The organism is Ensifer sp. B1-9, assembly GCF_050474445.1.
Lineage (GTDB): Bacteria > Pseudomonadota > Alphaproteobacteria > Rhizobiales > Rhizobiaceae > Ensifer.
In genome coordinates, this window is the sequence record NZ_JBCHVG010000004.1 from 1 (window position 1) to 57671 (window position 57671).

Below are 57671 nucleotides of genomic sequence, written 5' to 3' on the forward strand. Positions count from 1 at the left end.
ATCATCGGCCGGCCAGCGACCGGATGCAGCACCTTCGACATGGACGATTTCATCCGCGTGCTTTCGCCCGCAGCCAGAATGATGGCCAGGCACGTCCGTTCCATACAATGCTCTCCTTGGTCTTTCCAAATACCGCAGCCTACAATGCCCGCTACCGCCAGAGACACGGCGAGATAAGGTCTCTTCGGCTGCAAACATTAAACCTGTCAAGCCACCTCGGCGACGAGCCCACAGCAACTGTTCGTCGCCATGACTGCCTGGGGGACCGCAGGTGCTCGACGGGATACCTGCCAGTTTTCGATTGGGGAACCGCGGACTTCGCGGGGGCACCCTGCCTACGAAAATCACCTCATGTAGTGCTATGACTATTTCCGCGGGAAGGGATTGGTCTGCTTCAATTCAAGCTAACATTGAATGGAACGACCACACAGGTTATACCGGCTAACTCCACGAAGCGTATTCGTGATCCACCAATCCACGGTCGATCGGGCAGATACCAAGAAATCATAGTAAAAATCCTAGGCGTAAGAAGAAGCGCCCGTCATGAAGCATCCAGTTGGGCATATCAGGGTTTACTGGCGACTTAAAGAAGGCATATGAAGACACAGATGTCGCGGTACAATATCGGAAAAGCAATAGGATATTATCGAATTTACAAAGAGTTGCTTTCACGGATTTTTAGAAAGAGAAGAGGTAAATATTCAAAGTGGCTTAAGTTGTACGATTTAAATATCACATCAAGTTCACTAAATTGGCCATCGGATGCGCCTCTAATATCAATACTTATGCCCGTCTACAACCCTGAGCTTAACCAATTGAAGGCCGCCGTTTTCAGTGTCTGCGATCAAACATATCCAAATTGGGAACTCTGCATTGTTGACGACTGCTCCACCTCTCGCGAGGTGCGTAAGACAATCTCCGAACTAGCGTCGGTGGACGTTCGTATAAAAACCGCATTCCGGACAAAGAATGGGAATATTAGCGAGGCAACGAACACCGCATTTGATCTTGCGGCCGGAGAATGGATTGGTCTACTGGATCAGGATGATGTATTGCACCGAAACGCGCTCGCGGCAGTGTTCCAAGTTCTTGGCGCTCACCCGTGTGCCCAGTTAATATATACGGACGAAGACAAAATCGACGAGCATGGCAATCGCTACCAGCCATATTTCAAGCCAGATTTCTCGCTCGAATTGCTGAGGGCGCAAAACTATCTGAATCATTTCACCGTGCACCGAGCGGACAACATCCTCCGCGCGGGGAAGTGGCGTAAGGAGTTCGACGGTAGCCAGGATTACGATTTGAATCTGCGCATCGTTGAAAGCGTAGAACCTCGCGATGTCATACATGTTCCATTTGTGCTGTATCATTGGCGAGCATCCAAGGGCTCGACGGCTCGCTCCGTTCACAACAAGTCGTATGCGCTGCTTGCTGGTCAACGCGCTCTTCGAGCGCACATCGAGCGACTGAAGTTGGACGCAGAGGTCGAGCTACTTGTTGGGGCCCCATATTATCGAACTCGGTTCGCACTCCCCGCTCGTCGGCCGCTAGTCAGTATAATCGTGCCAACACGAGATCAAAAGAAAGTTCTGCAAAAATGCATTGATTCGATCATCAGAAAGACGACATATGATAGATACGAAATAATTGTCATAGACAACGGATCGATTGATGACGATGCCGTATTATATCTAAAAGAGCTCTCGGAACTCAGGATATTAAAAGTTCTTTCTTGCCCCGGCGACTTTAATTATTCTAAGCTGAATAATGACGCAGCTAGAGTTGCCAAAGGCGACGTATTATGCTTGCTCAACAATGATATTGAGGTCGCATCCCCGGACTGGCTTGACGAACTAGTATCAATTGCATTGCAAGACAACGTTGGTTGTGTCGGCCCTAAGCTCTTATACCCCGGCGGAAGAATTCAGCACGCGGGAGTTGTAACGGGAATTGGGGGCGTCGCAGGACATCCGTATAAATACGCTAAGGGCAATCACTCAGGATACTTCTCAAATTTGTACCTGCATAGGAACGTATCCGCTGTTACTGGCGCATGCTTGGTAGTGACGAGGAAAATTTTCGAGGAGGTCGGCGGCCTCGACGAACGCAATCTCACCGTTGCATTCAACGACGTTGACTTTTGCCTTAGAGTCCTTGGTGCCGGTTATCGCAATGTATTCACTCCATTTGCGAAGCTGCTTCACCATGAAAGCCTCACCAGGGGCAAAGATAACACCCCTCAAAAGGCGCAGAGGTTTCGCGATGAGGTTGACTACATGAACAAGCGTTGGGGCAAAAGGCTCGTTCACGACCCATGGTATTCGGCCAACCTCACCCTTGAACACGAAGATTACTCTCTCGCATTTCCCCCGCGAACAGACCCAGATGGCATAGGTGCAAACTTGAGTAAAGCTCTCGGGCGGTCAAATCATGCATTTGAGTAGCATCCAAGCAAGGACTAACGTTATCGGCGCATTGATATTGCGTGATATGAGAACCCGATTCGGTCGCTCCCACGTCGGCTATTTGCTCGCAATCGCCTGGCCCTTTATTCACCTGACCGTGCTAGTCACTATCATGGCGTTCGTGAACAAAGTTGCACCAATTGGCGGCGACCCGGCAGTTTTTGTATCGACGGGTGTGCTGCCGTATATTGTTTGCCTTTATCCGGCACGAATGATGGGGATGGCGCTCGACGTTAACCGACCACTGTTCCTATTTCCAGTGGTTAGGCCGTTTGATGTGATCATATCGAGAGCGGTAATTGAATTTTTGACAGCTTTCGTAGTTGTAATCCTAGCATATGTGGCACTCACACTAATATCTGTGGATGTGACGCCCATTGACAAAGTTACACTCGCATCAGGCCTGCTCGCAACCATATACCTTTCACTCTCTTTTGGGTTCGTCAACGTCGTCCTTGCCTCAATATTTCGGATGTGGAACATCACATTTGTTATGATTATGATTATCCTGTACATGAGCGCTGGCGTGTTTGCCGTTCCTTCCGCTCTGACGGCTGATGTTCGAGAGCTAATGTGGTTTAATCCGCTATTCCACTGCGTCGAGTGGCTCAGGTCTGCCTACTATGAGGGCTACGGTGATGATGCGTTGTCTCGAACGTACCTCCTATCTGTTGCAACTGCAGCTTTGTTCTTTGGCTTACTTGGAGAGCGTTTCCTACGAGGCAAGTTACTAGCGCCATGATAAGGTTAGACGACGTATTTAAGTATTACCGGATTCGCGGGAGCGCGAAAGTTATTTTGGATCACGTGAATCTGACGTTCAGATCAGGAACGTCTTACGGAATATTAGGCATAAACGGCGCGGGGAAGTCCACCACTATGAGAATGCTGGCCGGTACCGAACTCCCGAACTCTGGTCGAATTATACGTTCAGCTCGGATATCGTGGCCACTGGGCTTCTCAGGAGGACTGCATCCCGCGATGACCGGACGGGAGAACATTAGTTTTGTCGCAAGAATTTACGGTCACGACCCAAAGGCAGCCACTGAATTCGTTGAGGACTTCGCCGAAATTGGCGCATATATCGACGAGCCGTACAGCACTTACTCATCTGGAATGGCGCAACGTTTGGCTTTCGGACTTTCGATGGCTATCGATTTTGAATGCTACCTTATCGATGAGGTAACTGCCGTCGGGGACGCGAGGTTTCAGGCGAGATGTCATGAGGAATTTTCCCGAAGGCGAGCCCGATCAGACGTCATAATGGTGTCTCATTCGATGGAGACGATACGCGACTACTGTAGCAGAGCGATCGTCTTGGCGCATGGCGTCGCACACGAATTTTCAAATGTCGACGACGCTATCGAGTTATACAACAAGCTCAATCAGTAGGTGTTAATAGATGCAAGATGTTGTCGTCGAAGAAGAGCGGCGCCCAGCTGTCGACGAGAGTCTTCGCCAGGCAAAGGCCTTCTCAGTTGAGTTACGGAAGGCCGCGAGGAAGGCACGGACTCCCCGACCCATTGTAAGTGGAGGGGGAGGCTTCAGGGCGCGTAAAGGTGACCGCCTGTTTAGACTATTCGCGGTCGGTTCTCTTGTGACATTGTTCGTTATTCCAACAACGCTCGCGGTGTTGTATTACTCATTAATCGCATCTGATCAATACGTTTCAGAAGCACGCTTCTCGATTCGCTCGGCGGATACTTCCGCTTCAAGTCCAATGGCGAGTTTATCGGCTTTGTTTGGTGGCGGCCAAGCGACGGACGCCGCGATAATCGCCGAATATGTCAAAAGCGGTGCGATTATTAATCAGCTCAGCGACTCGTTTAATCTTATCGAGCTGTTTACGACGAAGCGATGGGACCCAATCGCCAGTCTTGAAGCGAACCCTACGTCGGAAGACCTTATTAAGTATTGGAAGGGACAGGTGGATATTTCGGTAGAGAGAAGCTCAGGGCTGACGACCTTGCGTGTCCGAGCTTTCAGCCCGACCGATAGTCTGGCACTTACGAAAGAAATACTTCGAGTTGCGGAACAGATGGTAAACCGTTTGACGCGAAGAACAGAAGAGAACGCGTTGCGTGAAGCGGAAGCCGAAGTGCAGACGACAAAACGTCGTTTGTCTGAATCTATTTATAAGCTCAAGACAATGAGAGACTCGACTGGCATTCTCGACGTCAGCTCAGCCGCAGCGGCGAACACAGAAATACTGACTAAACTGAGACTTGAAAAGGCGAAGCTAGATGTGCAGATAAAGTCGCTTGAGGATAACGACTCGGGAAGTGCGCCTCAACTCGGAACTCTCAAGAATCAAACTACAGCGATCGGTCAACAAATTCGTAAATACGAACAATCGATTGCCGGCGCATCAACTGGATCGAGTATTGCCTCGAGAGGCGCTGGTTTGGCCGAAGCTGAAACTGATCTGAAAGTAACTCAGGCGGAATATCAAAAATCCGTGGGAGTCTACGAGTTAGCCCGTATGACATTGGAGCGGCAACGATCCTACATCCTTACCTATGTTCAACCGTCGCTGCCTCAGGAAGCACTTTACCCTAAGCGGTTGCTGATAGTGATGGCAGTCGCGCTCGGAACAGCGGTGTTGTGGGCGATTGTCATTGGCGTCGCCATGTTAGCCCGAGACCACATGGCATAGTTCGGTGCAATTTTATGCAATTCTTCATCGATATCGATAATGGCTCTGTGATCTCTGGCTGGCTTATTCCGGACAATCCAGGAGATACCCCTGAACTGATCATCAAGGTTGCTTCCCGTGAGGACATACAGTTTAAAGCCAATGTACTTCGAGCTGACCTCCGTGATCTCGGAATGCATACTACAGGTCTCGCGGGTTTTCACATAGATGATAGTACAGTGCCTGACCTCTGCCACCTTCAGGACGTGACCATCGTCGAGGCAGAGAGCGGAGTTATTGTTTATCGCCGCTTCAACCCGGAGAGGCACAAAGATAGAAAGCTTCTTATTGCGGACGCAAGTCTTCTCCCTCAGATGAGGCTATTGCGCGGGTTGTCGCAGCATTTTGCGATGAGCTATCCTTTCGCGGATAGGCTCTCACTTGAGACGCTAAGTGGAGTGTTATCGCTTAGATTTACCGACTCAATTTTTGTGGGCGGTGGTATAAACTGGATGCGCTACGGCAGCCTCGCACTAGAGCAAAATTTCGTCTCTTGTGCATTGCTCCGTGACCCGTTTGACGAACTCGCCGAAAAGCTTCTATTTCTATCGCACTTGGCAAAGAACCCTAACAAAAGCCCGTTTAGCGCATACGCGACATTCACAAGTTTTTCTGACGTTCTTCCGCAAGTTGCCAAGATCGACTTTTCCGACGACAAATCGCTCCTTATGGCTTTCCGAACAATGTCTCCATCTATTCGACGAGCCTTTCGTTCGCCTATGACTAAACTCTATGGTTCATTGCCTGAGGAGGACATTCAGCGACGAAATGTCAGCGTTGCGCTCGACAATTTGGCACAGTTCTCAATTGTGGGATTGAGAGAGCATTTCGAACAGTTCTCCCGTATGGTCAATGCGCAGCTAGACACCGCGATGTTCCCTACACATGCATTGGATGAACTCCCGACCGCTTTCGAACTTGGGAAGCGACTTGCGACGATCGGACTGGTTCTAGATTTGCTAGATGAAGACGTGGCGCTCTATTCGTTCGCAAAGGAAGCATGGAAAAACGCCGAGAAAGCCGATGTTTAAGTTGCTTCCGCGACAACTCCCGCCCAAATTTGCAACGTCGACCGGCTCCAAACCCTCATGGAGAGCTAAAGCGGCGATAGCGGCGACGAGAACACGGCTCGTTCAAGCACTAGACCGCAAGAACGGCGATAGTCCCATTATCGCGAGCGAAGGAATGAGCACTCCCAGCACGGCCCCATCAAGTGGGGGCGGAGGATTGCTCCGATCGTTTTTGTTCGTCGTTTTCATACCGACTATGGTTGTGCTCTTTTATTATATTGCTCTCGCCTCGGATGTCTACGTTACTGAGGTGAAACTTACTGTTAGAAAATCGCAGGAAGGCTCCTCTGAAGCGTCTTCGTCTGTCGCAAGCTCGTTCCTCAAGAAACTGGACTTAGGGTCGTCGTATTCTTCGGGGCAAGACGCACAGATCATCTCTGACTATCTGAAGAGTAGAGCCGTAATTGAAGATCTCGGCGGGAAGCCAGCCGTCAACGAATACTTTTCCAAAGGCGGCATCGATTGGTTGTCGCGTTTAAGTATGACCGCGGACAAAGAGGAGATTTGGGAGTACTGGAGAGAGCATGTGACTGTATCTATCGATTCAGTCTCGAACATTCTCACGATGCGCGTTCGCGCGTATAGTAGCGACGACGCTTATGTCCTCGCCACTAAACTCGTTGAAAACAGTGAAAAGCTGATCAACCGCATCTCGGATCGAACAAAAAAAGACGCCTTAGATCGTGCCAACGAGGAGGTCAGCCGATCGGCATCCGTCCTTGCCGGAGTCCGGACTGACATACTAAACTTCCAGCAAAAGTCAGGAAGTATCGACCCAGTCATGGCTGCTAAGCAGATAACGTCAGCAATGACGGAACTTTCGTTAAAGCGAATACAACTCCAGGCCCAAATTGACGTTGGCAACCTTTCTGGCCTGAATGAACGACCAGGGGATAAGTACCTTGAGACGAAAGTCAAAGTTATAGATGATCAGATTCGGCAGTTTGCGGATAAGCTGACAGGTATATCTAAGGACACCCTTTCGGAGCAACTAAAGGACTATCAGCTTCTCAAGCTGCAAGAGGAGTTTTCAGAGAAAATCTATACGCTTGCTCGAGCGGATTACGAAGAAGCTCGTAGGCGCATTTTGGCGCAGCAGCTGTATGTTGTCGTTGTAGTTCCCCCATTTCTACCTGAAAGTGCGCTTTTGCCAAGGCCAATTCTGGACACCTTTGTCGTGTTCTTAGGCCTATTCGTAGTATGGGGTATCGGGTGTCTCTTGTTTGCAAGCATTAAGGATAGCAGAGTATAGGGCATCCATCCGAGCAGGACCGCAGGATCTCAGGCGCCGCGCGTGATAACGTGGGTTCATGGAGATCGACGAAGACAAGATCGACGATGCGGTTTTGGCGCTGCTATGGCTGACGCTGCATAACGAACGTTGCGCCTGGAAGGGGCTTCGACTGGGCAACGACGGATCGGCTTCACAACAAGGGCTTGATCGGCGACCCAGTCAACGTACCGTAACCCTCCGGTGTGAGCCGCGGCGGACGCGCTATGTTTTGGCGCGGGTTTTTCTGGTCCATTTCTTCGCGAGTGCGCGGAGTGCCTGTTCGATCGCCGGCTTGTCGATGTGGTTGGGATCGAACTGGTTACTGCCCCACCATTCGATGAGTTCCTTGCGGCGCTCGTGCTGGGGATCGGCAAGCACTTGGAGGAAGTCCTGATATCCCCATGGCCCGCCGATGTCTTCGGGCGGGCAGCAGCCTGTTGCGTCGACAAGGCTGAGGTGATCGAGGCCAGGTGACCTGCCACGGGTATTTTCCTCCAGGATGGATTAGAGTCCGGCCTATTAAAGGACGGACGCATGAAGAAGCAGCGATTTACGGAAGAGCAGATTATTGCGGTGCTGAAGGAGCAGGAGGCTGGCGCGAAGGTGGCTGAGCTCTGCCGCAAGCACGGAATTTCGGAAGCGACCTTTTATAACTGGAAAGCCAAATACGGCGGTATGGAGGTCTCCGAGGCGAAGCGTCTGAAGGCGCTCGAGGAGGAGAATGCTAAGCTGAAGAAGCTGTTGGCCGAGCAGATGCTGGACGCCGCCGCGCTCCGCGAGCTTCTGGCAAAAAATGTATGGTCCGCCCCGTCCGTGCAAGGGGTCGCGACGTCGCAAATGACGATTCCAGTTGCGTAAATGTATCCGGCCTCTCGCGAGTGGACTGCTGTTGCAGCCAGGCCATGATGAGATCTGCGCACGCCGTTCCCAATAAATGGTTCGGGCACGAAGCCCGCTTTTTTGCACAGGGTTTACGGCATGCTGATCCACTGTTTCGTCATCACTCGTCCCGAGCCTTGCAATCGAGCTCTGAGCGTCAAGCGAAAGCAGGATCCCTGCGTTCGTAGAGTGCGCCCGGTTTGTTTAGAACGGCCCAGACGATGCGTGCCATCTTGGCCGCGAGTGCAACGACGGCTTTGTTGGGATGCATCCGGGCTTCAAGGCCGTTGAGCCAGTTGCCCAACCGATCGCGCGTCCGGTCGAGATGTCGGAAGCACGACCGTGCGCCATGCACCAGAAGCTTGCGGACATATCGATTGCCGCGCTTGCTGATCCCCAGCAGCGTTTGCTTTCCTCCGGTCGAATATTGTCTCGGCACCAATCCCAGCCACGCCGCTAGATCTCGGGCTTTGCGGAACTGCAGCCCATCGCCGACGGCGGCCAGCAATGCGGTAGCGCCCAACGCGCCGATCCCAGGGATTGTCATCAGGCGGCGCGTAACGTCTTCCCGATCGGCTATTGCCTCAATCTCTTTGGTGACTTGGCGGATGCGCTCTTCGAGGCGCAGGAGATCGGCGTGTAAATCACCCAGCAGCCGACGCATTACCGGTGACAGATCATTCTCTGGGTCATTCAGAGCCTGGGGTAGATCAAGTTTGAACAACCCCGCTCCCTGCCGCAAAGCGACGCCATATTCCAGGCAGAAGGCGCGCATCTGATTGATCAAGCGCGTCCTCGAGCCGACCATCTGATCGCGGATCCGGTGCAGCGCCTGGAGGTCGACCTGATCGGTTGCCTGCGCCGTGACGAAGCGCATTGTCGGCCGCGTCGTCGCCTCGGCGATCGCTTCAGCGTCGATGATGTCGTTTTTGTTCGACTTGACGTACGGCTTGACAAATTGCGCGGGGATCAGCCGAACCTTGTGCCCGAGCGCCTGTATCCTGCGGGCGAGCCACTGCGACCCCGCACAGGATTCCATGCCAACGATGCTCGGGTCTGCGCGGGCAAAGAACTGGAGAAGGGTGTCGCGTCGAAAGCGCACCTTTTGAACGGGTGTACCGTCGCCGCTCAGTCCAACGACGTGGAAGACATTTTTGCCGATATCAATGCCATAAACCGCGGCCGGCCGCGGCAGATTGCGATGAGCCATTACTTCCTCCATTGAATTGGCCGCCTCATCATGGGCGCGGAGGACGGGGCGGACCATCCCATTAATGGTAGGGCCTGCCGCCAAGCGCGAAGCCGTCGCGCATCTGAAGACCGTGATGGGTCTTTCGGAACGGCGGGCCTGCCAGATCATATCCGCCGACCGCAAGATGATCCGTTATCGGTCCAGTCGACCGCCGGAGGTCGAACTGCGGACGAGGCTGCGCGAACTCGCCAACGAGCGACGGCGTTTCGGTTACCGGCGGCTGTTCGTCCTGCTCAAGCGAGACGGAGAGCCGTCCGGCGTCAATCGCATCTACCGGCTCTACCGCGAGGAAGGGCTGTCGGTCCGCAAGCGGAAAGCCAGACGGCGTGCCGTCGGCACGCGTGCGCCGCTCCTGGTCGAAGCGAAGGCCAATGCCCGCTGGTCGCTGGATTTCGTCCACGACCAGTTTGCCTGTGGAAGGAGGTTTCGCGTGCTCAACATCGTCGATGACGTGACGCGCGAATGCCTGGCGGCAATCCCCGACACATCGATCTCCGGGCGTCGGGTCGCCCGCGAACTGACGGCGCTTATCGAACGGCGCGGCAAGCCCGGCATGATCGTCTCCGACCATGGCACGGAGTTCACGTCGAACGCGATCCTCGCCTGGTCAAAGGAGCACAAGGTCGAATGGCACTACATCGCGCCGGGAAAGCCGATGCAGAACGGCTACGTCGAATCCTTCAACGGCCGCATGCGCGACGAACTGCTAAACGAGAGCCTGTTCTTCGGTCTCGGCCACGCCCGCAGCGCCATTTCCGAATGGGCGGAGGATTACAACAATTTCCGGCCGCACTCATCGCTCGGATATCAGACCCCGGCCAACTATGCCGGGACCATAGCCGCAACCGGCTCCAACGCTACGCAAGATGAAGGCTACGCGTTTCCGCCGGTTGCTCCCACCGCGCCAAATGGCGTATCGAAAACCGCCGGGGCTCTAATCGCCGCTGGATGAAAGTTCAGTGGCAGGCCAGTGTCAGCACTAATGCTGGTTCTAATGCCAGAACATCGCCTAACTGGCTCGTTCAGCAAAATCCGCTCCCCGGACGCTTACGATGAATCTCTGAAATTATGCGCAGGTCGCTAGCCGGAAGTCGTCCGAGGATCCGTGGTTGAAGCCTCCTGCCTCCTGCCTCAGCAATCTGCGCATTATCACGAGGTGCACATAATCGCGGTTATGTAGAGATCTACATAACCGCGACGATGCCCCGTTCGGCGGAACGACCAAATCATGGAAGAAGCTGATCAAAATCTGCGGATGCGGCTTGTGGGTCGCGATGGGCGACGGCGCAGACGCCGCTTCGAGAGAACTCGTCGCATCCTGACACAGCAGGTCACGTATCCTCAAAACTCGAAGTCGCGTTCGTGTTTCCGGAAGTCTCGGTTGAATGCCTGCTCCCAAGGATCGAACGGGCGTTCCTCGGGCGGAAGTTCCTCTTGTTCTTTGAAATTATCTTGACGTTGTTGGTTGTCCATCTCAAGCCCTTCAATCGTTGATTTATGGGTTTTAGCCCCGGCTGGACCCGAAATCCACCCCGAATGGGAGATTTCTCAATCAAAATTCCCCGCAGCAAAATCAATGGGGCGGAGACGCCGCATACGTCATAGCGCCCGACCATCGCCGCCTACGCTCCTACGCTCAACGCCAGAAATGATCTCCATGCGAGCCATGCCAACCTCTCAGATCTGGCATTGGTGTCAGCACTAATGCTGGTTCTAATGCCAGAACATCGCCTAACTGGCTCGTTCAGAAAAATCCGCTCACCGGACACTCACGTCAATGGAGGGATGTGACGATTTGATCAATAAGAAAGCTGACACCTTCAAAGTGTTGTATGCGCATTTGATGAAATATCTTAATGTTGTTTTCCATTATAGCCATACGCTCTTGCTGTGTCGGAAGCTGCCCCTTCGAAAAGGAGTCACGCGTCACATAACGAAGGCCCATACGCCGAAAGTCACCGATATCTTCGTAATGAAGTATCGGAATCACCCCTGCCGCACAATACTCTACAATCTTTGTCGGGCATGAAACCCGATTGACAACAGAGTTGGTACGCAAAGCGTAACCGAAGTCAGCTTTTAAATACTCTCTCCAAACGTCACGTATATTTACAGCACTTCTAAGCGAGACGTTCTCTCGCTGAGCTTCGGGGTAGTGCTCCAAGATAGTCTGCACCGCATCGGTGTCTTGTGTAACAATCATAACACTAAGATCGATAGATACTGCATGAGCCACCATCAAAGGTAGGCACTGCCACTCTTGAACACCGCCAGCATAGACGAGCTTATCTTCAAGGTTAGAGCGTTCATTCACGGTCGCAAGATACGGATAATCAATGACGATGGGAACAACCAAAACGCGCTCACCTCGCAGCACGGGGTACTTCGTCAAAATCCAATCCTTCATCGACTGTGTGACGCATACGACTTCCGTCGCTTGCAGAAGAACTTCACACTCGAGTTCGTGCGCCTCGGTTGCTCCTATCGGGTCACCTTGAAGTTCTAGTTCTTCGGGCACAACCCCATGCAAGTCGATGATCCGCTTTTTTGCGGCACTGAACGCCTTAAATGCATGGGCATCGCGGAGCGGGAAGATCGTGTGAGCATATACGGCAGCCGCCTTCTTAGATAAACCCTCCACTAATCCTCCAATGAGGGCGTCCGATAAATAAATGGCAAATGCGCCTCCCTCATGTGTTACAAAGCTATCTCCATCTCCTTGTCCCGCTTGACAAATATATAGCCGCTTCCAGTCCTTGAAACGAGCGTCTATCGAACGCAAGCGCTGTACATATCCCTCCCCAGAAGGGCAACTGAACGGATCAATAACCGATAGAAAAACGATGTAGGGCTCGTCTTGCAAGAATACGGATACAATATTTTCTATTGCCGCCTCAATCAGATTAGTGGGATTCAGCAAGTTATAGTCTGCGCGATCGCTTAGCTTGCGACCTGAGAGTTTTTCTAACTCTGACCTGCAAGCCCTGTCACGAATACCATAGGCAAGATAATGCTCGAAAGGGGCGCATCCGGTGTTGCCGATTTCTGCCGCATGCTCTTTCTTATACCATCGGGTATCAAAGGCGCGATTGGGGCGCAAATCTGCGATCTGCCCGATCTCCATGAAATGCTGAAGAGGAGAAATTTCATATGGCAGTTGATACTCCCTCGCATACCAATCCGAGTCAAATGCTGCGTTCGGCCTACGACGCTCCAGCGCACCCTGCTCGACAAAATGTTCGAGCGCGCCGACAGTCACGTCTTTGTAGTGTTCTCGGTACCATCGAGGGTCAAAATATGGGCACGGCTTATAGTTTTGAGCCTCCCCAACAGAAGCATAGTGCGAGAGTGGCTCCACGTTTCCTACGGGGTAGACCGACCTGTACCAGAGAGGGACGAAATAAGGGTTGGGCTTGCGTCCCTCAGTCCACCCAAGGCGTAGATAGTGGGAGAGGGGATCGCCGCCGGCTGCCCCTACATCGGGATTCGCTACAAGATACCAAGTTACGTCAAACAGAGGATGTGGCGAGCGACCTTCACGCCAGCCGAATTCGAGATAGTGCGAAAGCGGTTCACGACCGACCGTCATTACATCCGGGTTGCTAGCCAGATATCGATGGCCGTTGAAAACGCGGTGTGGTTCACGCCCCTCTTTCCAGCCAATTTCTGTGTAGTGAGAAAGCGGCTCATAGCAAGCCCGTGCAACGTCGGGGTTCGCCTCCAGATACCACTTTCCGTCAAACAGTGGATGCGGTGACCGTCCTTCGCGCCATCCAAACTCGAGATAATGAGCGAGTGGCTCCCCCCCCCCAAGTCTCACGTCAGCGTTAGCCTCAGAATACCAGCTTGGATCAAAAAGCGGATGCGGTGCCCTACCCTCACTCCAGCCAAATTCGACATAGTGAATGAGCGCATTCCCGCCAAAACGTGCCAAATCTGGATTGTTTCTAACATACCAATCGGCGTCGAAAAGCGCATGCGATTGGCGGCCCTCCCGCCAGCCACTTTCAATGAAATGCGCCAACGGGTCTGAGTCCGATTCGTTGACGTCCAGGTTCTTCTCCAGATACCGCTTTCCATCAAAAAGTGGGTGCGGTTGGCGGCTCTCACGCCAACCAATGTGGGAGTAGTGCGTCAACGGTTCCTGCCCTGCCTCCTTGACGTCCGGGTTCTTCCTTAAATACCATTGGCCGTCAAAAAGTGGGTGCGGTTGGCGGCCTTCGCGCCAGCCAAATTGCAGATAGTGCTCCAGTGGCTCTAGCCCCGCCTCCTTGACATCGAGATTTTTTGCCAGATACCACTGCGCGTCAAAGAGCGGATGGGGTTGGCGGCTCTCGCGCCACCCAATTGTTCCATAATGTGCCAGAGGCTCCACTCCAGCGCGCGCAACATCCGGGTACTGCCGTAGGTACCACTTCCCATCGAAAAGTGGGTGCGGTCTACGGCCCTCACGCCAGCCAATTTCGGTGTAGTGCGTCAGCGGCTCTAAACCGGCGTCTTTGACGTCTGCGTTCTCCTCAAGATAATGCCTCGCATCGAAAAGTGGGTGCGGTTGGCGGCCTTCGCGCCAGCCAAATTGCAGATAGTGCTCCAGTGGCTCTAGCCCCGCCTCCTTGACATCGAGATTATTTGCCAGATACCACTTCACATCGAAAAGGGGGTGAGGTTGACGCCCTTCGCGCCATCCGAACTTCGTGTAATGGAGAAATGGTGTCAAACGCGAACCTTTGACGTCCGGGTAGGCGGCCGTATACCACGAATTATCGAATAGTCGGGCAGCCTCGCATGTGCGTGAATTGCTGCCACGAGTCGCAACTTCGCGGTCGGAGTTTCTTCTCTTAAGAAAAATGTTCATCTAACTCACAGCCCAAAGAAGGAAATGGCAGCTGACGTCACATCCGCTAGACGCGTATGGTAGTCTCTGAGATCGGAAAGGTCTTCGATGATCCGCTCCTTCCGGTAAAGGGCATTCAACACTCTCCCCGCGGCTACTTCTTCGTCCGACATCGGGTAAAGAAAAGCTTCATTCTCTCGCGCAACTTCACGGTGACCTTCATTGGAAGCAAGGACCACCGGAATCCCCGCGGCGATGGACTCCGCTGCCGAGAGCCCCCATGTTTCATGCCTCGAACTCGATAGAAAGACGCTGCGCTCGGATCCAATTTCAGCATACAGATCATCGAACTTGTCGAATGGCACGGCGCCTCTTATAAACACATTCTTGAGGGTACCTAGACGAGCGGCCTCCTCGTACACGGAGGTACAATCGCGACTTGGCGTAACGATCAGCATAGATATTTCCGGCTCAATATCCTTTGCTCGAGCATGAATTCTCAGCGCCTCACTGACATTCTTGCCCGGCTCGACTCGCCCGATGTAAAAAATCACAGGTGTTCCCCACCGCCCGCTCACAATAGATGGTCGGGGACGCGGCACTCGGTTTGGCAGGAGCTCAACCGGAACATCGACCATCTCAGATACACGTCTCCGAACAGACGCCGATGGTACTGCCACCGCTTGCACTTGAGTTGGCAATGTCGAAAGATACACCTGCGCTTGATAGCCGCTGGCATGGCACTCCACAAAGAACTTCCCTCCCCTTGGGACGAAATCAAAAAACTCAGGAGTGTCTATAAGGCTAAAGAACTCATAGTCAGCGAGCCGGGGATTAGTCACTACGCGAACATAGTCATGCAGACCAAACGTATCGATGGCCCTCTTTATCGCAGCCATACCGCCGTGATCCCTTAAAAAAAGAAGATCAAGGGTAACTTTTGCTCCAGTTTCCTTGAAGGCAAACGCACGGTTTAAGAGAGCCCGCTCAACGCCGCCCAAGGTAGCGAATTGGTACACAGTAAGGATACGTACGCGCTTCATTTGGGCGCCACCAGGGCGACAAACCTCTCGCGCCACAACGACGCGCTGGTGAACCGAGCCATTGCCGCATAATCTAGCTCGCCGGCGCACAACCGCTTGAAAAGTTCGTTAATCAACGGGCCGCCGTCGCGCAAGCTGTCAAGCACAAATGTCTCGGGATACGTGGCAAGATGCGGCATACCACTCGCAATTACCGGCAACCCGAAGTACAGGTATTCGTAGATCTTTATTGGATCTACGGCTCTAACCAAAGGCCCATCAACGAATGGAATGAAGGCGATGTGCCAAGTACTTGCCACCTCAGCGAGCTTTTCAGCGGGAATAAATCCTTTTAGCTTTATGTTCGGCAGGTGCTGGATCCGGTCTGCAACCCATTCGGGCTCGCCGTAGCCAACCAGGTTCAATTCGATGCCGGGATTGCGGGCGGCCAAGTCAAGAATCGCCGGCCAGTCGAACCACGCGTCCGTCAGGTGGCCAAAATATCCAACAACGATGTTCCCGTTAAGTGAATGGTTTCTATTTGAAACAAAATGCTCACGATGGCTCATCGCGCGCAGTCCATTCGGGACGCATACAATATCGGTCCGCAAGCGTGAAAACTTCGCGACGAGCACGTCTGACACCGCCGTGACCCTATCACTTGACTGGATTGCCCTCAGTTCAAGATCTTCGTGCCACCAAATCGCTTGACCAACTTCGCTAAACTCCTCCCATTCATCCATTATGTCGTAGATGACCTTGAAGCCGAGCGATTGAGCTACAGGGATAAACTCCACAAAATCCTTGCTCGGGAGAGTCAAAAGATACGCCCCTTCGTCTTCGATCCTTGCCTCACGCACGGTTTGCTCGAGGAGATCGAGGTCGAAACGACCAATCTCAAGGACGGAGCCACCAAATATGCGCCCTCGATGTCTCAACTTCTCCAGCCGGTCCCATTGCCACGCTACGAAGACAACGAAATAGCCTGCTGCTGCGGCCTCTTTTGCCAACGCAATGGGGCGCTGATTATATTCCGGTCTGAATTCGAAAGCAGAGTTCACGACGAACAAACCTCGCCGCAACCCACATTTCACAAGGTTAGAACCGAGGCGAAGTCCCTCGCTTACATCAAATGACATAATCTCTGATAACGCATCGCCATCCTCTGTGCCGTCACCGCGGTCAGTGATGCGTGCGATGGCATTTTCCAATAATACACCAATGGAGGCCAAATCGGTTGTTGATTTATCTTGACTTATCTCAGTTTGCTTCGAGTCGTATTTTGCTTCAAACAACGATTGCCTCAATTGCTCTAGCTCGTGCTCCGAAGAGCGCTGCGAGGCGAGAAGGCCCCTCAAGGCTTTCAATTCCGCCGAAAGCCGAACGACCTCTGAATGCATCTTCAAGCTGTCAACGGACGATTGGGAAAAAATTTCGCCTGAGGCGGCGCTTTCAGAATTCATTTAGTACGACTCCTTAAAGTGTATCCCTAATAATATCAGCGATCCTCTTTGCAGACTTACCGTCACCATACGGAGAAACATTACGAGCCATCCCCCGATAGGCTGCCGGATCGTCAAGCAATAGATTTGTTTCTTTAATTATTACATCCTTCCGCGTTCCAACAATCTTCACAACCCCGGCGGATACCGCTTCTGGCCGCTCGGTGACATCGCGCAAGACGAGAACGGGCTTCCCAAGGGCGGGCGCTTCTTCCTGAATTCCGCCGGAATCGGTCAAAATCAAATGAGCATTTTTCATCAAAAAGACCATCTCCATATAACTTACCGGGTCAATGAGATGAATATTGGCGCTCCTTTGCAACATCTCGTTTACGGTTGCTCTTACAGCTGGATTCAGGTGCACTGGATAGACAATTTGAACATCCGGCCTTTTTGCAAGCTCTAGCAAGGCGGTGCAAATTGAGCGAAATCCATCCCCGAGATTTTCTCGTCGATGACCGGTGACCAATATCGTTCGCTTGTCACTCGAGAGGAAATTGAAGTTGGCAAACTGTGCTTCCGAGCCCTTCAGTTTCGCCTGAGCGTAGAAAAGTGCATCAATCCCCGTGTTCCCGGTTACATAGACGTCTCCCAATACAGACTTTTCATTGTGGAGGTTATCTTTTGCCTGGGTCGTAGGCGCATATAGTTGCTTTGCAACCGAATCGATAAATACGCGATTCATTTCTTCGGGCCACGGTTGAGTATAGTCTCGCGATCGAAGGCCAGCCTCAACGTGACCGATCGGGATTCGTAGATAAAAACAGGCCAAGGCCGCAGCCATAGCGGTCGTCGTGTCCCCGTGCACGAGAACAAGCGATGGCTTCACATCTCTAAGAAGACTTGTAAATTCCGCGAGGATCTTAGCAGTGAGTTCTGCTAGAGTTTGGTTAGGCGTCATCACATCAAGATTGACGTCAACTTTTTCATCAAAGATCTGGAGTACCTGCTCCAGCATTTGCCTGTGCTGTCCAGTCGAAACTGAAAGGACGTTACAAAAATTCTCAGCTCGGAGCCGTTTAAGGACCGGAAGCATTTTGATGGCCTCAGGGCGAGTTCCAAAAACGACGACTACGGTTTTACTCACTCCTAGCTCCAATTCTTATCTAAAAAAATCGACAGACGTCAGGCGAACGTCCCTGCCTCGGCAAGCAAACACACAACGGTAGGTAAACCCGCGAAGCTTGTCACTCACGCCAAGAGCCGCTCTCTTGTTCCAGCTTGTCTATTATGTCAATCACATTCAGTTCTCTTCCATATGAGCGCCCTGCCGCTCTAGCAAAGCCCACTGCGAACCGCTGCCGCGCGAGAGCGGCTCTATTCGAGCGGATTGCAAGGTAGGCGTTTAACTCGGCTATTGATCGCCCCAAGGGCAATGGGGGAGGCGCAGGTGGGGCTAGGATCTCGGTTAAGTTTGGAGGCCTGTAGTCGCCTAACCCACGTGCAGTGCAATTTGCATATGCTAGTGCTTCGATGTTTTCGCATGTTGCGAAGGTGGCAAGCTGCGAACCACAAACCAACACCGGTCGGCCCGCTGACAATGCCTCCAATACTACGCGACCCTCGCCAATTATCAGGTCGTACTCTGGTATTCGAGATTTAAACCAGTGCTCGGCTCCCATGACTCGAATGTGCCCTCCGACTTCACGCACTCTTTCGATAACCTCATGGGACAGCGGGCCCTCGCCAAAAATGTCCACCGCAATTTGATCCCGGCAATCTTTCAACAAGTCAATCAGTTGGTAGAGGCCCTCACATTTTCCATAGTCTAGACGTGCAGCAAATGCGGCCCTCAACACTGAGAACCCAAGCTTGCGATGTACCTTCTGTATTGGCGAACGCTCCGTTGCCGATACGTTAGAAATCGTTAGCAATCTGCGGACTACACCGGATGAATTTGCGAGCGCTTCAACTTCTCTGGACACAGCTATCGTGCGATCCACTAGTCTAGTGATGACATGCTGGAAGACCTCCCTTCCCTTACCTAGCCAGGGTATCCAAATTGGCCCGTGGATGGTGTGGGCGTGCACACCCATCACCATACACGGCGCCGATGCAACGGCGATAGCAGGCCAGGGTGTATGTGTATGGATGACGCTGCGAGGATAGCGATCCAAAATTCCTGCTAGAAATTCGTGGAAGTTCACGAGTTCTCGGTAGGTGCATTCCAAGTTCGGATTGACGGGCAGCTCGATCACAGCTCCGCCCCAAAACTTAGGAACATGCGCTCGCCAACCGGACGGGATCGCAGCTATTTGCTCGACGCTGCTATCGAGACGTCGAATAGCCTCCAAACGCGACTCCAATCCTCCGAGACCGATTGACTCCAGAATATGTAGATGCACTGGCACCGACACGAGATGCTCCCTTTCCAACCTTCGTTATTGTTATTATCAATTTGGTGGAAATTGGTGCGTGATCTGGCCCGCCGAACATCAGTTTGCTATTGCTATAATTTACAAATTTTTAAACTCAACAATCCCGCGTTGCCTCCACCGGCCTGATCAACCAAAAGCTCGCGGCCGGTCTACTAAACACCCTAAGCTTTTCCGGACGCCGTGTCGAACGGCCTCCGAGTCAAAAGGGCACCACGCTTCGATCGACTGATCGACTTTGCTCTAGCGAATGCTTGCGTCACTCAATCTAAAGCAGTGCTTGGCATGCCGCGTGAGCGAACGACGTCCCTGAAGAAATCATTGAGCTCGGGCTCCAGGAAATCTGTTGTGAAGCGCGCGGCCACCGACTTCCGTGCCGCCTCCCCGCTGTCGATTAAGATCTTGGGATCGCCTGCTAGTCGGCTCAGAACTTCATACCAATCATCGGCTGCGGCCGCAATGTAACCGTTACAACCATCATCAAGTGCGAAATCAAACTCAGCAACCTTTGAGGCCAAAATCGGCAGTGACACTGCACCAGCTTCTACGAATTTCACCGACGACTTGCATTTATTGAATGGTGTGTCTTCGAGAGGCACTAGTAGGATACTATGCTTCTCAAGCTCACTCATCATCGCATCATAACGAAGTAACGGAAAGCTCTGGACATTTGGCATCGACAACAATCGCTCTGAACTTTGTACCGCACCAAGTAATGTCAATTTAACATCAGGGCGCTCTACCAACAAACGGTACAGAGATTCCTCGACTATGGAGAAATCCGCTTTGTGAGATAGCGTGCCAGACGCGTATATTATCTTAAATTGATTAACGCTTCTCACCGGCGCTTTAACGTATCTGCCTGGCAATTTGTTACGATAGATTGCAGTACTTTTCCCGTAGCGCCTTTCGAAGGCATCCTTAAGGCCCGGCGTGGAAACTATGAAGGCATCCATCTTACGCATAAACTCGTCATAAGATCGCGCCACAAATTTTGCTTCGTCGGCATTCCATTCGCCACCCTTAACCGAACCGACAACTGCTATCTGGTCGGGCAGGATTAAATCGTCCATTTCGCCTACACAAGGCACACAGGCATTCCTTGCGAGTCCATAGAATGCGCCGACATTTCCCTGAGATTCAAAGCAGCGCTGGAAAACAACGGCAGAGGCCTGAGATATGAACTGTTCTGCCGTTTCCACCGGGGTGCGAGCGTGCAGGACTACCGTTTGATAGCCAACTTTGTTCAGTGATTCCGCGAACCACACTGCTCGATACCGCGTTGAAGCATTGCCAAGACCTGCAGCGGTGATAATCACAATACGGCCGGACGTCTCCCCGGGTAAGACTTTCGGCTCAAAATACTCTTCGCGCGACGCCATTGTGTATTCGACATCAAGCCGCCCGGGAAGCAGGTTTTGGATCTGACGTAGTTCGTGGTGACCGCCTAGCTTAACCTCCATGCCATTCAGCATGGCATGTGCTAAAGGCATCTCCGTTCTCACTAGTCCTTCGAACAGAGCGAAGAAGTAGTCTCGCGATACCTGCTGAGGGAAAAAGTCAGCGAGCGCACCCGATAAATATTGGAAGTACGAACGGGCCCCGAACTGGAGTTCCAAGGCGGCGGTAAACTCCGTAGGGAGCGGGTAGTTCACGGCCTTTAAAGCGGGTTGGACTTTCCCCACGCCATATTGTGCGAGGCCGTCGGCGGAGGGCTCGGCCGCAGAAAAGAGCAGTTCAAATAGCGTCGTATGAGACTCCACGAACGTAGCATAATGGCTCGGATCTCCGCAATCGAACAAAAGCGACCTGTGCTTGACGCTTTTGCTGACACGGTCACGAGAGCCGACATAACAGCCACTGATTGTAACATCGGATCCTATGGTGGCAACAAAACGCTCCAGACGTGATTGTATATTTAGTAGCCACCCTACATCGACAACAAGAAACCTTCCGGCATTTAATAATCCATTCTGTTCGAGGTAGTCCTTGAGTAGCCTTCTCTTCGGAGACGCCGCCAAGAAAATTGCCTCGGACAAGCTTCTGATAAGCTTCGCCGCTTCCGAAAGATGGCTCCAATTCGGTACAAAATCTGAGCTAGAAAAGTGTTCCTTTACTTTGCTTACAACGTAGCGATCATTGGGATCGAGTCCTGCCTTAGCAAGGAAATATGCGAGTGGCATGACGCCTAAATGCAAACCCTCTAAGAGAAAATAGACATCATTCGATGATAATTCACGTTCGAAAGTAGCAGGAACGACAGTTGCGCGAGATAAATGTAAGTAACGCGGAACATACCTTCCAGATGCGATGTCCTCCTTGAATAACTCGTCAAACGCGTCTTTAATAATCCGCCCGTCGCGAGCCATAAAAACAATTTCTGAGATACCAGTCTCATCCGCCGTCTGCCTTACGAAGAGCGCCATCATCGCTGCAAGCGGACCAGTGACCTCGAATCCAAGGCGGGTAAAGAACGTGGCGGCAGAGCCAGTTGGTGTCTTGCGCCAGAGCTTCAGCGACTGTTCAGACAGGCTGCCCCAAAGCCGGCCTATTTGGGAAAGTTTGCTACCGTCAATACCCGGATCTAGGACCGATACGCGCTCTTCGTATAGAGCTGGAAAATGCGAAGCCTTCAGACCCGCCAGGCGAGCCATATCCACGTCGCTATGTCGGTTGTCGCCAAAATGAAGGATCTTGCTCGGGGCAACTCCGAATTGTTCGGCGCGTGCTTTCAGCAGATCGTACATTCGACCGCTCTCTTTCTTTTTGCCGGTGACGGACGAAAGAAAGAGGTGGTCCCAATGCGTAAAACCGTTCTTACGAAGAATCTTCTCAATTGTAGCCACATCCAAGTACATGTCACTAGCAATGAATATCTTCTTCTGTCTCTCCCTCGCATAGTTGTACAGAAATGTCCCTACTGGGTGTGAAACGGACACGGCGATTTCAATATCTTTCTCCATCTCCGCGTTCTTAAAGAATGCCATTTCCGCATAAATCTGATCGATATTCACGTCGTCTCGTCTTCCGTCGTGCGACATAAGAACGCGACCTGCAGTCTCCATTCGTTCAGGGAACAGTTTGACGGGCGCCGGCTCGCGATGCGTATGCTTGAACTCGAGCAGGTCGAAAACAACCTCGGGCTGGCTGAGTCGGCGAGTGATCAGTGTGTCAAAAATGTCGAATGAAACAATTTCCGATCGGTCGATCCGCCGCAACGCGCCATCAAGCCAGGTGGCATCGGGATCTAGTGTGAACTCTGGGAAGAGGCCGATTATTCGCCGTGCAGCACTTTCGACGCTGTAGTCGGAGCACGCTTTCTCCTTAGCTCTTGAACCAAGCGCGGCACGGATAGAGTCATTCTTGAGCAGTTCCTCCACCTTTGCAGCCATCTGCTCCACATCTAGGTAGTCTACAACAATACCTGCATCTTGCTGAACGAAAGAGTGCATTCCACCTGCGCGGTGGTCAAAGCACACGATTGGTAAGCCGAGTTGCGCAGCTTCCAAACAAACCAAAGGGAATGGATCCTCCCGAGACGGCAACAAAAATACGTGCCCTTGGCCGAAATAATCACCCGGGACATCCTTGGGGCCTAGCCAAGTTACAATGTCACCAACGCCACGTTCCTTAATTTCAAGCTCTGGGTCTGGTATACTTTCGCTGGCAGAGCCAATCCAATACATCTGAATGTTCAGCGAGGCAGATCGCTTCAGCGCCACGCCTACGTCACAGAAAATATCAAAGCCCTTTCGCCTTTCGACCGTGCCGCACCCAACAACAATGCGCGTGCCGCTCAGTCGCTTGGAAGTATCCTTTGGCGACCTCGGTGTCACGAATGGCGGCAGGAAACTAATGGCAGTGGGAGTAACTCCACGAGCTCGCAACGCGATAACCGACGCCTCGGACACTGCAATAAATTTGTCCGTTCGCTCCTTCAACGCCGCGAAGGACTTCTCGAAGAGAACAAAAAGATTCTCCATTTCGTGAACGTGAGTTACCACTTCCGCGTCGAGAAAGTCGAAGTGATGGATATAGTGTCCCGATGCAATTGTATTTGCGTAGATTAGACCAACTTTGTTGCCGCAAAACTCTCGAAGGTTGCGTTCGAACGAGTTTCCGTGGTCTCCATCAAGGTGGAAACACTCACCAAGCGCCTCAAATCGATCAGACCACGGTCCCCGAGAACCAATAACAATGCGGAATGAAACACTGGTATTCTGGGAAACCCATTCAATTAAGTTGAGCAACACGCGAGGCGCACCAGTGCGGGACGACTCATGAGAAAGAAATAATACTGTGGGGCCGTTGTCCGCGCCTGTCTCGTCGGGCAGCAGTTGAACCGCGCTAATTTTCCGTCCCTCCGCGCGCCCAAATTGGATCCAATGCACCAATGGGTTCATGCCCAAGCCAGCAACGTCCGGATTATGTTCGAGATAGTAGGGGACATTAAAGTTTGGATTAGGCCATCGCCCTTCCCGCCAACCCTGTTCACAGAAATGTGAGACTGCATCGACACCCCTCACAGCAACTTCTGGGTACTTCGAAAAGTAATAATCAATATCAAACAAGCCACTCGCGGTAATTACTGTAAAGTCATCGGCGGGGTTAGCGTTTGGCGCAGTGCTGCGATTGGCGAAACTGATCTCCGAGCTTCCGGACCCACCAGCCAAAACGGTTGCACGCCCCTCGTTTCGGCCGTGCTTCAGATAGTGAAACAACGGATTTACTCGCGCAGCCACCACGTCAGGATTCATTCGAAGATAGGCACGGGTCGAAAACTTTGGCCCTGGATCTCTGCCTTCGCTAAACCCGTGCATGCAGTAATGCAGCAAAGGCTCAACGCCGGATGCTTTTACATCGGGATATCTCTCCAAGTACCAATTGGGATCAAAAATGTAGTTTGGTTTGCGTCCTTCCTTGAAACCATGCAGACGGTAGTGGCGCCACGGGTCGATGCCGCTCAACCGAACATCACTATTCATCCTTAGGTAGAACTCGCGATCGAAAAGCGCCCGAGCATTCGTGCGGGACCGTCGGAAGAGTTGTGTAAACCGGCCGAGCCTTCCCTTCATTAGTCTTTCCATTTGTTAGCGACCGCGTTCTCTAGATGATCCGAAGCAAGTACCGTCCATATGCCGTTTTCTCGTACTTTTTCCCTATCCTTTGAACGTCGGACTTGCTGATTAAACCTCGGAGGTAAGCAACCTCTTCCAGACATGCGATTTGTGTTCCTTGTCGATGCTGAATTGTTCGAACAAATTCAGATGCTTCAAGTAGGCTGTCATGGGTTCCGGTATCTAACCAAGCGTAGCCACGCGCCATGGTTTCCACGAACAACTCACCCCTTCGCAAATACTCTTTGTTGACATCGGTAATCTCGTACTCTCCACGCGGAGATGGTGTTAGTTGCTTTGCGATTTCAATGACCCTATTGTCGTAGAAATATAGCCCCGTGACCGCGAAGTTTGACTTAGGCGCTTTGGGCTTCTCTTCGAGAGAGACGGCGCGTCGATGCACGTCGAGTTCTACGACACCATAGCGCCGAGGATCCTCAACTTCGTACGCAAAGACTGTGGCTCCTGAGGAACGAGCACGAGCACGCGTCAGCATATCCTCTAGCCCCGCGCCGAAGAAAATGTTGTCACCAAGTATCAAGCAAACATTATCGCTACCAATAAATTCCTCCCCGATAATAAATGCTTGCGCCAGGCCGTCCGGAGACGCTTGTACAGCATATGTGATGCTGATTCCCCAGTCAGAACCGTCCCCCAAAAGCCTTTGATAGCTTTCGATAAACTCCCCTGCGGATATAATTAGCACGTCTGCGATGCCGGCCTGTATCAGAGTCGACAGCGGGTAATATATCATGGGCTTGTCATAAACTGGCAACAGCTGTTTGTTCACAACAAGTGTTGCAGGATACAGCCGCGATCCGGCTCCACCGGCTAGTATTATCCCCTTCATGTTTGATCTTTCTCTTATTTGGCAGCGCGGAGCATAGAAGCTAACACGGGTGCGAGAGCTGTGCGCCAATCGCGCGGAACGATTCCGTAGTCAGAGCCGATTTTTTGAACTGACAAAACCGAATTCGTTGGCCTTTGAGCCCCGTGCCCAAACTCGTGTGTTTGAATCGGTACAACGTCGACCGGATTTTCAACATCCCATTGCCTAAAGACCTCGCGAGCAAAGTCATACCAGGTTGCTGTCCCCGTATTCGCAAAGTGATATGTGCCCGTTGGGGCCGATGGGCGTTCCATCAAGGCTAGGGTGAGTTGACTTAGTGCCTCCGCGAGGTCTGTCGCGCTCGTCGGACAGCCGACTTGGTCATTGACAACCCGAATCCTTCCACCAAGCGCTCGGAGCCGGAGCATTGTTCTGACGAAGTTACTACCGCGTACGCTATATATCCAAGATGTCCTGACGATCACGTGACGGGCATTTCCGGCGCGTACGGCTTGTTCGCCCGCCTCTTTGGATGCCCCGTACACACCGAGGGGGCCGACCGGATCGTCCTCTGCATATGCTCCATCCTTTTCTCCGCTAAACACGTAGTCCGTAGACACCTGAACTAACGGAATCATCCGTTTTTTCGTCGCCGTGGCGAGCGCTGCCGGCGCTAATGCGTTCACTTTCCATGCCGCTAAGGCGTCGTCCTCCGCACGGTCCACTGCTGTGTACGCGCCAGAATTGATAACCGCCGAAAAGTTTCCCCCGGCTACATAGCGTTCGAGCGCATCGGAATCGCCCAGATCGATTTCTTGGCGAGTTGGCGCAACTACCTCGATGTCGCTTGGCCACTGGCAACGCAACAATTCGCTCCCAACTTGCCCCGTACCACCGGTAACAAGAATCCGTCGCATACTCATGCACCTAGACCTCGCCGGTTGGCAGCCTGACTCCGATCGAGAATATCCGTCCACCAATCGCGATTTCCCAAATACCAGGCTACGGTCTTCTCGATACCGCTCTCAAAACTTTCAACAGGCGCCCATCCAAGATCATTGCAGATTTTGGTCGCATCGATCGCGTAGCGCTGATCGTGGCCCGGTCGATCAGCGACATACGTGATCTGGTCGGCAAAGGATTGTCCGTCCCGGCGGGGCTGCAGGCGATCCAGTATTTCACAGACGGCTCTTACGACATCGATGTTCCGGCGCTCGGAGTTACCGCCAACATTGTAGGTCTGTCCTGGAACTCCCTTCTCAAACACGCATTGCAGCGCGCGGACATGGTCTTCCACGTATAGCCAATCACGAATGTTCGTACCATTTCCATAAACTGGGAGCGGTTCGCCGGCGAGAGCTTTCACGATCATCAGAGGAATCAGTTTTTCGGGGAAGTGGTAAGGGCCGTAGTTATTTGAACAATTGGTAATCAGCACCGGCAGGCCGAATGTGTGCCCCCAAGCGGAGACGAGGTGGTCCGAGCCAGCCTTGGAAGCCGAATACGGTGAACGCGGATCGTATGGTGTGGCCTCGGTGAAGTACCCAGTGTCGCCTAGCGATCCAAACACTTCATCAGTCGAAATATGATGGAACCGAAAGGTCTGCCCGCGATCGGCTGGGAGCGTTCGCCAATAGTCTAGCGCAGCAGCCAACATAGTGTATGTGCCGACAATATTCGTTTGAATGAACGCACCTGGGCCGTCAATCGATCGATCGACGTGTGACTCTGCTGCCAAATGAGTGATTACGTCTGGCTGATAATCCTCAATTGCGGCGGTCACCGCTCGCTCATCGCAGATATCACCCTGTTTGAACCGATATCGCGAGGAAGACGCTATCTGGGATAGAGACGTCAGCGTACCGGCATAGGTCAATTTGTCAAAGTTCAAGACTTCGTGCTCGGTATTCTCAATGAGGTGCCGAACCAGAGCCGATCCGATGAAGCCGGCGCCGCCAGTAACGAGAATGCGCATGGTCAGTCCTTCTGAATCTTACCTTTCGACCAGTTCAAGCGGAACACCGTCGTAGTCGAAGGGGCTGTCAAAATCACGCAGCAGCGGCTGACGTTCATCTTTGGGGCTCAACAGTGGCGTAATGCCATCATGTAGAGGCCATTCGACCCCGATCTGAATGTCACTCCAGAGTATCCCGCCATCGTTCTGTGCGGAGTAAAGATTGGAAACTTTATAGGTGACTTCGGTCGAGGGTTCGAGTGTCACGAAGCCGTGCGCGAAACCGACGGGGACATACAACTGGTGCCCATTTTCCGCGGAAAGCTCGGCGCCAACCCACCGCCCGAAAGTCGGCGAGTCTCGACGGATATCGACGGCAACATCAAAGATTGCGCCGCGGATACAGCGAACAAGCTTGGCTTGCTCGAAGGGCGGCGTCTGAAAATGTAACCCCCTCAAAGTGCCAACGGGGACCGAGAGCGAGTGGTTATCCTGGACGAACCGGTCGTTAATCCCATAACTGCTGAATACCCTCTCATTGTAAATTTCAGAGAACCATCCCCGATCGTCGCCCAATCGCTTGGGACGAAGCAACACAACCTTGGAAGTCATTAGCAACACCCTGCATGCAATAAAGTTGAGGGCCATCGACCCGGCGAAACATGCGACAACGTATCTACGTTTGCCCCTTCTTAAAAACGCCAAAACCCGTATCCGCTGCCGCCATCATTTGCAAGACTGCCTGGCGCGTCGCAATTGCAGCGTCTTCGCGAGCATGCAGGTCGTCAATAAGCTGCATGATGGCTTTGCGCCAGGCACCGACAGCGTAGGGCATCCGCAATTCTTCCGTATCGCGGAACGAGCCATATGCGATGCTTTCTGAGAACACGCCAGCAGCGCAATATCGCGCTACGTCTATGCGTTTCGTAGGTGCGCGGCTGTCGTTCACGTCCGACGGTGTCAGCGGGACGAGCATGATGTCAATGCGCCGGGTGTTCGCGTCAGCCAGATACTCTATCCACGGCAGCGGCTCACGGATTTCCACACGATCGAGGCCCTGCCAGATCACTGTTGCACGACGATCTGCAAATACCTCAAACCGAGCTTGTGGACGTTCACGCAGAACCTCCACAATAATCGGCCGAAGGAATCTATGCTCTTCCAAATGGACCCCTGTCGCGTGATAGCCGATCAAGACATCGCGATTCGTGGGATCATCTACTTCGACAACGTCGTACGTATTCGACCAGAGCGCTTTCGGCGGCGCCGGTGGCAACACCACCGCTTTCACCTCTCCCAGTCGAGAGGCGAGGTGCGGTGTCGAGGCCCAGACGATATCCAGGTGCCGGCTCAGGCGGCGGAGCGGCCAAAGAGCCCGGTAGCAAAGGAATAGCCGATAGAAAAGATCGGCGTCCCTCCCTGTCACAACAGCAGGGATGTCGTCGTCGAGGAACAGCCCTACTCCAGAGAGGCGCCCGGCATTACTCTCAATCCAGCGGAGGACAGACGGCGATGCATAGCGGCATATTATAACGAAAGCACCATCGGCATTGATGGAGGAAATTTCGCGGCCGCGGATATCTGCTACTTCATATGGTGGCATGTCCGGTGCCTGAAGGCGCGCTGCGAGATAATAGTCGAAGGTCGGGTTCGGTATTCGGCCGAAAACAATGATCCGCTTCACCGGCCGTCTCGGACGGCCGATGGCTCCCTCCCGCAACCGCGGCCGAGGCAACCGCCGCTCGATCCAGCGGACCAACCGTTCCCGCGCGTTGCTCAAGCGCTCGACCTCGCAGCAAGGTCTCGCGGACGGGCTTCGAGAACGAATTCTTCGGCAATGAGCGAGAGGTTCGGATTGTAGTAGGGATCAGCTTTCAAGGTATCGCTCCAGCGCTCATGCATGGCTCGCTCCTCCCGCGCAAAGCGCTGAAGCTTTTGCGGCGTATCGTCGGCGCCACGCGAGACGCTCTCTCTATGCAACATCGCCGCCGCCGGCGTCCAGATAATACGCATGCCCACGTCTCGTAGCTTCAGACAATAGTCCACGTCATTGAACGCGACGCTCAATTTTTGCTCATCCATGCCGCCCAACCGTTGCCACAAGTCCTTGCGCGTCAGCAGGCAGGCCGCAGTTACAGCCGACATATCGCGCCGCTGTCGTAAAAGTCCTCTATCGGTGCCGCCCTTCGGATGAAGAAAGTGAAAGCTGTGCCGCGCCACTGTCCCCGCACCGAGCGTCACCCCACCATGCTGAACGAAGCCATCGGGAAACAGCAGCAAATTGCCGGCGGCGCCGACCGTGGGATCATCGAGTTCACCTGCCAGATACTCAAGCCAATGACAATCAATGGGTTCCACGTCATTGTTCAGCAACAGTATGAGGTCGTGCCGGGCTGCATCGACACCAATGTTGCAGGCGTGGGAGAAGTTGAAAGCTCCCGGAAGAGGTATCCGACGGATCAGCCCTGACTGCTCAAACCGCGAGAACAAGGCCAGCGTGGCTGGTTCGGCGCTATCATTGTCGATGACGATCACGTCAAGGTCCGCCGGGGCTGTATTCTCAAAGAGACCTTTAAGACAAGCCTCCAGCAAGTCCGCCCTGTCGCGTGTGGGAATGATGACGCTAACTGCCGGGCGTTCGTGTTTGGGCTGAACGATCTTGTTTCGGTGATCGTTTCGACGGCACAATGGGCCGCGATGTAGCAGGACTCTCGGCACGTGTACGAGCTTTCCGGTGTGTGCCTGGGCAACGGCGAGGGCTATCTCAGCGATAGATGCGCCTTGCAGCGAAACGTCATCCGGAATGCAGGCCAAGCGAAGAAGGGCACCTTCCAGGGGAAGCCATCCGGAGCGAGCGAGCGGCTCATTCCAAGCCGGCTTGAAGAAGGGGGCAACCCGCACGCCGCGAGCGTCGATATCATCTTCGTCACAGTAAACGACCGCAACATCCGTTGAGAATGCGAACGGACGCGCCAATCGCTCCAAGGCTTTTCGGGCGACGCGCATGCCCGCGGGAAGCCGCAGCCACAAGAGATTATCGCTCACGCCGCCTCGCCTCAGCAAATCCTCGACGCCTGCTGGAGATGCTTCCTCAAAGTGTCGCCAGGTTTGAGCCCCGAGCGATTGTCTCGTTTCGGCGACCGCATCCCTATCGATACCCTCGATCGAAACGAGGATCCGTGGCCTTCGCGGCCACCCGCGCGCATCGTCTCCGGTCTCGCTCGCCTCCGCCAAAGCTTGGGCTTCGATCCAATCGCTATAGTCCGGGGCGGAAAGGGCGTCGCATTGCCGAACGAACCGAAACTCGGCCCCCTTTCGGTTGCCCGCGAGGAACAGTCTGACAATCTGCAGGAATGCCACAGTCCGTCGGAGTGCGATCAGGACTGCTGCCTCCGCGAGCGACATACGCCGGATCATGATCTGGGGCTCGGTCCTTGCTGAAGCATTTGCAGTCGCGACGTCGGGCAGCAAAGACACTGCTTCAAGCTGTACCGGCGTCCAACCGTAGAAGCACCCCCGTCCTCGCCGATCCACCAGGAAGGAACGGAAGACCGTGTCAGGGGTCCTTTTACGGCGCCTGAAAGCAAGCTGGGGGCGGCGACCAAGGCGGTTGTCGGGATCGCAAACCGTAAGCGTAATCGGCCGGTCCGCGTAATGTGCCGGGCCACGCCTCAGCGCGACCTCGATTTCATCCTGCGACAGCTCGATCATATGCTCCATCCATAAACCGCCTGGCGCGTCTACATTTCCCTGTTGCCATCGCAGAAAAGTGGATTGGAAACAACGTCCTCGGATGTTGAGTCAAAGCCGAGCGAAGCGCGCTATCCAAGACGCCTACCGAGTGCTCGTCGTATCATTCCGCCGCCGAGCTCTCCATTGCTCCCGGGGTGATTGGCCCTTTCCGCAGCTTGAGCGCCGGCGCCTCGCCTTCTAAGGCCTCCACCCGCCGATCATAATTCGGCGCGACCGTCCCCATCACCCGATCCCAGAATGAGAAATAGTTCGCGTAGTTATACTTGAATTCCGCATGATGCTGGTCGTGATAGGTCGTGCAAAGCATCGGCCAGGGATGACGTGCCGTACGCGAGGCAAAGTATTCAAAGCCCGCGTGGCCAAAGGTGCCGTTGATCTGGTCGAAGAGACGATGTACCAAAAGAATGATGGGCGGGAACGGCACGAAGAAGGTAATTACGGCATAATAGCCTTGCGACAACGCCGTGTCCACGAGGCCGATCGAATCATTGCTCCAGACGGTCGGCGCGACGCTGCGGTGATGGAGCAGGTGATACTTGTAGAACGCCTTGGTGTGCAGCAGCCGGTGGGCGAAATAGAACCAGGCGTCGAAAAGCACCATGCAGAGCAGGAACAGCGGGACGGCCGTCCACCAACTGAAACTCCAGGGCGAAAAGAACGTCCAGCCTTGGCGTTGGACGAAGAGACCGATCGCGACCGACGTGCAGGTGACAAGGATCGATGCCATGCTCTGGCGGATTTCGACGGCCTTACGCTTCTCGCCGCGTCGGCCCTTCTGGATGCGACGTTCGGGGTTTCGGTCGTTGAGCCAGGTGATGCCATAGCCCAAAATGAAATAGACCAGCACCGTTGCTGCGTAGATTATGCCCAGCAAGGCAACAAAGGTGAGACTGTCCTCAAGAAGGGCGCTCAAATCGAAATCCGCTATGGAGAGGGAGGTTCAGATAGCTGACGGACTATACCAACCGCCCTCCCCGACGCAAGCCATCAGGCGCTAATTGCGTTCCAGTTCGGCTAGGAACGTTTTGAGCTCCGTTTGATCAATGCCAACCAGATGCCGCTGTTCCGGATAGACGCCGGATCGAACGTCTTCGGCAAATTCGGTGAATGCGCCAATCCGTTCCCGCTGAAGTCGATCATATTCGGCGGCGAAGTTGCGATAGGTCTTGGCGTGGCGCGGCACGTGGCCGCGGTTGCTGCCGAGCACGTCATCGGCGAACAGATATTGAGCGTCGCAGCCCGAACCCGCCCCCATGGACAGCATCAGCATCGACGTTCGCGCACTGATCGCCGATGCGACGTCGCCGGGCACGACCTCGATCTCGGCAGCGAAGGCTCCAGCCTCCTCAAGCGCCTTCACTTGCCGCCAGATCTCGAGTGCGCTCGCCGCCGTCTTGCCGACAGCCCGGAACCCGCCGGTCCATGTGGCCTTGGAGGGAATAAGGCCTACATGGCTGCAGACCGGAATGCCCTCTTCCCGCATGCGCCGGACGGTCGAAAGACCCGCAGCGCAATAGACGGCATCACCGCCGGCCTTCAGCGCCTTGAATGCCGCACGGATGTATTCTTCCGCTGAAACGTAGTCGCCATATTCGAGGCCGGGAAAGGCAAAACAGGTTGGCGCCACTTCCCGAAACTGCGGCCCCAGCAGCGCCGGCGGCACGGAGACGAGGTCGATGCCGGCAGTTTCCGCCGCCTCAGCTTCGTCGAGCGTTTCCACCCGCAACATTGTGAGCTGGCGCTTGCCCTTCATCGAAAGGAGGTCGGCAACGGTCGGGCGGCGGCTTTTCATGAGAAGTCTCCGGTATCAATGAGCAAATAGGAGTGTGGCGAAAGGCTCTCGCACTAAGCAGCAAGCAGGGCCTTGAGTTTGGTTTCCGGCGAAACGAGAGCCCGAGGATCGGGCCGTTTTCCGGCCGCGATCAACATTTCCGCCAGCCGAATATCGCGCGCGACGGCGTTGCCTGGACCGATACCGGAAGCGGCAAGCAGCCGGCCGGCGTCGTCGAGATGGAAAAGGATGAAGGCGCCGTCTGCGAGATCGCGGCGTACGGTTGTGACTGCTCCGTCGGCAAGTCCGGCAATCTGCAATGTTAGGTCATATTGGTCGGACCAGAACCACGGTACGCTGGTGATCGCCTCGTCCGCGCCCAGCAGATTGCCGGCAACGAGCGTTCCTTGGTCCTGCGCATTGCGCCAGGCCTCAAGGCGCACCCGGCGGTCGCCATAGTGACAGAGCGGATAGGAGCAGCAATCGCCGGCCGCGAAGATATCGGGATCTGAAGTCCTGAGCGTCGCGTCGACCGCAATGCCATTGTCGACGATGAGGCCAGCGGCTTCTGCCAATTCCGTGTTCGGCGAGGCGCCAATGCCGACGACTAGGAAATCAGCGTCGATCGATTGTCCGTTCGCAAACAGGATACGCACGCCGCGCTCATCCACATCGATGCGATCGAATTTCGTATCGCAACGTAGATCGACGCCTTCCGCGCGGTGTCGCTCGGCGACAACGGACGCGATCTCGGCGGATACGCCGCGCGAAAGGATGCGTGGCAGTCCTTCGATGAGGACAACCTCCACCCCGAGCCGGCGCGCCGTTGCTGCGAGCTCCAGCCCGATAAATCCACCACCGATGATGGCGAGCCTTCGCCCGGGCAGAAGTTCGCGCCGGATTTCCTCGGCGTCGGCCTGGGTCCTGAGCGTGCGAGCGCGGCGAGATGCACCCTCGGTTCCGGGTATCGTTCGTGCTCGGGCGCCGGTCGTCAGCAAGAGTCGATCGTAAGCGATGCTACCGCCATCGAAAAGTTCGACGCGCTTGGCGACGCGGTCAATGGCCTTGACGGGAGAATCGGTCAGTACCTCGATCCCTGAGGCTGCATAGCGTTCGGCTTCGGCGATATATTTCGGCTGAACCTGTTCCTTGAGCCCTTCCTTCGAAAGCGGCGGCCGTTCATAGGGAAGATGCGGCTCGGCGCCGATTAGCGTGATTGACCCATCGTAGCCCTTCTCCCTCAGGGCAAAGGCGGCCCTCGCGCCGCATTCGCCGGCGCCGACAATGACGATTCCACCCATCTCAACCTCCCTGCCCGCTCTTGCTGAACTTTTTTGCGTTGAAGCCGCGATCAAGCGATCGCGATGAATACACTTCCGGCCTCGACCTTCACCGGATAGGTCTTCAGGTTGACGCAGACCGGGGCGCCCTTGGCCTGGCCCGTCTTGTAGTTGAAGCGTCCGTTGTGCTTCGGACATTCAATGATGTCGTCCATCACGAGGCCGTCGGCCAGATGGATGTGCTCGTGCGTGCAAAGCCCGTCAGTCGCGAAATATTCGTCATCCGGGCTCCGGTAGACCGCAAAGGTGCGACCTTCGTGGTCGAATCGGATGACGTCTTCTTCATCGATTTCCTCCGCCGCGCAGACTTCAACCCAGTTTCCGCTCATGATTTCCTCCATTCCTGCTCTCATTGGTTACTCAGCTGCATTCGCGATCGCGTCGCTGTGAAATTCTTCCCGATAGGGCTTCGCCGTCGCCGGAAGTTCGCGCTTCAGGAAATAATCCTCGTGGCGCAACTGCCGCAGGAAGGCCGGGATCATCTCGCGATAACCGTGCAGGATCGACGGGTTCGGCGCTGGCAGATCGTGCTTGATCATGGCGTGAAGCTTCGGCAGCGCGTGATAGGGCACCATCGGGAACATGTGGTGCTCCACATGGTAGTTCATGTTCCAATAGACGAAGCGGCTCACCGGGTTCATGTAGACCGTGCGGCTGTTCAGCCGATGGTCCGTTACGTTATCGGCGAGACCGCCATGCTGCAGCAGCCCGGTCAGCACATGGTGCCAAGCGCCGTAAAGCCGCGGCAGACCGATCACCATCAGCGGCAGCATCGAGCCGAGGTAGAGCGAGAGCGCGATCGTTGCCGCGTAGATGGCAACCCAGATGCGGGCAACAAGGATCGCCTTCGGCTGCTCCATTGCCGGAATGAATGTCGCTTCCTCGGCGCTGATAATCCCAAGCGTGTTGCGGACCATGTCGATGACCGCATGCCAGACATCGAGGATGCCGAAGAAGTTCAAGACGAGGCGCAGGAGATCCGGCGGCCGCATGACGGCTATCTCAGGATCGCGGCCGACGATGACGGTGTCCGTGTGGTGGCGCGTATGGCTCCAGCGCCAGGTGACGGGATTGCGCATGATCATGAAGCAGGCGATCTGGTAGATGGCGTCGTTCATCCACATCGTCTTGAACGCCGTGCCATGCCCGCATTCGTGCCAGCGACTGTCGGAGGCCGAACCGTAGAGAACGCCATAGGCGAGGAAGAACGGAATGGCCCACCAGGTGCCCCAGAAGATGATGCCGAGCCCGCCGAAGAGAACGAGGCAACCGAGCCAGATCGCGGTGTCGCGAATGGCCGGTCCATCCTCACGCTTCATCAGTTCCTTCATCTGCTTGCGCGGGATCTCCGTGTGATACCACTCCGCGGCCGAAAGGCCGTTGGCGACGGCCGCCTGGGCATCACGCCCGAGGAGACTGTAATCTCGCTTCGTTGGAACCATCCCCATTGCTCTCCTCCCTGCGATCCGGCCAGCTTGGCCAGAGCGTCCGATGTCGTGCAATGACGATAGGTTGACTTTTGCTAGGTCTCAATGCAGCAATGATACATTCTCTCAAATGATGTCATACACTGCATTTCATTCGTGATGCAAACCTATCAGGAGGAAGCGATGAGCAAGCGTCCGACCATTGCCGATCTCGCACGAGCCGCCGGCGTCAGCGTCGCGACCGTCGATCGCGTCCTGAATGGACGCCATCCCGTGCGGGAGGAAACGGCGCGTCGTGTCTACGAGGCTGCCAAGTCCATCGGGTATCACGCAGTCGGCCTCATCCGGCAGCGCGTCTTTGAGGATCTGCCACAGTACAAGCTTGCCTTCGTGCTGCAGAAGCCGGAGCAGTCGTTCTACAAGGCGGTAGCAAAAGAGATCGAGAACGCCGCACTGTCGCTGTCGAATGCACGTGTTTTCGCGCAGATCGACTTCGTGGCAAATTCGACGCCGACAGCGATAACCGACAAGCTCCGCGCTGCCGCGGCGCGAAACCAGGCAGTTGCGCTCGTCGCCCCCGACTATCCGGCTGTCACGGCAGCGATCGAGGAGTTGAAGGAGCGCGGAATTCCGGTCTTCTCGCTGCTTTCGGACTTCGCCGCCGGCGTGCGTGAAGGTTATGTCGGGCTCAACAACCACAAGGTCGGTCGAACCGCCGCATGGATGATCGCCAAGGCGGCCAAACGCCCCGGCAAGGTGGCAGCCTTCGTCGGCAGCCATCGCTTCCTCGGCCACGAGCTTCGAGAGATCGGGTTTCGCTCCTATTTCCGCGAGCATGCGCCGGATTTCGAAGTGCTTGATACCATGGTCAACCTCGACACGGCCGAGATCACGCACGAAGCAACGCTGAACCTTTTGCAGCGCCACCCGGATCTGATCGGCTTCTACGTCTGCGGCGGAGGCATGGAAGGCGCCATCTCGGCTATCCGCGAGGAGAAACTGGAAGGCAAGCTCATCGCTGTCGTCAACGAACTGACGCCGGAGTCCCGAGCAGCCCTTGGAGACGACGTCGTCACGTTGGCGATTTCGACCCCAACCGCGGCCCTGGCACGCGAAACGATCAATCTGATGATCCAGGCGGTCGACAAAGGTCCGACGGGCGCCCCAGGGCAAACATTCCTTCCCTTTGACCTCTTCACGCCCGAGAATATCTAGCGAACCGTGATAGATTTATATCATTGACAAAAGACAATATTGCAGCAATGCAAGCTGTTTGAGCGCGATGCTCTTTGACTGTTCTCCAGCAGTTGGTGAAATGTCCACGACGATGTAAATGGAATGTACGTTCCATTTATGGCGTCTGACCTATCCCCATTGGAGGAGACATTCCCGTGACAGCCCAGCCCTTCGCCCTCAATCATATGACGACGCCCGGTCTCCCGCTCGACGCCTTCTTCGAACTTGCAAAGTCCCTCGGGATCACCTCCGTTGAAATCCGCAACGACCTTGCCGGTAATGCCATCCTCGACGGCACACCGGCCAAGGATGTAGCGGCGCTCGCCGCCATCCACGGCATAACGATCATCTCCATCAACGCGCTGCAGCGCTTCAATGAATGGAATTCGGCGCGTCAGAAAGAGGCCGAAGAGCTGATCGCCTACGCGCGCGACTGCGGCGCCAAGGCCCTCGTCCTCGTTCCCGTCAACGACGGATCCGGCCAGGCGGACGGAGAGCGTCAGGCAAATCTTCACGAAGCACTTGCCGCCCTGAAACCGATGCTCGAATCCGCCGGAATTATCGGTCTTGTCGAGCCGCTGGGCTTCGAAATCTGCTCGTTGCGCTCGAAGACCGAGGCTGTCGAGGCGATCAAGGCCACCGGCGGCGAACAGACCTTCCGGCTGGTGCACGACACGTTCCACCACCATCTTGCCGGCGAGCCCGCGACCTATCCTGACATGACCGGGCTCGTGCATATTTCGGGCGTCACGGACGGCCGGATTGCTGTTTCCGATCTGCGCGACTCGCATCGAGTTCTGGTCGACCAGAACGACCTGCTCGACAATGTCGGACAGATCCGGAGCCTCCGTGCTGAAGGCTATGCAGGTCCGCTTTCCTTCGAGCCGTTTGCCGCCGAGGTTCACGAGGTTGCTGATCCGGCGGCTGCGATCAAGCAGAGCATGGATCACATCCGGGCGCGGATCTGACCTGTCGTCGCTGACGACGGGAAAACGATGAGGGCGCCGCAACAGGTCTTGACGGCGACCCCATAAAATGGAATACATATTCCGTAATCGCAATTTACTGGTTCGTTTATTCCGTTTTATCTCAAGGCGTAACGGGAGTGGCGCTTTCGAGGTGAATGAACGCAATCCGGCAAGGGATTGCGCTCCCGGCAGGAGAAGGTGTCGCCGGGCACCATTGTGGAGGAGAAAGACAATGAAGAAATTCGTGCTGGGCACAGCGCTGGCAGTAATGATGTCGACGGCTGCGCATGCCGAGACCATCGGCGTATCGATGGCCCTTTTCGACGACAACTTCCTGACGGTCTTGCGCAACGGTATGTCCGACTACGCAAAGACCCTCGACGGCGTCGAGCTGCAGATCGAGGACGCGCAGAACGACGTCTCGAAGCAGCAGAGCCAGATTCAGAACTTCATCGCTGCCGGTGTAAGCGCCATCATCGTCAACCCGGTTGACACCGACGCCACGGCAGCCATGTCGAAGATTGCCGCAGACGCCGGCATTCCGCTCGTCTATGTCAACCGCGAGCCGGTCAACGTCGACACCCTGCCGGAGAAGCAGGCTTTCGTCGCTTCAAACGAACAGGAATCCGGCACGCTGCAGACCCAGGAAATCTGCAAGATGCTCAACGGCAAGGGCAAGGCCGTCGTCATGATGGGCGAACTCTCCAACCAGGCCGCCCGCATGCGCACGAAGGATATCCACGACGTTCTCGCAACCGACCAGTGCAAGGGTATCGAGATTGTCGAGGAGCAGACCGCCAACTGGTCGCGTACCCAGGGCTCCGACCTCCTGACGAACTGGCTCTCGGCCGGCGTTGAATTCGATGCCGTCATTTCGAATAACGACGAAATGGCGATCGGCGCGATCCAGGCGCTGAAGGCAGCCGGTCGCTCGATGGACTCGGTCGTCATCGGTGGTATCGACGCGACGCAGGACGCACTTGCGGCCATGGCTGCGGGCGACCTCGACGTGACCGTGTTCCAGAACGCTGCCGGCCAGGGCAAGGGCTCGGTGGACGCTGCACTCAAGCTCGCCAAGGGCGAACCGGTCGAAAAGAAGGTCTATATCCCCTTTGAGCTGGTGACCAAGGAAAACCTCGACACGTATCAGGCCAAGAACTGATCGGCTTCAAACGAGAGCGCGGGAACATCCGCGCTCTCGTTCAAATGCAAGTCCCGCTGCGGATGTCTGCGTCCCGTTGGATGTGACCTGCGACTATTGGGCTGGTGACCCGCCAGCGACGAGGACTTTCGGCAACAGCCGGAAACGACGGGGGAGGCAAGGAAATGACGCTCAGTCCGACAACGATGGCAGCCGTGCGCGCCAGCGGCGCCGTGCCCAAGGCCGAATATCTTCTTTCAGCGGAAGGCATCCGCAAGGAATTCCCGGGCGTCGTTGCCCTCGACGACGTCGAGTTCAAGCTCAAGCGCGGCACGGTCCATGCGCTGATGGGCGAAAACGGCGCCGGCAAATCCACGCTGATGAAAATCCTCGCCGGCATCTATACGCCCGATAAGGGCGAAGTCAGGCTGAAAGGCGTTGACATCCGTCTGAAGTCGCCGCTCGACGCGCTCGAAAACGGCATTGCCATGATCCATCAGGAACTGAACCTGATGCCTTTCATGACGGTGGCCGAAAATATCTGGATCCGCCGCGAGCCGAAGAACCGCTTCGGCTTCGTCGACCACGGCGAGATGAACCGCATCACGGCCCGACTGTTCGATCGCCTCAAGATCAAGATCGATCCGGAGATCGAAGTTCGCCATCTCTCCGTCGCCAACCGGCAAATGGTCGAAATCGCCAAGGCGGTTTCGTATGAATCCGACGTACTGATCATGGACGAGCCGACCTCGGCGCTGACCGAGCGTGAGGTCGCCCACCTGTTCGAGATTATCCGCGACCTGCGCCAACAGGGTATCGGTATTGTCTACATCACCCACAAGATGAACGAGCTCTTCGAGATCGCCGACGAGTTCTCGGTGTTCCGCGACGGCAAGTTCATTGGCACCCATGCCTCGAGCGACGTCACCCGCGACGACATCATCCGCATGATGGTTGGCCGCGAGATCACCCAGATGTTCCCGAAGGAGGAAGTGCCGATCGGCGACGTTGTGCTGTCGGTAAAGAATCTGACGCTCGACGGTGTCTTCCGCGATGTCTCCTTCGATGTCCGCGCCGGGGAAATCCTCGGGATGGCAGGCCTCGTCGGCTCCGGCCGCTCGAATGTCGCCGAAGCGCTCTTTGGCGTGACACCGGCGAGCTCCGGTACGATTGCGATCGACGGCAAGGCGCTTTCGATCGACAGCCCGAACACGGCGATCAAGAACCGCATGGCGTTCCTGACCGAGGACCGCAAGGACACGGGCTGTCTTCTGATCCTCGACATCCTCGAGAACATGCAGATCGCCGTACTCCAGGATCGCTTCGTCAGGGGCGGCTTCGTCACCGAGAAGCAAATCACCGCCGCTTGCGAAGAGATGAGCCGCAAGCTGCGCGTCAAGACGCCGAACTTGCAGGAGCGCATCGAGAACCTCTCCGGCGGTAACCAGCAGAAGGTGCTGATCGGCCGCTGGCTGCTCACCAATCCGCGCATCCTGATCCTCGACGAGCCGACACGCGGTATCGATGTCGGCGCCAAGGCGGAAATCCACCGCCTCGTCACCGAGCTGGCGCGAAACGGCGTCGCCGTCATCATGATTTCTTCGGAAATGCCAGAGGTGCTCGGCATGAGCGACCGCATCATGGTCATGCACGAGGGCCGCGTCACCGGCTTCCTCGACAGGGCGGAAGCAACCCAGATCAAGGTCATGGAGCTCGCCGCGAGCTGAGCGGGAAGCGATCCGACGAAAGGGAGGAATGAAAATGGATACCAATATCGCCGCACAGGGCGGGAGCACGACGCTCGTTGGCGCAAAGCGCCGCCTGCCGCCCGAATTCAACATCTTTCTGGTGCTGATCGGCATCGCCCTCGTCTATGAAGTTCTTGGCTGGATCTTCGTTGGCCAGAGTTTCCTCATGAACCCGCAGCGTCTGACGATCATGATCCTGCAGGTCTCGGTGATCGGCATCATCGCCGTCGGCGTGACTCAGGTCATCATTACCGGCGGCATCGATCTCTCCTCAGGCTCCGTCGTCGGCATGACGGCGATGATTTCGGCAAGCGTCGCCCAGGCATCGACCTGGCCACGGGCCCTCTATCCGTCGCTCACCGACATGCCAGCGATTGTCCCGATTGGCCTTGGGGTCGGCATCGGCTTGCTCGCCGGCGTCATCAACGGCCAGCTCATCGCCCGCACGAAGATCCCGCCCTTTATCGCGACACTCGGCATGATGGTGTCGGCACGCGGCATCTCCAAGTGGTACACCAAGGGACAGCCGGTCTCTGGCCTCACCGAGCAGTTCAACTTTATCGGCACCGGCATCTGGCCCGTCATCGTCTTCCTGGTCGTCGCGATCATCTTCCACATCGCACTGCGCTACACCCGATATGGCAAGTTCACCTATGCAATCGGTGCCAACGTCCAGGCGGCGCGCGTCTCGGGCATCAATGTCGAAGCGCATCTGATCAAGGTCTATGCCATTGCCGGCATGCTGGCCGGGCTCGCCGGTGTCGTTACCGCTGCCCGCGCTCAGACGGCCCAGGCCGGCATGGGGGTCATGTACGAACTGGACGCGATCGCCGCGACCGTCATCGGTGGAACGTCGCTGACCGGCGGTGTGGGCCGGATCACCGGCACGGTCATCGGCACGATCATCCTCGGCGTCATGACCTCTGGTTTCACCTTTCTGCGCGTCGACGCCTACTATCAGGAAATCGTCAAGGGTCTGATCATCGTCGCCGCCGTCGTCATCGACGTCTATCGACAGAAAAACCGCAAGAAGGCCTGAACCTCCAAAGAAAAACTCTCCTCCCAGTGAAGCCAACTGGCCGGGATGATGAAAGTCATCCCGGCATTTTGTTTTTCACTTCAGGTATTTCGCCACTCTTTTACCACTTTCCACATATGCTTGGCGCGCAGGTCTGCCCCGGCGTGGGCGCTCTGGCACGATCCTTCGCGATGCACTACATGCACGCTGTCCAAAACTATCGGAGACTTATCATGTTGTCGCAGCGCAAGCTTGCGAGCCAGTTTCAGCCGCGTTTCGTTCTCCAGCTCTGGAACGCGATGCTGCGGGTACAGACCCGCGAGACAGCTTCCCTCTTCGGCCAGCGCGGCCGCTAAGCAAGTTAATCGAAAATGCCCAACCATTTGGCGTGTCGACCTGACCGCCTTCAGATGGTTTTTGCTCATCCGGCCCGCGATTGCGGCGCCGGAGAGCCGGCCTGTTGCTAGCCCGCCGGAAAGCGGATGGTCACCTTCAGGCCGCGACCGTCCGCCCCTTCGTTGAGACTAGTCGTCGCCCCATAAAGACCTGCGATCTCCTCCACGATCGGCAGGCCAAGCCCCGAACCCGGCGCTTCGCTGCCTCCGCGTTCGAAGCGCCGCAACACTTTCGCGCGCAGCTCGGCCCGAATGCCCGGGCCATTGTCCTCGACTTCCAGCGACACAGATCCGCTGTCTGCAACAACGCGTGTCGTCACTTCGGCACCTAAGCCGGCATAGAGCAAGGCGTTGCCGATCAGATTCTTGAGCATCTCGGCCACCAGCAGCGGCTCGGCGCGAATGAAGGCTTCGCCCTCGCCATCAAAGCCGAGATCGATGTCGGCCTCTCCCGCCGCCGGCACGTGTTCCGCGGTGATTTCGCGCGCGAGTTCGACAAGATCGACACGCTCCAGCATCCGCGCCTCATTCTTGCCTGCCGCGTCGATTTTCGCCATCAGCAGTAATTGCCCCAGGATGCGTTCGGCATTGGCTACGGCTTCGTCGGCCTTTTTCACAGCACTCTTCGTCTCCTCGAAGGACCCGGCACGCTGAGCCAAGGCGAGCTGAGTCCGAATGATCGCAAGCGGCGTTCGCAATTGATGGCTGGCGTTACCGGTGAAATTGCGCAGCGCATCGAGCGCCGATTGCAGCCGCCCCATGAACGAGTTGACCGTGTCGACAAGCCCCTGGACTTCGTTGGGTACGCGTTCACCAATCGGGTGCAGATCATCAGGATTACGCTCGGCGATCGCGTCTCCGAGCCGATAAAGCGGGCGCAGCGAAAATGTGACTGCTATCCAGACGATCACCGCGGCGCCGGCGATCATCATGCCGAGACGAAGAGCCGATCGGACGAGGATGGTCTGCGCCAGTTGCCGGCGCGCGATTGTCGTTTCGGCAACGGTAACGACGAAGGGCACCGAATTGACGCCGGTCGAGGCGGAACGGCGGAGGGCGGCGATGCGGATCGGTTCACCACGAAACGTCGCATCCGCGAAGGTCGTGGATGTCCCAGGCTCTTCGGCAAGCGACGGCAGCGTCTGGTAGCCGGTGATGAACTGGCCGGGCGGGCCGTCGACCCTGTAGAAAACGCGATCCTGCGCGGCAGAGGTTAGCATCTCCAGGGCAACATAGGGGATATCGACCTCGAGCGAGCCGTCCTCTGCCACGACCACGCGCTCCGCGATCGCCAATGCGGAGCCAGCGAGCACGCGGTCGGAGACGACGTTGGCGGTCGTGACCGCCTCTCGATAGGTATCCATGAGCGCAATCACGCCGATGACGACCGTCGAAATCAGTAGCCAACCTAACAGGCGCCGGCGGAGGCTATAGACTGTCGTTCTCATTCCGGCTCGGCCATCTTGTCGAGGTAGTAGCCGATGCCGCGGGCTGTGCGAACGGTGAGGCCATGCGGGGCCAACCGCTTGCGCAGCCGACTGACATATTGCTCGATCGCATTGGGGCTAAGATCGTCGTCGAAGCCGGTAAGCGACTGCATGATCGCGTCCTTTGCGACCACCTTGCCGGCCCGCATGAACAGGAGTTCGAGAAGTCCTAATTCGCGCGCAGGGATCTCGATCGGCGCGCCGCCTGACGAAAAGCTTCGGGTATTGAGATCAAGCGAAACATTGCCATAGCTGACCGTGGATGCCCTGAGGCCCGCCTGCCGGCGCAGCAACACGCGCACGCGCGCCTCGAGTTCCCCGACGTCGAACGGCTTGATCATGTAGTCGTCGGCGCCGAGATCAAGACCCTTGATCCGTTCCTCGGGCGCCCCCCGCGCAGTAAGGATCAGCACCGCCGCACGGTTCTGCCGGGCGCGCATTGCCCGTAGCACATCGAGCCCATCCATTTCCGGCAGGTTGAGGTCGAGAATGACGAGATCGAAGGTTTCAGCCGCCGCAACCGCATGCGCCGACGCGCCGTCACTGACGACGTCGACAGCGTAGCCGCTGCCACGCAAAATGGCAGACAGGCCCTCCGCCAGGTCCTGGTTATCCTCAACAAGCAAGATGCGCAAATAACGTCACTCCCCGAACCACCTTATCCGGCGACGCCTTGCTTGTGAACGGTGACGCGCTGAGGCATTGTGGATTCATGCGGTTCTTGATTTCTCTTCTTTTTTTTGCCCTCTGCCCCCAGCTGCTGCTTGCGGCACCGATCATATTTCCAGCTCTTTCCGGCAACGCCGACGCGCGCACGCTGGTGGTCTATTCCTCGCTCGATGAACCTCTCGCCAGGCCGATGATCATCGGCTTCCAAAGGGCCAATCCGGATGTGGCCGTACGCTACGAAGACATGCTGACCGGCGAGATCTACGACCGCATCATCAAGGAAACGGACGCCGGAATGAAGACGGCGGACTTCGCCTTTTCTTCCGCCATGGACCTCCAAGTCAAGCTCAGCAACGACGGCTACGCCCAACGCAGCGACCTGCCGATGAGCGACCGCTGGCCCGCCTGGGCGAACTGGCGCAACACGGCCTATGCGCTCACCTTCGAGCCCGCCGTCTTCGTCTATCACAAGCCAAGTTTCACGACGGAAAAGCCACCGTCGACACGGGCCGAATTCGTCAGTTATCTGAAGCGCCAGGGTGCCAACGTTTTTGGGCGTATCGGAACCTACGACATCGAGCGCTCGGGCGTCGGCTTCCTCTTTATGTCGCGTGACCAGGAGCAGTTCGGCGATATCTGGGATGTGATCCAGGCCATGGGTGCCGCCGGCGTCAAGCTCTACTCCACCAGCGAGGCCATCCTCGAGCGCGTCGCCGACGGGCGTTTCGTGCTCGGCTACAATATCCTTGGCTCCTACGCGGCGGACTGGGCAGCGCGGCATCCAGATGTCGGGATCGTTTTGCCCAAGGATTACACGGTGGTGATGTCGCGAATTGGTCTCGTTCCACAGGCCTCGGCCTCTCCAGACCTTGGACGACGCTATCTCGAATTCTTCATGTCCAAGGAAGGACAGACGATCATGGCACGGGAACTGCAGATTGCTGCTGTCAGCCCCGAGGTCGCCGGCGAGAACACCGCGAATACCATGCAAGCGATGCTCGGCGCTCAATTGCGCCCCGTTCCCGTCAGCCCCGGGCTGATGGTCTATCTTGATCAGGTGAAACGCTCGCGGCTGATCGCCAAATGGAACGAGGTCCTGCGGCTCCATTGAAAACTGGGCGAGCGCTAGGTCGGCCGCGCCTTAATCGGGTTTTCAGGCCTTCTTCCGGGACCGGCCGCTACGCTCGGCCTGCACCGACAGGTTCAGGTCCACGGCCTGTTGAATGAGAGCTTTCAAAGCGTCTTCGTCGATCTGTTGGCCCTCATGGATATCGATCGCCCGCCGGACATTGCCGTCAAGGCTCGAATTGAAGAGCCCCGCGGGATCTTCGAGCGACGCGCCCTTGGCGAAGGTCATCTTGACCACGGACTTGTAGGTCTCGCCGGTACAGATGATCCCTGCATGTTCCCAAACCGGAACACCTCTCCATTTCCATTCCTCGGCGACCTCAGGATCGGCTTCCTTGATCAGCCTCCTGACGCGCGCAAGCACTTCGCCCCGCCAGTCGTCGAGTTCGGCTATCCTGGCATCGATCCGTTCGGCGGCAGACGCTTCTCCGTCCGCGGCCTCGGTCTTTACTGTCTTCGACGTTTTCTTCATCGCATCATCTCCTCTCCGGTGGCACACGTTGAACGCAAGGTTCGTTCGCGCGACACCAATGGCTTTCCGCTCACATGCGTTCGCCGGGCAATCGGCTCGCTTGTTTTACCCAATCGCTGAATTGAGCTTCGTCAATCTCGTCCGTTTCGTGAATATGGAAATAGCGCGCATTCGCGGTTTTGGATTCGACTGGCGGCGGCGGGCTCAGTGCCGCGCCATTAAAGAACGCGACCTTGATATATTTGGCAAAGCAGTGAACGCCGAGGAACCAACCGTTGCCCTCCATCCCATAAAGCGGCGAATTCCACTTCACGGCCTTTTGCGCTTCCGGGACGGCACGCATGATGAGTTGGTCGAGACGGCGCCCGACCGCACTTTTCCAGCCCGGCATGGCGGCAATATAGGCTTGGACTGGTGCATCACCGTAGCCCTTGGCGATCTGAGGATTGCCGCCTGAAAGCAATTTCGGCTGGTCTGCGGCCGCCTGTCCCCTCTCCTCTTTTTCGCCTTCGTTTTTGGCTGACACACTCGCTCGTGTAGTGTTTTCTTTTGCGGGTCGCTTCGATGTAGCCTTGGCGATTTTGGTGTTGGCTGTCTTGGTCATGGCTCCATCCTTTCGAACAGGTCTTCGGGGTGGCAGGCGCGACACTACCACAGCTTGTCGTCCTCGCGATATCGCGACTCATCATCCGTGGAGCCGGCGCCTCGGCTCCGAGGTTTCGATTCGCCTCTTTCCCCGGTGGATCCACCTCTGCGAACAGAGCCACCCAGGCCGACAATGATGCCATTTCCCTCGCCGGCGGGGCCAAGCGCCTAAAATTTCGTAAACGTCACGCCTCGAAAAGCGTATTCGGGGCTTGATGTCAGCTAAATGTCAGCTTTCTATGGTGGCTTAGGGTCACTGGCACCCGTGGAGGCGGGTTTGCCGGTTGCGCACTGGGAGGAAGCCACCAATCCGGTCAAGCGACAAGGGTCGAAAGAACCCGTCGCCGTCTCCCCGCTCGCACACAGCAACAACGTGCGCGGTGAAAACGCGCCTCACGGAGGACTGACCTTGAAACACTTTTTCCTCGCAACGATTCTCGCCGGCGCCATGTCGCTGCCGGCATTCGCCGCTGACTACACGATCATCGCACCGGCAAACCCGGGCGGCGGCTGGGACCAGACGGCACGCTCGCTTCAGACCGTCATGCAGCAGGAAGGCATCTCCAGCAACGTTCAGGTTCAGAACGTGCCGGGCGCCGGCGGCACCATCGGTCTCGCCCAGTTCGCAAGCCAGCAGAAGGGCAATCCGAACGCTCTGATCGTCGGCGGCTACGTCATGGTTGGCGCCATCCTGACCAACAAGTCCCCGGTTACCCTCAAGGACGTCACGCCGATCGCGCGCTTGACCGGCGAATACGAAGCGGTCGTCGTTCCGGCTGCTTCCGACATCAAGACGATGGCCGACCTCGTCGCAGCCCTGAAGAAGGACCCGGGTGCGGTGTCCTGGGCCGGCGGCTCGGCCGGCGGTACCGACCACATTGCCGTTGGCCTGATCGCCAAGGCAGCCGGCGTCGATCCGACCAAGATCAACTACATCGCTTACTCTGGCGGCGGTGAGGCCCTCGCAGCCATCCTCGGCAGCCAGGTAACGGCCGGTGTTTCCGGCTATGGCGAGTTTGAATCGCAGGTCAAGGCCGGCACGCTTCGACTGCTCGCCGTAACGAGCGCCGAGCGCCTGTCGGGCGTTGACGCACCCACGCTGAAGGAATCCGGCCTCGACGTCGTCGTCGAGAACTGGCGCATGGTCGCCGCCGCTCCTGGCCTGTCTGACGAGCAGAAGGCTGCCGTAACGGCCGATGTCGAGAAGCTTGCAAAGTCTGCCAGCTGGCAGGAAGTCCTGAAGTCCAAGGGTTGGCAGGACAGCTACCTCGCCGGTGACGCCTTCAACGCCCAGCTCGACAAGGACGTTGCCGCCACCGAAGGTGTTCTCAAGGACATTGGACTGGTGAAATGACCAAGGGGCATCACCCTTCAACCGCAACGCGTCGCCCGGATCGGGCGGCGCTCTTCATCGCGGTGGTTCTCGCCGCTATCGCTGGACTCATTTTCTGGGATGTGTCGCGCCTCGCAGGCGCTGCCGGTTATTCCCAGGTCGGACCGACGACGGTCCCCTATGCGATCGCCTGCTGTCTTCTCGCTCTCGCGATCTGGACGGGCTTCGAAGCGTTTCGCGGCGACTTCCCGGAGCGTGAACACCAGGAGGTTGCTCCCGTCATCTGGATCGTTGGCGGCCTTGCTGCCCAGATGCTCTTGCTGAATGTCGCGGGCTTCTCGATCGCTACCGGCATTCTGTTCGCGCTGACCGCGCGTGGCTTTGGCAAGCGGAAGCTCTGGTTCTCAATTCCCGTCGGTATCGCGATCTGTTTTGCCGTGTGGGTGATTTTCGCCAAGCTCCTGCAACTGTCGCTGCCCGCGGGGCCGCTTGAACGCCTGTTCTTCTAAGAGGGCCGACGACTATGGCTACTTTTGACTTCCTGCTGCAGGGATTGCTGGTTGCTGCGCAGCCGATGAACCTGCTCTATGCGCTGATCGGCGTGACGCTCGGAACCGCCGTCGGCGTTCTGCCGGGCATCGGCCCGGCGTTGACCGTGGCCCTCCTGCTGCCGGTTACCTATCGGCTCGACCCTGGCGGTTCACTGATCATGTTTGCCGGCATCTATTATGGCGGCATGTATGGCGGTTCGACCACATCGATCCTCTTGAACACGCCCGGCGAAAGCGCCTCGATCGTCACTGCGCTCGAGGGCAACAAGATGGCCCGAGCTGGACGCGGCGGCCCGGCGCTGGCGACAGCCGCGATCGGGTCCTTTGTCGCCGGCCTCATTGCCACGCTCGGCCTTGCTTTCATCGCGCCCTATGTCGTCAAGCTGGCCCTGGTCTTTGGTCCGCGCGAGTATTTCGCGCTGATGGTGCTCGCCTTCGTCACCGTCTCATCGGCTTTCGGCGATTCTACCCTTCGCGGTCTGACGTCGCTGTTTGTTGGCCTGGCACTTTCTGTCGTCGGCATCGATCAGCTGACCGGCCAGACGCGCCTCTCCTTCGGTGTTCCGGAACTGCTTGACGGCATCGAAGTCACGACGCTCGCCGTTGCCATGTTCGCGATCGGCGAAACGCTCTTTATCGCTGCCCAAGGCGACAAGGGGCCCGACAAGGTCGAGGCGGTGCGTGGCTCGGTCTGGATGAATGCCACGGACTGGGCACGGTCCTGGAAGCCCTGGCTGCGCGGCACCTTCATCGGCTTCCCGATCGGCGCGATGCCGGCTGGCGGCGCCGAGATCGGCACCTTCCTCTCTTACGCTGCAGAAAAGCGCCTGACTAAGCATCCGGAAGAGTTCGGCAATGGCGCAATCGAGGGCGTTGCAGGTCCGGAAGCCGCCAATAACGCGTCCGCCGCTGGAACGCTCGTACCGCTGCTGACGCTCGGCCTGCCGACGACTGCAACGGCGGCCATCATGCTGGCCGGCTTCCAGCAATACGGCCTGCAGCCTGGTCCGCTGCTGTTTGCTACCAATCCGCAGCTCGTCTGGGGCCTGATCGCCAGCTTGCTCATCGCCAACTTCATGCTGCTGGTCCTAAACCTGCCGCTGATCGGTCTCTGGGTAAAACTGCTGACGATCCCGAAGCCGTGGCTCTATGCCGGTATCCTGTTGTTTGCGACGCTCGGCACCATCGGCGCCAACCCGTCAGTCTATGAACTCGGCATGCTGCTCGCCTTCGGCTTGCTCGGCTACGCTATGCGCGTGTTCGGTTATCCGATCGCCCCTGTCGTCGTCGGTCTGATCCTTGGTCCGCTTGCCGAGCAGCAGCTCCGCCGCGCACTCGCGATCAGCCAGGGTGACTTCAGCGTGCTGTTCACCTCGCCGATCGCCGCTGTGCTCCTGCTCATCGCCGCTGCCGCGCTGATCGTACCGCTGATCCTCAGGGCCCGTGGTCGTGGCGAGGTACTCTCGCAACTGGCAGCCAACGAGGACTAAGCCATCTCAAAGCAATTCCGGGTAGAGTCTCCTCTCGGAATTGCTCCCAAATAGCGCCTCCTCCCAAGGCGTATCGGCAGGCCCGTTTGGTTTGATTACCAACCGGGCTTGCTTCCTTTGCATGGCTGGCGTGTTCGATTGTGCATTGCAAAAAGACCGGTCAGACCCCATCTTTTGCTCATCAGAAAGAAAACGAAAGCGAGCAAGAAGATGGCTACCACAACTTACCACAAGGGTTTCATCGGTCGTGCGTTCGCAGTTCTCGGCGCTGCCAGCGCTGTCGCCGCCGCTGTCGAAGGTCACCGCCGCCCGAAGGCAAGCGACCTGCGCACCCTCGGCATTGACCCGGTAAACTTCCCGGACACGCGCCGCGGCTAACCAATTCCAGCGCCTCGAGGGGCGCCTTATCCTCCCAAGGATCAAGCGGCTCGGGATCGGAAGATCGCCGGGCCGTTGCTATATCGCAAAAGCGCGCGCCTATCGTCGACGAACGTCTTCAACGCGCAGGCGGCGGACCCACGACATCACGACGCGTAGAGCTCCGTCGCCTTATTTCTTCGCGCGATCGATCAATACCGGTTTCATCGAAGCGACTTATTCCTTGATCCCGATCGCCGATTACGGTCTGAGATGTGCGTCGCTATCGCCAGGATAAAAGCGGCTTGCGCTCGAAAGATTGCCAAGGTTTGACTGTGGCGGGGTACTTTAGCGAGATTTGCCGAAACGGAAGAAATCCCGCAGTCGCCGGCGCAGGATGTCGGACCAAGGCACCTCGGCATTGATCGCCTGATAGCCCGCTTGCGTCAGCGAGAACTCGACACGGCCGTCGTCCACTTCTCTTCGCGTAATGTATTGCATGTTCAGGGCGCGAAAGACGGCCGGATGCAGTTCCTGTGGCCAGTAGAGTTCGTCTGCCGGCACCCGATAGGCACCAGCATTGTAGAGCTCCTCAAGCACATTCCTTAAATCACTGGCCAGCATTGAATGTTTATCGTTCGCGGCGCACGGTTTGGCAATGCGCACGACGACCCACCGGGACAGGTCGAGGTTTCCCGGACCGTTCCTAAACTTCGGCCGCCGTCGCTTGCCGGACGGAAGACGCGGGCGAGGCGTGAAGACCGGCCGGCGGAAAGGCGAGACCATCTTCGGGGCAATTAAATACCCGTTCCGTTGGCGACGGCCGTCATTTGCATTGCAGCCTTGGTGCCGTCGGTCAAGGAGTTGTATGCTATCTTAGTATGCCGAACCTTGCGGCACAGCCGACTAGCCGGCTGCAGCAAGAGTGCGAAAAATGAGAGTCTTGGTCATCGAGGACGATGCGGAGACGGCGTCCTATATAAGCAACGGCCTGTCTGAGGAAGGTCATCAAGTCGACGTTGCTGCCGATGGCCGCGACGGCCTGCTGCAGGCAACGACGGGCGACTATGATGTTCTGATCGTCGATCGCATGCTGCCGGTACTCGATGGTCTGTCGCTTGTGAAGGCGCTCCGAAGTGTCGGCAATGCGACCCCCGTTCTCTATCTGACGTCCTTGGGGGGCGTCGACGATCGCGTAAAGGGGCTTGAGGCAGGGGGCGACGACTATGTTTCGAAACCATTCTACTTTGCGGAACTGCTGGCGCGTGTGAACGCATTAGGCCGCCGTCCGCCGCTAAAGAACGAGGAGACCACGCTTAGCATTCGTGACCTCGAAATGAATCTCTCCCGCCGGATCGTGCAACGCGCGGGCGTAATCATAGACCTCCAACCGCGCGAGTTCCGGCTCCTAGAGGTGTTGCTGCGCAACAAGGGCAGAGTGGTAACCCGAACAATGCTGCTGGAGCGTGTGTGGGACTTCCATTTTGAGCCGAAGACCAGCGTCGTAGAGACTCATATTTCACGGCTGCGGACCAAGATCGACAAGCCGTTCGACACCGAGTTGATACATACCGTCCGCGGTGCGGGCTACATCATTGACGACCATGTCTGACCTGTTGCGCCGCACGGCAGTGCGGGGATCGATTTTGCTCGCTATCCTCATCGGGTCCACGGTGCTTGCCGGGGTGACTGTCATCTACTGGCAACTGAGCGCCGAACTCGAGGAGCGTATCAAGCTGCATATCCTCGACAGCCGTGACGCGTTGGTGGCCATCGATAGCAGCGACGGCTTTAAAGATGTTGCGGAGGTTGTTAGGCGCGAGGCGACGTCGCGTCGCCCGATCGGCACGATCCTGCTGCTCGTCGATGACACGGGCAGCTTCGTGGCAGGCAATGTCGCAGGCATTCCAGATTTTCACGGCTGGCTCATTCTACGGGAAAGCGACCTCGGGCGCGTAAGCGGACAACGAAGTCCGGACGACTCCTATTACGCCCTTTGGACTCCCCTGTCGCAGGGTAAGCTCCTGGTCGGCGCCAGTATTGGAGACCTCCGGGTGGTTCAATCAACACTCCTTGGTGGCCTTTTTTGGGAACTGGCGGCGTTGGTACTGCTAGCGACGGCATCCGGTGCTCTGATCGCTCGGCGCGCCCAGTCGCAAATCCGCGCCATCTCCAGAGCTCTCGCAGCTGTCGCGAAAGGTAAACTGCAGGAACGCGTCGCCCGGCGCTACTCAGGAGATGACTTGGACCGCGTCGCCGAGCAGATCAACGCTACGCTCGATCATCTGCAGAGGCTGATAGAGCGTGTTGATCAGTCTTCGACCGATATCGCGCACGACCTCAAGCGGCCCGTGGGTAGACTGAGGCAAAGGCTCGACGTGGCGCTTCGAACCGCGACAGACGTCTCTGACTTTCGCAAAGAAGTCAGCGCCTGTCTTTTGGAGCTCGACACCATTGTGGAGACCTTCGAGGCGCTGCTGCGCATTGCACAGATTGAGGCAGGCGCGCGACGGCAACGTTTCCAATCAGTAGAGTTGAAAGACCTACTAACCGAAATCGTAGAAATCTATCGCCCGGTCGCAGAGGATGCCGGGGATACACTCATTGTGGAGCTCTCGAGGCAGCGAGCTGTTATCAACGGCGACAGTGAACTCTTAACGCAGCTTTTCGTGAACTTACTCGAAAATGCGATACGCCATTGTCCGGCAGGAACGACAATCCGCGTTACATTGGAGGCTGGCCAAGTCGGACCGAGTGTAATCGTCTCAGACGATGGCCCTGGGGTCCCTGCACATGAGCGAGCAAAGGTATTTCATCGTCTCTACCGGCTAGAAAAATCGCGTTCAACGCCAGGCAGCGGACTTGGATTGAGTTTAGTTGCGGCAATTGCCGAGCTGCATGGAGGCAAAATCACACTCTCTGACAACCGTCCAGGCCTCGTCGTTTGCATTGACTTTCCGCGAGTGGCGAGCGGCAAGGCGGCTGGCCCGCGCTAAGACAGCGCGCATACACTGCTTGCGTTCACAGGTCCGAAGGTGCCGGTCAGGCGCCAGTACCTTACCCATCCGTAAACAAACGGCAAATACCTGACAAGGTCATGTGTGCAATGATGCAGGCCATCATGAGGGCAATCGCCCCCCACCTTTGGATCGAAGGAGAAAGCCTATGACTGTCAGACGCATCCTTCCTGGACTTCTCGTTTCCACTTTGTTTGCGGCCTCGGCTCTCGCCGCGCCACTCTCCACGACCGGCGTCGTTAAGTCCATTGATCAAGCCAAGGACGACATTGTCCTGCAATCTGGTGAGACCTTCACCCTTCCGACCAAATTCAACTTCAAGAAGCTCAAGGTCGGTGAGACCGTGAAGATTACCTATGTAAAACAGGGCAATAAGATGGTCGCATCCAAGGTCGAAGCGATGAAGTGATAGCAATCTCGCCGAGATAGCGGCAATGCTGAAGCCATTGCCGCCGGCGAAGCCTGCATCGGACATTTCGGCAACCGAACGTCCCCTTCGCGGTCATGGCGACGCCGCCAAATGTGAAGTCGCTAGAAGCGCACAGGCCGAGGATCGTGAAGATGATATCGGTTGTCTGACCGCTTCGCGGCACTACTGCGTTTCCAGCGCGTCGGTCATCCGTTAGGCGTAATGTAGATTTCTGTTGCGCGAAACCGGCCATCCATTCGCTTGCATTGGACAATAACGTCGATCGAGACCCTCAAGAGTCTATCAATGTCTTCGCGATCCAGATTGCGTCCGCCTTCGGATTCCTTCACGAGCAGCGTCAATTGTTGCAAAGCGAGTTCGGCGGAATCGGCATGCACGGTCGTGATCGATCCGGGATGACCGGAGTTGACGTTGCGGACGTAGTAAAATGCAGTGCCGTCGCGCAGCTCTTGCAACAGGATTCGATCGGGCCGCATTCTAAGGCTCGATTCCAACAGGTCTTTTGGACCGGCAGTGGAAAGTCCTTGCGCGCCTTTCGAATAGAACAGGCGTACATGGTTGGGCTGAGGAATAACCAATTCTGGAGTGTCCTCGATCGAAATGATCCGCTCGTGAGATGGGATGTGCTTGATCAACGCTTTTGAGAGCGTCGTTTTGGCCGATCCGGTTGCGCCTGAGATGATGATGTTTTTCCGCGCAATCACGGCCTCCCGCAGAAATTCCTTGAAACGGCCGGCATGGTATAGCTCCAGCAAATCCTGGTGCAATGCCGGGGCGTCTCCGCTAACCGCTCGCGTCCCGGAGAAAAACTCTCGCTCTTCCAGGTCATCGAGCGTGAATGTGACCAATGATGGCTTTCGGATGGTGATGCTGACTGTGTTCCGCGTGGTCGCAGGCGGGATGACGATCTGGATTCGCTCATCCCCCGGCAGTGTTGCCGACAGGATCGGCCGCGTTTCATCGATGGATTGGTGGGAAAAACTGGCCACGGCCCGGGCAAGGCGCATCAGCTTTTCAAAGGATAGCTCCGGCAGATCATGGGTCCGCCATCCACCAGAGCCTTCTGTCAGCACCTGCCCGGGCCGATTGACGATCACTTCGTAAAGCGACTTGTCATCAAGGAACGGCGTGAACGGAGCGAGCAGTTCACGAACGACCGTCGCGTCAGGATCCTCGGTCACCGCCCCTACCCTACTTCGTCACGAACGTCGACCGCGGGCTGAAATCCCCCAGCACCGCGCGGTCAAGGACCTTGTTCTTCGGCTCGGTCACCCGCAATCCGTAGACACCGGAAAAGTCGAGATCACGTGCGACGAAGATCGAGACGAGCTCGCCTTGGTGCTTATTGAGCGTTGGCGGAATGTTGATCGATTGCTCGACAGCGATGGCTGCCGCCTGCTGGCCTGCGTTTGTCGTGTTCTCAGCGTCGACGTCGCTGTTCCCCAGGCGACTGTTGGCATAGCTCGTGGCATCGCCGACGATGGACAGGAGAAGCGCACTCCCGAACCGCTCCCACCAGTGGGTGTCGACATAGCCGTCGATGCCGGCCCGGCCGAGCGCATCCGTCGCCGGCGAGGCCAAGGTGACGATGACGCCGTTCGGGGCTTTCGCACGATTCCAGAGCACGAAGAGGCGCTTCTGTCCTCGTTGAAGGGCGCCCCGATATTCGCCGACAACTTGCGTGCCTTTTTCCATCAGCACAACCCGGCCATTGTCCGAGAGAACATCCCGGTTGATCACGCAGCTGGTGAAGCCGGGCTGATCGGATGCCATGGCAGTTTCCAGCACGCACGGGATTGACGATCCCATTGCAACTATGAAGTTCCGATTGCCGAGTGTGCCGGCGCGTGAGCCTTCAAGCTTGGTCGGCCGTAGCAGCCCGTTGAACCGCTGTTCATCGGCATTGGCAATATTCTGGCCCATGGTGTTTCCATCGAGTGGCACGAAATTGCTGTCCCCGGACATAAGTGGATCTGCGGTCTCACGGTGCGATGTCGTGTTCTTCTGTCCGCCGCTGAAGGCCATGACCGGAGCCCGGCGCGCCGAGTCGAGCAGCGGATCGTCGTCCTCCACCTCCTCAGCCGCGAGCGGGGTCGGCAGCTTCACTTCCGGCACCGCTTGGACCGGCTCCATCTTCTCCTTCACCGGCTCGAAGTTCGCCGTTTGCCGGATGACAACCCGCTCGGGTCTGGTTGTGTCCGTCGGAGTGTTCTCGCCGCTCATCGACCACAAGGCGAAGGCGATAAAGGTAACAACGGCCAGCGCAACCGCGCTGCGCCTCAAGACGGGATGGTTGTCGATCCTCCCGCCGGGAACCGTTTCGGCGCGTTCGCCCGGTATCCGGCTTTCATCTTCCTGAACCATGACAGGCTCCTACTGCCCCGTGCCGATGTCCGTCCGAATGACCCGCTCGACCGACGGCGAGGTCGTACTGGTGTCAGGGTTGATGCCGACCCGATCGTAGGCCTCATTGAAGACGCAGAGCACGTCCCGTCCCCTCCGCAGGATGAACTTCCGGCTGATCGCGTGGACCAGGACAAGATTGCCATCTACGGATTTCGGCACCAGGCTTTCACTGCCGTCTGAGTTCTCGATGTAGATGGCCGGCATTTCCCGGTTGCCGACGAAGGCGAACGTCGTGACCTTGCCATTATCGTAGACCGATCGCGGTTCCAGCGCCTGCGCGCCTTGGGCGGAATAACGCCAGTTCCGCGGCCCATGGGTCTCATGAATGGCCAACACGTTGTCAGCCTCCTTCGCCTGGGCGGCGAGCGCTCGCGCCGCCGCGGCCTGGCGCCGCCGTTCAACTTCGTCGGCCGGATAGCGGTATTTGACGTAGAAGTAAGTATTTTGCCCCACCTCCACCGCGCCATCTCGCACTGTCAGTTCCATTTGGTAGCTTCGTGTCGAGCCGTCGCGCCGGGTGGTGACGGCAGAGAGATTGGTGACTGGCTGATTTTCCCGCGGCTTGAGAAATAGGATGTTGCCCGCCGGCGCGACCTCCCAGGCCACACTATTGCCGAGCGCGATATGCGCTATCTCCTCGTCCGCCGCGAACTCCACCTGCACCGACGAACGCAATGAGCCGATGATGCGAGTGATGTTGTAGGGCTGGTAATCGACAAAACGAACACGGCCGTCCTGCGACGCCCCGCGAGGGATTTCGAGGGCGAACGCGGTGGAGGCGGAGGTCGTAAGAAGGAGGGTGGCGATGAGGGTAGTCCGCATCAGTTGATGACCTCCGGATCGGCTCGGTATTCGCTGACTGCAAAACCGAGAGGATTCACCAGCCGATCCGTCGAGGACATCGGCGCGTTTGCATAGGAGAAGGTGAGCGTCGCAACCCAATGGGTTGTCCGGACTTCTTCCCCGCGGGTGATGGTGCGCATGTAGCGGACGGATACGACATGCGGATTGATCAGCGAGATCGAGGCGATGCTGATGCGCGCGGTGGCGCCGCGCCCATAGGTATTCTGTGGCGACTCCGGATTGCTGCCGCGATAGAGCGCTGAAAACCGAGCCTGCTCCGGCTGCGTCGAGAGAAGCGCGACGGTGCGGAAATTCTCTTCTGCCTCGCTCCAGACATAGCCCTCCCGGGCGCGGACATATTTTGCGGCAAAGTATTTAGTCACGGCCTCGTCGTAAGTGCCGGCGGTCGATGTCAACGCCGAGACGACATCGACGATGCCCGTCGAATTGTCGACCCGCACGACAAAGGGCTCGACCGTTTTCAACGGCGTGAGGCCGGCGATGGCGAAGATCGAAGCGCCGGCGAGAATGGCGGCCACGATGGCGATGAACCAGGCGATGCGTGCCGACCGTTCGACCTGGATCATGCGGTCCTGATCGAAGCGTCGCGCCTTTGCGAAGTATGTCTTGAGTTCGTCCCCGGAGACCATGGCGTCAGCCCTCGGATGGACGATAGGAGGCGTCGATGTCGAGATGGGCAAAGGCCGGTGGCTCCTTGTCCTCTTCGGCATAGGCCGCGGCCATTGACGAGCTTACGGGCCCCGCATCGGACTGTTTCT

51 protein-coding genes and 4 pseudogenes (1 of these 55 running past the window's edge) are annotated in these 57671 nt (G+C 56.5%); 23 read left to right on the plus strand and 32 right to left on the minus strand.

The annotated features are described in order from the left end of the window. On the minus strand, positions 1–104 hold a 104-nt coding region (locus ACQ5BM_RS07875), incomplete at its 3' end, for an NTP transferase domain-containing protein (protein WP_429810505.1). A gap of 492 nt (positions 105–596) precedes the next feature. Here ACQ5BM_RS07875 and ACQ5BM_RS07880 point away from each other — a divergent pair. The 7 genes and pseudogenes from ACQ5BM_RS07880 to ACQ5BM_RS07910 all read left to right on the plus strand — a co-directional run. Then, a complete protein-coding gene (locus tag ACQ5BM_RS07880) occupies positions 597–2444 on the plus strand; it encodes a glycosyltransferase family 2 protein (protein ID WP_429809852.1) in 1848 nt (615 codons plus the stop codon). Beyond that, the gene (locus ACQ5BM_RS07885) at positions 2431–3207 is read left to right on the plus strand and encodes an ABC transporter permease (protein ID WP_429809854.1); all 777 of its coding nucleotides are present in this window, start codon (positions 2431–2433) and stop codon (positions 3205–3207) included. Before ACQ5BM_RS07880 ends, ACQ5BM_RS07885 begins: the two co-directional genes overlap by 14 nt. Further along, positions 3204–3857 (plus strand): ABC transporter ATP-binding protein, encoded by a 654-nt coding sequence (locus ACQ5BM_RS07890; RefSeq protein WP_429809856.1) that lies wholly within the window; start codon positions 3204–3206, stop codon positions 3855–3857. The genes ACQ5BM_RS07885 and ACQ5BM_RS07890 overlap by 4 nt, the downstream gene beginning before the upstream one ends. Positions 3858–3867: 10 nt before the next feature. Continuing rightward, positions 3868–5121 (plus strand): hypothetical protein, encoded by a 1254-nt coding sequence (locus ACQ5BM_RS07895; protein WP_429809858.1) that lies wholly within the window; start codon positions 3868–3870, stop codon positions 5119–5121. A 14-nt stretch (positions 5122–5135) separates the two neighbouring features. Next, positions 5136–6191, plus strand: a complete 1056-nt coding sequence (locus ACQ5BM_RS07900) for a hypothetical protein (RefSeq protein ID WP_429809860.1) — start codon at positions 5136–5138, stop codon at positions 6189–6191. Positions 6192–6345: 154 nt separating this feature from the next. Further along, positions 6346–7482, plus strand: a complete 1137-nt coding sequence (locus tag ACQ5BM_RS07905; RefSeq protein WP_429809862.1) for a hypothetical protein — start codon at positions 6346–6348, stop codon at positions 7480–7482. Positions 7483–7540: 58 nt separating this feature from the next. After that, positions 7541–7688, plus strand: a pseudogene (locus tag ACQ5BM_RS07910) (DUF6429 family protein); the annotation flags it as partial. Between the two features lie 37 nt (positions 7689–7725). Here the strand turns inward: ACQ5BM_RS07910 and ACQ5BM_RS07915 are convergent. Then, a complete protein-coding gene (locus ACQ5BM_RS07915) occupies positions 7726–8004 on the minus strand; it encodes an IS1096 element passenger TnpR family protein (RefSeq protein WP_429810506.1) in 279 nt (92 codons plus the stop codon). A gap of 33 nt (positions 8005–8037) precedes the next feature. Here ACQ5BM_RS07915 and ACQ5BM_RS07920 point away from each other — a divergent pair. Beyond that, positions 8038–8301: pseudogene (locus ACQ5BM_RS07920) on the plus strand (transposase); the annotation flags it as partial. Between the two features lie 238 nt (positions 8302–8539). Here ACQ5BM_RS07920 and ACQ5BM_RS07925 read toward each other — a convergent pair. Beyond that, positions 8540–9592 (minus strand): IS110 family transposase, encoded by a 1053-nt coding sequence (locus ACQ5BM_RS07925; protein ID WP_429809863.1) that lies wholly within the window; start codon positions 9590–9592, stop codon positions 8540–8542. Positions 9593–9656: 64 nt separating this feature from the next. On the opposite strand from ACQ5BM_RS07925, the pseudogene ACQ5BM_RS07930 reads away from it, so the two are divergent. Next, positions 9657–10586 (plus strand): annotated as a pseudogene (locus tag ACQ5BM_RS07930) (IS3 family transposase); the annotation flags it as partial. Between the two features lie 389 nt (positions 10587–10975). Here the strand turns inward: ACQ5BM_RS07930 and ACQ5BM_RS07935 are convergent. The 18 genes from ACQ5BM_RS07935 to ACQ5BM_RS08020 form a co-directional block, all read right to left on the minus strand. Continuing rightward, entirely contained in the window at positions 10976–11107 is a 132-nt protein-coding gene (locus tag ACQ5BM_RS07935) for a hypothetical protein (protein ID WP_429809865.1), read from the minus strand. 301 nt (positions 11108–11408) lie between these two features. Further along, the gene (locus ACQ5BM_RS07940; RefSeq protein WP_429809867.1) at positions 11409–14489 is read right to left on the minus strand and encodes a hypothetical protein; all 3081 of its coding nucleotides are present in this window, start codon (positions 14487–14489) and stop codon (positions 11409–11411) included. Between the two features lie 5 nt (positions 14490–14494). Next, complete coding sequence (locus ACQ5BM_RS07945; protein ID WP_429809868.1) at positions 14495–15511, minus strand: glycosyltransferase family 4 protein; 1017 nt, start codon at positions 15509–15511, stop codon at positions 14495–14497. Then, positions 15508–16953, minus strand: a complete 1446-nt coding sequence (locus tag ACQ5BM_RS07950; protein WP_429809870.1) for a glycosyltransferase — start codon at positions 16951–16953, stop codon at positions 15508–15510. The genes ACQ5BM_RS07945 and ACQ5BM_RS07950 overlap by 4 nt, the downstream gene beginning before the upstream one ends. Before the next feature lie 13 nt (positions 16954–16966). Beyond that, positions 16967–18079, minus strand: a complete 1113-nt coding sequence (gene wecB / locus ACQ5BM_RS07955) for a non-hydrolyzing UDP-N-acetylglucosamine 2-epimerase (protein WP_429809871.1) — start codon at positions 18077–18079, stop codon at positions 16967–16969. Positions 18080–18179: 100 nt separating this feature from the next. Continuing rightward, complete coding sequence (locus ACQ5BM_RS07960) at positions 18180–19349, minus strand: glycosyltransferase (RefSeq protein ID WP_429809873.1); 1170 nt, start codon at positions 19347–19349, stop codon at positions 18180–18182. Positions 19350–19630: 281 nt separating this feature from the next. Beyond that, positions 19631–24442, minus strand: a complete 4812-nt coding sequence (locus ACQ5BM_RS07965) for a glycosyltransferase (protein WP_429809874.1) — start codon at positions 24440–24442, stop codon at positions 19631–19633. A 31-nt stretch (positions 24443–24473) separates the two neighbouring features. Then, the gene (gene rfbA / locus ACQ5BM_RS07970; RefSeq protein WP_429809876.1) at positions 24474–25334 is read right to left on the minus strand and encodes a glucose-1-phosphate thymidylyltransferase RfbA; all 861 of its coding nucleotides are present in this window, start codon (positions 25332–25334) and stop codon (positions 24474–24476) included. Between the two features lie 14 nt (positions 25335–25348). Continuing rightward, positions 25349–26230 (minus strand): dTDP-4-dehydrorhamnose reductase, encoded by an 882-nt coding sequence (rfbD, locus tag ACQ5BM_RS07975; RefSeq protein WP_429809877.1) that lies wholly within the window; start codon positions 26228–26230, stop codon positions 25349–25351. Between the two features lie 2 nt (positions 26231–26232). Next, the gene (gene rfbB, locus ACQ5BM_RS07980; RefSeq protein ID WP_429809879.1) at positions 26233–27288 is read right to left on the minus strand and encodes a dTDP-glucose 4,6-dehydratase; all 1056 of its coding nucleotides are present in this window, start codon (positions 27286–27288) and stop codon (positions 26233–26235) included. A gap of 18 nt (positions 27289–27306) precedes the next feature. Further along, positions 27307–27879, minus strand: a complete 573-nt coding sequence (gene rfbC / locus ACQ5BM_RS07985; protein ID WP_429809881.1) for a dTDP-4-dehydrorhamnose 3,5-epimerase — start codon at positions 27877–27879, stop codon at positions 27307–27309. Positions 27880–27943: 64 nt separating this feature from the next. Continuing rightward, entirely contained in the window at positions 27944–28951 is a 1008-nt protein-coding gene (locus ACQ5BM_RS07990; protein ID WP_429809882.1) for a hypothetical protein, read from the minus strand. Between the two features lie 92 nt (positions 28952–29043). Beyond that, positions 29044–30978 (minus strand): glycosyltransferase family 2 protein, encoded by a 1935-nt coding sequence (locus tag ACQ5BM_RS07995; protein ID WP_429809883.1) that lies wholly within the window; start codon positions 30976–30978, stop codon positions 29044–29046. A gap of 142 nt (positions 30979–31120) precedes the next feature. After that, positions 31121–31933 carry a sterol desaturase family protein gene (locus ACQ5BM_RS08000; RefSeq protein ID WP_429809885.1) on the minus strand — a complete coding sequence of 271 codons (813 nt, stop codon included), beginning with the start codon at positions 31931–31933 and terminating at the stop codon, positions 31121–31123. Between the two features lie 81 nt (positions 31934–32014). Continuing rightward, positions 32015–32812, minus strand: coding sequence for a 3-methyl-2-oxobutanoate hydroxymethyltransferase (locus ACQ5BM_RS08005; RefSeq protein WP_429809887.1), 798 nt, complete (start codon positions 32810–32812; stop codon positions 32015–32017). A gap of 53 nt (positions 32813–32865) precedes the next feature. Then, on the minus strand, positions 32866–34092 hold the full coding sequence (locus ACQ5BM_RS08010) for an NAD(P)/FAD-dependent oxidoreductase (RefSeq protein WP_429809889.1): 1227 nt from the start codon (positions 34090–34092) through the stop codon (positions 32866–32868). A 50-nt stretch (positions 34093–34142) separates the two neighbouring features. Then, positions 34143–34460, minus strand: a complete 318-nt coding sequence (locus ACQ5BM_RS08015; protein WP_336171015.1) for a MocE family 2Fe-2S type ferredoxin — start codon at positions 34458–34460, stop codon at positions 34143–34145. 27 nt (positions 34461–34487) lie between these two features. Then, complete coding sequence (locus tag ACQ5BM_RS08020; RefSeq protein ID WP_429809891.1) at positions 34488–35579, minus strand: fatty acid desaturase family protein; 1092 nt, start codon at positions 35577–35579, stop codon at positions 34488–34490. Positions 35580–35741: 162 nt separating this feature from the next. On the opposite strand from ACQ5BM_RS08020, the gene ACQ5BM_RS08025 reads away from it, so the two are divergent. The 6 genes from ACQ5BM_RS08025 to ACQ5BM_RS08050 all read left to right on the plus strand — a co-directional run bounded on the left by ACQ5BM_RS08025 (position 35742) and on the right by ACQ5BM_RS08050 (position 42025). Beyond that, positions 35742–36773: a LacI family DNA-binding transcriptional regulator gene (locus ACQ5BM_RS08025; protein ID WP_429809893.1), complete on the plus strand. Its 1032-nt coding sequence runs from the start codon at positions 35742–35744 to the stop codon at positions 36771–36773. Positions 36774–36949: 176 nt separating this feature from the next. Next, positions 36950–37762 (plus strand): TIM barrel protein, encoded by an 813-nt coding sequence (locus tag ACQ5BM_RS08030; protein ID WP_429809894.1) that lies wholly within the window; start codon positions 36950–36952, stop codon positions 37760–37762. 232 nt (positions 37763–37994) lie between these two features. Next, a complete protein-coding gene (locus ACQ5BM_RS08035) occupies positions 37995–38924 on the plus strand; it encodes a sugar ABC transporter substrate-binding protein (protein WP_429809896.1) in 930 nt (309 codons plus the stop codon). A 164-nt stretch (positions 38925–39088) separates the two neighbouring features. Beyond that, positions 39089–40630: a sugar ABC transporter ATP-binding protein gene (locus ACQ5BM_RS08040; RefSeq protein WP_429809897.1), complete on the plus strand. Its 1542-nt coding sequence runs from the start codon at positions 39089–39091 to the stop codon at positions 40628–40630. Positions 40631–40664: 34 nt separating this feature from the next. Further along, positions 40665–41690, plus strand: coding sequence for an ABC transporter permease (locus ACQ5BM_RS08045; protein ID WP_429809899.1), 1026 nt, complete (start codon positions 40665–40667; stop codon positions 41688–41690). A 212-nt stretch (positions 41691–41902) separates the two neighbouring features. Continuing rightward, positions 41903–42025 (plus strand): hypothetical protein, encoded by a 123-nt coding sequence (locus tag ACQ5BM_RS08050; protein ID WP_268802306.1) that lies wholly within the window; start codon positions 41903–41905, stop codon positions 42023–42025. A gap of 107 nt (positions 42026–42132) precedes the next feature. Here ACQ5BM_RS08050 and ACQ5BM_RS08055 read toward each other — a convergent pair whose 3' ends face one another. Then, positions 42133–43512, minus strand: coding sequence for a sensor histidine kinase (locus tag ACQ5BM_RS08055; protein ID WP_429809901.1), 1380 nt, complete (start codon positions 43510–43512; stop codon positions 42133–42135). Continuing rightward, positions 43509–44186 carry a response regulator transcription factor gene (locus ACQ5BM_RS08060; protein ID WP_429809902.1) on the minus strand — a complete coding sequence of 226 codons (678 nt, stop codon included), beginning with the start codon at positions 44184–44186 and terminating at the stop codon, positions 43509–43511. Before ACQ5BM_RS08060 ends, ACQ5BM_RS08055 begins: the two co-directional genes overlap by 4 nt. A gap of 77 nt (positions 44187–44263) precedes the next feature. Here ACQ5BM_RS08060 and ACQ5BM_RS08065 point away from each other — a divergent pair, with 77 nt between their 5' ends. Further along, complete coding sequence (locus ACQ5BM_RS08065; RefSeq protein WP_429809904.1) at positions 44264–45331, plus strand: ABC transporter substrate-binding protein; 1068 nt, start codon at positions 44264–44266, stop codon at positions 45329–45331. A gap of 42 nt (positions 45332–45373) precedes the next feature. On the opposite strand, the gene ACQ5BM_RS08070 is transcribed toward ACQ5BM_RS08065, so the two are convergent. Both ACQ5BM_RS08070 and ACQ5BM_RS08075 read right to left on the minus strand, forming a co-directional pair. Further along, positions 45374–45820: a DUF1801 domain-containing protein gene (locus ACQ5BM_RS08070; RefSeq protein WP_429809906.1), complete on the minus strand. Its 447-nt coding sequence runs from the start codon at positions 45818–45820 to the stop codon at positions 45374–45376. Between the two features lie 70 nt (positions 45821–45890). After that, positions 45891–46424, minus strand: a complete 534-nt coding sequence (locus tag ACQ5BM_RS08075; RefSeq protein ID WP_429809908.1) for a DUF1801 domain-containing protein — start codon at positions 46422–46424, stop codon at positions 45891–45893. 450 nt (positions 46425–46874) lie between these two features. On the opposite strand from ACQ5BM_RS08075, the gene ACQ5BM_RS08080 reads away from it, so the two are divergent. The 4 genes from ACQ5BM_RS08080 to ACQ5BM_RS08095 all read left to right on the plus strand — a co-directional run bounded on the left by ACQ5BM_RS08080 (position 46875) and on the right by ACQ5BM_RS08095 (position 50217). Then, positions 46875–47819, plus strand: coding sequence for a Bug family tripartite tricarboxylate transporter substrate binding protein (locus ACQ5BM_RS08080; RefSeq protein ID WP_429809909.1), 945 nt, complete (start codon positions 46875–46877; stop codon positions 47817–47819). Continuing rightward, positions 47816–48307 (plus strand): tripartite tricarboxylate transporter TctB family protein, encoded by a 492-nt coding sequence (locus tag ACQ5BM_RS08085; RefSeq protein ID WP_429809911.1) that lies wholly within the window; start codon positions 47816–47818, stop codon positions 48305–48307. Before ACQ5BM_RS08080 ends, ACQ5BM_RS08085 begins: the two co-directional genes overlap by 4 nt. Positions 48308–48321: 14 nt before the next feature. Further along, positions 48322–49839 carry a tripartite tricarboxylate transporter permease gene (locus tag ACQ5BM_RS08090; protein WP_429809913.1) on the plus strand — a complete coding sequence of 506 codons (1518 nt, stop codon included), beginning with the start codon at positions 48322–48324 and terminating at the stop codon, positions 49837–49839. Positions 49840–50049: 210 nt separating this feature from the next. After that, positions 50050–50217, plus strand: a complete 168-nt coding sequence (locus ACQ5BM_RS08095) for a hypothetical protein (protein ID WP_429809915.1) — start codon at positions 50050–50052, stop codon at positions 50215–50217. Between the two features lie 327 nt (positions 50218–50544). Here ACQ5BM_RS08095 and ACQ5BM_RS08100 read toward each other — a convergent pair whose 3' ends face one another. Continuing rightward, positions 50545–50862: a hypothetical protein gene (locus ACQ5BM_RS08100; protein WP_429810537.1), complete on the minus strand. Its 318-nt coding sequence runs from the start codon at positions 50860–50862 to the stop codon at positions 50545–50547. Positions 50863–50909: 47 nt separating this feature from the next. Beyond that, positions 50910–51065 (minus strand): annotated as a pseudogene (locus ACQ5BM_RS08105) (flagellar biosynthesis protein FlgA); the annotation flags it as partial. 65 nt (positions 51066–51130) lie between these two features. On the opposite strand from ACQ5BM_RS08105, the gene ACQ5BM_RS08110 reads away from it, so the two are divergent. From ACQ5BM_RS08110 to ACQ5BM_RS08120, 3 genes are all read left to right on the plus strand, one after another. Next, positions 51131–51808 (plus strand): winged helix-turn-helix domain-containing protein, encoded by a 678-nt coding sequence (locus ACQ5BM_RS08110; RefSeq protein WP_429809917.1) that lies wholly within the window; start codon positions 51131–51133, stop codon positions 51806–51808. Then, complete coding sequence (locus tag ACQ5BM_RS08115) at positions 51801–53192, plus strand: ATP-binding protein (RefSeq protein ID WP_429810508.1); 1392 nt, start codon at positions 51801–51803, stop codon at positions 53190–53192. The genes ACQ5BM_RS08110 and ACQ5BM_RS08115 overlap by 8 nt, the downstream gene beginning before the upstream one ends. Positions 53193–53361: 169 nt before the next feature. Further along, positions 53362–53622, plus strand: coding sequence for a DUF1344 domain-containing protein (locus tag ACQ5BM_RS08120; RefSeq protein ID WP_429809919.1), 261 nt, complete (start codon positions 53362–53364; stop codon positions 53620–53622). Between the two features lie 206 nt (positions 53623–53828). Here the strand turns inward: ACQ5BM_RS08120 and virB11 are convergent, their stop codons facing one another. The 5 genes in view from virB11 to ACQ5BM_RS08145 are tightly spaced (at most 10 nt apart) and all read right to left on the minus strand, a layout consistent with a single transcriptional unit that may run on beyond the window. Beyond that, complete coding sequence (gene virB11 / locus ACQ5BM_RS08125; protein WP_429809921.1) at positions 53829–54824, minus strand: P-type DNA transfer ATPase VirB11; 996 nt, start codon at positions 54822–54824, stop codon at positions 53829–53831. 10 nt (positions 54825–54834) lie between these two features. After that, complete coding sequence (gene virB10, locus ACQ5BM_RS08130; RefSeq protein WP_429809923.1) at positions 54835–56007, minus strand: type IV secretion system protein VirB10; 1173 nt, start codon at positions 56005–56007, stop codon at positions 54835–54837. 9 nt (positions 56008–56016) lie between these two features. Next, the gene (gene virB9 / locus ACQ5BM_RS08135) at positions 56017–56871 is read right to left on the minus strand and encodes a P-type conjugative transfer protein VirB9 (RefSeq protein ID WP_429809925.1); all 855 of its coding nucleotides are present in this window, start codon (positions 56869–56871) and stop codon (positions 56017–56019) included. Next, positions 56871–57542 (minus strand): virB8 family protein, encoded by a 672-nt coding sequence (locus tag ACQ5BM_RS08140; protein WP_429809927.1) that lies wholly within the window; start codon positions 57540–57542, stop codon positions 56871–56873. The genes virB9 and ACQ5BM_RS08140 overlap by 1 nt, the downstream gene beginning before the upstream one ends. A gap of 4 nt (positions 57543–57546) precedes the next feature. Then, positions 57547–57671, minus strand: partial view of a hypothetical protein gene (locus ACQ5BM_RS08145; protein WP_429809929.1) — the 3' end only. The gene runs 148 nt beyond the window's last position; 125 of the gene's 273 nt are visible here — the last part of the coding sequence; its start codon lies off the right edge, out of view; its stop codon occupies positions 57547–57549.

Coding starts and splice junctions, on each gene's coding strand:
- ACQ5BM_RS07880 (WP_429809852.1), top strand. CDS start 597: ATGAAGACACAGATGTCGCGGTACAATATCGGAAAAGCAATAGGATAT.
- ACQ5BM_RS07885 (WP_429809854.1), top strand. CDS start 2,431: ATGCATTTGAGTAGCATCCAAGCAAGGACTAACGTTATCGGCGCATTG.
- ACQ5BM_RS07890 (WP_429809856.1), top strand. CDS start 3,204: ATGATAAGGTTAGACGACGTATTTAAGTATTACCGGATTCGCGGGAGC.
- ACQ5BM_RS07895 (WP_429809858.1), top strand. CDS start 3,868: ATGCAAGATGTTGTCGTCGAAGAAGAGCGGCGCCCAGCTGTCGACGAG.
- ACQ5BM_RS07900 (WP_429809860.1), top strand. CDS start 5,136: ATGCAATTCTTCATCGATATCGATAATGGCTCTGTGATCTCTGGCTGG.
- ACQ5BM_RS07905 (WP_429809862.1), top strand. CDS start 6,346: ATGAGCACTCCCAGCACGGCCCCATCAAGTGGGGGCGGAGGATTGCTC.
- ACQ5BM_RS07925 (WP_429809863.1), bottom strand. CDS start 9,592: ATGGCTCATCGCAATCTGCCGCGGCCGGCCGCGGTTTATGGCATTGAT.
- ACQ5BM_RS07935 (WP_429809865.1), bottom strand. CDS start 11,107: ATGGACAACCAACAACGTCAAGATAATTTCAAAGAACAAGAGGAACTT.
- ACQ5BM_RS07940 (WP_429809867.1), bottom strand. CDS start 14,489: ATGAACATTTTTCTTAAGAGAAGAAACTCCGACCGCGAAGTTGCGACT.
- ACQ5BM_RS07945 (WP_429809868.1), bottom strand. CDS start 15,511: ATGAAGCGCGTACGTATCCTTACTGTGTACCAATTCGCTACCTTGGGC.
- ACQ5BM_RS07950 (WP_429809870.1), bottom strand. CDS start 16,953: ATGAATTCTGAAAGCGCCGCCTCAGGCGAAATTTTTTCCCAATCGTCC.
- ACQ5BM_RS07965 (WP_429809874.1), bottom strand. CDS start 24,442: ATGAAGGGAAGGCTCGGCCGGTTTACACAACTCTTCCGACGGTCCCGC.
- rfbA (WP_429809876.1), bottom strand. CDS start 25,334: ATGAAGGGGATAATACTAGCCGGTGGAGCCGGATCGCGGCTGTATCCT.
- rfbD (WP_429809877.1), bottom strand. CDS start 26,230: ATGCGACGGATTCTTGTTACCGGTGGTACGGGGCAAGTTGGGAGCGAA.
- rfbB (WP_429809879.1), bottom strand. CDS start 27,288: ATGCGCATTCTCGTTACTGGCGGCGCCGGCTTCATCGGATCGGCTCTG.
- rfbC (WP_429809881.1), bottom strand. CDS start 27,879: ATGACTTCCAAGGTTGTGTTGCTTCGTCCCAAGCGATTGGGCGACGAT.
- ACQ5BM_RS07995 (WP_429809883.1), bottom strand. CDS start 30,978: ATGATCGAGCTGTCGCAGGATGAAATCGAGGTCGCGCTGAGGCGTGGC.
- ACQ5BM_RS08005 (WP_429809887.1), bottom strand. CDS start 32,812: ATGAAAAGCCGCCGCCCGACCGTTGCCGACCTCCTTTCGATGAAGGGC.
- ACQ5BM_RS08010 (WP_429809889.1), bottom strand. CDS start 34,092: ATGGGTGGAATCGTCATTGTCGGCGCCGGCGAATGCGGCGCGAGGGCC.
- ACQ5BM_RS08015 (WP_336171015.1), bottom strand. CDS start 34,460: ATGAGCGGAAACTGGGTTGAAGTCTGCGCGGCGGAGGAAATCGATGAA.
- ACQ5BM_RS08020 (WP_429809891.1), bottom strand. CDS start 35,579: ATGGGGATGGTTCCAACGAAGCGAGATTACAGTCTCCTCGGGCGTGAT.
- ACQ5BM_RS08025 (WP_429809893.1), top strand. CDS start 35,742: ATGAGCAAGCGTCCGACCATTGCCGATCTCGCACGAGCCGCCGGCGTC.
- ACQ5BM_RS08035 (WP_429809896.1), top strand. CDS start 37,995: ATGAAGAAATTCGTGCTGGGCACAGCGCTGGCAGTAATGATGTCGACG.
- ACQ5BM_RS08040 (WP_429809897.1), top strand. CDS start 39,089: ATGACGCTCAGTCCGACAACGATGGCAGCCGTGCGCGCCAGCGGCGCC.
- ACQ5BM_RS08045 (WP_429809899.1), top strand. CDS start 40,665: ATGGATACCAATATCGCCGCACAGGGCGGGAGCACGACGCTCGTTGGC.
- ACQ5BM_RS08050 (WP_268802306.1), top strand. CDS start 41,903: ATGTTGTCGCAGCGCAAGCTTGCGAGCCAGTTTCAGCCGCGTTTCGTT.
- ACQ5BM_RS08055 (WP_429809901.1), bottom strand. CDS start 43,512: ATGAGAACGACAGTCTATAGCCTCCGCCGGCGCCTGTTAGGTTGGCTA.
- ACQ5BM_RS08065 (WP_429809904.1), top strand. CDS start 44,264: ATGCGGTTCTTGATTTCTCTTCTTTTTTTTGCCCTCTGCCCCCAGCTG.
- ACQ5BM_RS08070 (WP_429809906.1), bottom strand. CDS start 45,820: ATGAAGAAAACGTCGAAGACAGTAAAGACCGAGGCCGCGGACGGAGAA.
- ACQ5BM_RS08075 (WP_429809908.1), bottom strand. CDS start 46,424: ATGACCAAGACAGCCAACACCAAAATCGCCAAGGCTACATCGAAGCGA.
- ACQ5BM_RS08085 (WP_429809911.1), top strand. CDS start 47,816: ATGACCAAGGGGCATCACCCTTCAACCGCAACGCGTCGCCCGGATCGG.
- ACQ5BM_RS08090 (WP_429809913.1), top strand. CDS start 48,322: ATGGCTACTTTTGACTTCCTGCTGCAGGGATTGCTGGTTGCTGCGCAG.
- ACQ5BM_RS08095 (WP_429809915.1), top strand. CDS start 50,050: ATGGCTACCACAACTTACCACAAGGGTTTCATCGGTCGTGCGTTCGCA.
- ACQ5BM_RS08110 (WP_429809917.1), top strand. CDS start 51,131: ATGAGAGTCTTGGTCATCGAGGACGATGCGGAGACGGCGTCCTATATA.
- ACQ5BM_RS08115 (WP_429810508.1), top strand. CDS start 51,801: ATGTCTGACCTGTTGCGCCGCACGGCAGTGCGGGGATCGATTTTGCTC.
- ACQ5BM_RS08120 (WP_429809919.1), top strand. CDS start 53,362: ATGACTGTCAGACGCATCCTTCCTGGACTTCTCGTTTCCACTTTGTTT.
- virB10 (WP_429809923.1), bottom strand. CDS start 56,007: ATGGTTCAGGAAGATGAAAGCCGGATACCGGGCGAACGCGCCGAAACG.
- virB9 (WP_429809925.1), bottom strand. CDS start 56,871: ATGCGGACTACCCTCATCGCCACCCTCCTTCTTACGACCTCCGCCTCC.
- ACQ5BM_RS08140 (WP_429809927.1), bottom strand. CDS start 57,542: ATGGTCTCCGGGGACGAACTCAAGACATACTTCGCAAAGGCGCGACGC.